This window comes from Pelagibacterium mangrovi (assembly GCF_036662815.1).
GTDB classification, from domain to species: domain Bacteria; phylum Pseudomonadota; class Alphaproteobacteria; order Rhizobiales; family Devosiaceae; genus Pelagibacterium; species Pelagibacterium mangrovi.
In genome coordinates this window covers 391,414-449,084 of record NZ_JBAFXA010000002.1, presented here as the reverse complement: position 1 = coordinate 449,084, position 57,671 = coordinate 391,414, and the positions used below count along the sequence as shown (strand labels likewise).

At 61.1% G+C, this 57,671-nt stretch carries 53 protein-coding genes and 1 tRNA gene (2 of these 54 only partly in view); 30 read left to right on the top strand and 24 right to left on the bottom strand.

Annotation, left to right across the window (positions count from 1 at the left end; all coding sequences use genetic code 11):
* From V4T21_RS04970 to V4T21_RS04945, 6 genes are all read right to left on the bottom strand, one after another.
* On the bottom strand, positions 1–611 hold the beginning of the coding sequence (locus tag V4T21_RS04970; protein ID WP_332713879.1) for a monovalent cation/H+ antiporter subunit D. It extends 1,030 nt beyond the left edge of the window; the window shows 611 of its 1,641 coding nt (coding positions 1–611); its start codon is at positions 609–611; its stop codon lies off the left edge, out of view.
* A complete protein-coding gene (locus V4T21_RS04965) occupies positions 608–952 on the bottom strand; it encodes a Na+/H+ antiporter subunit C (protein WP_332713876.1) in 345 nt (114 codons plus the stop codon). Before V4T21_RS04965 ends, V4T21_RS04970 begins: the two co-directional genes overlap by 4 nt.
* Entirely contained in the window at positions 952–3,900 is a 2,949-nt protein-coding gene (locus tag V4T21_RS04960; RefSeq protein WP_332713873.1) for a monovalent cation/H+ antiporter subunit A, read from the bottom strand. The genes V4T21_RS04965 and V4T21_RS04960 overlap by 1 nt, the downstream gene beginning before the upstream one ends.
* Before the next feature lie 183 nt (positions 3,901–4,083).
* Positions 4,084–4,497: a hypothetical protein gene (locus V4T21_RS04955; RefSeq protein ID WP_332713871.1), complete on the bottom strand. Its 414-nt coding sequence runs from the start codon at positions 4,495–4,497 to the stop codon at positions 4,084–4,086.
* A 246-nt stretch (positions 4,498–4,743) separates the two neighbouring features.
* On the bottom strand, positions 4,744–4,950 hold the full coding sequence (locus tag V4T21_RS04950; protein ID WP_332713868.1) for a hypothetical protein: 207 nt from the start codon (positions 4,948–4,950) through the stop codon (positions 4,744–4,746).
* Positions 4,951–5,198: 248 nt separating this feature from the next.
* A complete protein-coding gene (locus V4T21_RS04945) occupies positions 5,199–5,516 on the bottom strand; it encodes a DUF6804 family protein (protein WP_332713865.1) in 318 nt (105 codons plus the stop codon).
* Between the two features lie 192 nt (positions 5,517–5,708).
* Here V4T21_RS04945 and V4T21_RS04940 point away from each other — a divergent pair, with 192 nt between their 5' ends.
* From V4T21_RS04940 to V4T21_RS04930, 3 genes are all read left to right on the top strand, one after another.
* Positions 5,709–6,377 (top strand): response regulator transcription factor, encoded by a 669-nt coding sequence (locus V4T21_RS04940; protein WP_332713862.1) that lies wholly within the window; start codon positions 5,709–5,711, stop codon positions 6,375–6,377.
* On the top strand, positions 6,377–8,854 hold the full coding sequence (locus V4T21_RS04935) for a sensor histidine kinase (RefSeq protein ID WP_332713859.1): 2,478 nt from the start codon (positions 6,377–6,379) through the stop codon (positions 8,852–8,854). Before V4T21_RS04940 ends, V4T21_RS04935 begins: the two co-directional genes overlap by 1 nt.
* Before the next feature lie 148 nt (positions 8,855–9,002).
* Complete coding sequence (locus tag V4T21_RS04930; protein ID WP_332714042.1) at positions 9,003–9,176, top strand: hypothetical protein; 174 nt, start codon at positions 9,003–9,005, stop codon at positions 9,174–9,176.
* Positions 9,177–9,397: 221 nt separating this feature from the next.
* Here V4T21_RS04930 and V4T21_RS04925 read toward each other — a convergent pair whose 3' ends face one another.
* Genes V4T21_RS04925 through V4T21_RS04915 form a run of 3 tightly spaced genes read right to left on the bottom strand, consistent with a single transcriptional unit; the run spans position 9,398 to position 12,383 of the window.
* Positions 9,398–10,945, bottom strand: a complete 1,548-nt coding sequence (locus V4T21_RS04925) for a tripartite tricarboxylate transporter permease (protein ID WP_332713856.1) — start codon at positions 10,943–10,945, stop codon at positions 9,398–9,400.
* Positions 10,945–11,442, bottom strand: a complete 498-nt coding sequence (locus tag V4T21_RS04920) for a tripartite tricarboxylate transporter TctB family protein (RefSeq protein WP_332713854.1) — start codon at positions 11,440–11,442, stop codon at positions 10,945–10,947. Before V4T21_RS04920 ends, V4T21_RS04925 begins: the two co-directional genes overlap by 1 nt.
* Positions 11,439–12,383 carry a Bug family tripartite tricarboxylate transporter substrate binding protein gene (locus V4T21_RS04915; RefSeq protein ID WP_332713851.1) on the bottom strand — a complete coding sequence of 315 codons (945 nt, stop codon included), beginning with the start codon at positions 12,381–12,383 and terminating at the stop codon, positions 11,439–11,441. Before V4T21_RS04915 ends, V4T21_RS04920 begins: the two co-directional genes overlap by 4 nt.
* 870 nt (positions 12,384–13,253) lie before the next feature.
* Here V4T21_RS04915 and V4T21_RS04910 point away from each other — a divergent pair.
* Genes V4T21_RS04910 through V4T21_RS04885 form a run of 6 tightly spaced genes read left to right on the top strand, consistent with a single transcriptional unit; the run spans position 13,254 to position 21,620 of the window.
* Positions 13,254–14,270 carry a DNA-methyltransferase gene (locus tag V4T21_RS04910; RefSeq protein ID WP_332714039.1) on the top strand — a complete coding sequence of 339 codons (1,017 nt, stop codon included), beginning with the start codon at positions 13,254–13,256 and terminating at the stop codon, positions 14,268–14,270.
* A gap of 42 nt (positions 14,271–14,312) precedes the next feature.
* Complete coding sequence (locus V4T21_RS04905) at positions 14,313–16,421, top strand: DEAD/DEAH box helicase family protein (protein ID WP_332713848.1); 2,109 nt, start codon at positions 14,313–14,315, stop codon at positions 16,419–16,421.
* Positions 16,421–16,624, top strand: a complete 204-nt coding sequence (locus V4T21_RS04900) for a DNA modification system-associated small protein (RefSeq protein WP_332713846.1) — start codon at positions 16,421–16,423, stop codon at positions 16,622–16,624. The genes V4T21_RS04905 and V4T21_RS04900 overlap by 1 nt, the downstream gene beginning before the upstream one ends.
* A gap of 3 nt (positions 16,625–16,627) precedes the next feature.
* Complete coding sequence (locus tag V4T21_RS04895; protein ID WP_332713843.1) at positions 16,628–18,613, top strand: AAA family ATPase; 1,986 nt, start codon at positions 16,628–16,630, stop codon at positions 18,611–18,613.
* Positions 18,610–18,990: a hypothetical protein gene (locus V4T21_RS04890; RefSeq protein WP_332713840.1), complete on the top strand. Its 381-nt coding sequence runs from the start codon at positions 18,610–18,612 to the stop codon at positions 18,988–18,990. Before V4T21_RS04895 ends, V4T21_RS04890 begins: the two co-directional genes overlap by 4 nt.
* On the top strand, positions 18,990–21,620 hold the full coding sequence (locus V4T21_RS04885) for a DNA-directed RNA polymerase subunit alpha C-terminal domain-containing protein (protein ID WP_332713837.1): 2,631 nt from the start codon (positions 18,990–18,992) through the stop codon (positions 21,618–21,620). The genes V4T21_RS04890 and V4T21_RS04885 overlap by 1 nt, the downstream gene beginning before the upstream one ends.
* A 183-nt stretch (positions 21,621–21,803) precedes the next feature.
* Here V4T21_RS04885 and V4T21_RS04880 read toward each other — a convergent pair whose 3' ends face one another.
* Both V4T21_RS04880 and V4T21_RS04875 read right to left on the bottom strand, forming a co-directional pair.
* A complete protein-coding gene (locus tag V4T21_RS04880) occupies positions 21,804–22,277 on the bottom strand; it encodes a hypothetical protein (RefSeq protein WP_332713834.1) in 474 nt (157 codons plus the stop codon).
* Between the two features lie 155 nt (positions 22,278–22,432).
* Positions 22,433–22,810, bottom strand: a complete 378-nt coding sequence (locus V4T21_RS04875; RefSeq protein WP_332713832.1) for a hypothetical protein — start codon at positions 22,808–22,810, stop codon at positions 22,433–22,435.
* Between the two features lie 90 nt (positions 22,811–22,900).
* Here V4T21_RS04875 and V4T21_RS04870 point away from each other — a divergent pair, with 90 nt between their 5' ends.
* On the top strand, positions 22,901–23,224 hold the full coding sequence (locus tag V4T21_RS04870) for a helix-turn-helix domain-containing protein (RefSeq protein ID WP_332713829.1): 324 nt from the start codon (positions 22,901–22,903) through the stop codon (positions 23,222–23,224).
* Positions 23,225–23,353: 129 nt separating this feature from the next.
* Here the strand turns inward: V4T21_RS04870 and V4T21_RS04865 are convergent, their stop codons facing one another.
* The 3 genes from V4T21_RS04865 to V4T21_RS04855 form a co-directional block, all read right to left on the bottom strand.
* Complete coding sequence (locus V4T21_RS04865) at positions 23,354–23,842, bottom strand: YdbT family protein (RefSeq protein WP_332713827.1); 489 nt, start codon at positions 23,840–23,842, stop codon at positions 23,354–23,356.
* A gap of 68 nt (positions 23,843–23,910) precedes the next feature.
* Positions 23,911–24,852 (bottom strand): site-specific integrase, encoded by a 942-nt coding sequence (locus V4T21_RS04860; protein ID WP_332713824.1) that lies wholly within the window; start codon positions 24,850–24,852, stop codon positions 23,911–23,913.
* Between the two features lie 70 nt (positions 24,853–24,922).
* On the bottom strand, positions 24,923–26,023 hold the full coding sequence (locus tag V4T21_RS04855; RefSeq protein WP_332713821.1) for a hypothetical protein: 1,101 nt from the start codon (positions 26,021–26,023) through the stop codon (positions 24,923–24,925).
* Between the two features lie 424 nt (positions 26,024–26,447).
* On the opposite strand from V4T21_RS04855, the gene V4T21_RS04850 reads away from it, so the two are divergent.
* Both V4T21_RS04850 and V4T21_RS04845 read left to right on the top strand, forming a co-directional pair.
* On the top strand, positions 26,448–26,669 hold the full coding sequence (locus V4T21_RS04850; protein WP_332713818.1) for a helix-turn-helix domain-containing protein: 222 nt from the start codon (positions 26,448–26,450) through the stop codon (positions 26,667–26,669).
* The gene (locus V4T21_RS04845) at positions 26,666–27,973 is read left to right on the top strand and encodes a hypothetical protein (RefSeq protein WP_332713815.1); all 1,308 of its coding nucleotides are present in this window, start codon (positions 26,666–26,668) and stop codon (positions 27,971–27,973) included. Before V4T21_RS04850 ends, V4T21_RS04845 begins: the two co-directional genes overlap by 4 nt.
* On the opposite strand, the gene V4T21_RS04840 is transcribed toward V4T21_RS04845, so the two are convergent.
* Both V4T21_RS04840 and V4T21_RS04835 read right to left on the bottom strand, forming a co-directional pair.
* Entirely contained in the window at positions 27,970–29,649 is a 1,680-nt protein-coding gene (locus V4T21_RS04840; RefSeq protein WP_332713813.1) for a DUF6538 domain-containing protein, read from the bottom strand. The two genes, V4T21_RS04845 and V4T21_RS04840, sit on opposite strands and share 4 nt — an antisense overlap.
* Positions 29,650–29,753: 104 nt before the next feature.
* A tRNA-Ser gene (locus tag V4T21_RS04835) sits at positions 29,754–29,843 on the bottom strand.
* A gap of 178 nt (positions 29,844–30,021) precedes the next feature.
* On the opposite strand from V4T21_RS04835, the gene V4T21_RS04830 reads away from it, so the two are divergent.
* The 15 genes from V4T21_RS04830 to V4T21_RS04760 all read left to right on the top strand — a co-directional run bounded on the left by V4T21_RS04830 (position 30,022) and on the right by V4T21_RS04760 (position 43,248).
* Complete coding sequence (locus tag V4T21_RS04830) at positions 30,022–30,717, top strand: MBL fold metallo-hydrolase (RefSeq protein ID WP_332713810.1); 696 nt, start codon at positions 30,022–30,024, stop codon at positions 30,715–30,717.
* A 230-nt stretch (positions 30,718–30,947) separates the two neighbouring features.
* Complete coding sequence (locus V4T21_RS04825; RefSeq protein WP_332713807.1) at positions 30,948–31,628, top strand: 50S ribosomal protein L21; 681 nt, start codon at positions 30,948–30,950, stop codon at positions 31,626–31,628.
* Positions 31,629–31,661: 33 nt separating this feature from the next.
* Positions 31,662–31,928, top strand: coding sequence for a 50S ribosomal protein L27 (gene rpmA, locus V4T21_RS04820; protein WP_014132296.1), 267 nt, complete (start codon positions 31,662–31,664; stop codon positions 31,926–31,928).
* 158 nt (positions 31,929–32,086) lie between these two features.
* Entirely contained in the window at positions 32,087–32,635 is a 549-nt protein-coding gene (locus V4T21_RS04815) for a GNAT family N-acetyltransferase (RefSeq protein WP_332713792.1), read from the top strand.
* Complete coding sequence (obgE, locus tag V4T21_RS04810) at positions 32,632–33,675, top strand: GTPase ObgE (protein WP_332713790.1); 1,044 nt, start codon at positions 32,632–32,634, stop codon at positions 33,673–33,675. The genes V4T21_RS04815 and obgE overlap by 4 nt, the downstream gene beginning before the upstream one ends.
* Positions 33,663–34,817 carry a glutamate 5-kinase gene (gene proB, locus V4T21_RS04805; protein ID WP_332713787.1) on the top strand — a complete coding sequence of 385 codons (1,155 nt, stop codon included), beginning with the start codon at positions 33,663–33,665 and terminating at the stop codon, positions 34,815–34,817. Before obgE ends, proB begins: the two co-directional genes overlap by 13 nt.
* Before the next feature lie 12 nt (positions 34,818–34,829).
* The gene (locus V4T21_RS04800) at positions 34,830–36,113 is read left to right on the top strand and encodes a glutamate-5-semialdehyde dehydrogenase (protein WP_440589628.1); all 1,284 of its coding nucleotides are present in this window, start codon (positions 34,830–34,832) and stop codon (positions 36,111–36,113) included.
* Positions 36,110–36,745, top strand: coding sequence for a nicotinate-nucleotide adenylyltransferase (locus V4T21_RS04795; RefSeq protein WP_440589627.1), 636 nt, complete (start codon positions 36,110–36,112; stop codon positions 36,743–36,745). The genes V4T21_RS04800 and V4T21_RS04795 overlap by 4 nt, the downstream gene beginning before the upstream one ends.
* A gap of 301 nt (positions 36,746–37,046) precedes the next feature.
* A complete protein-coding gene (gene rsfS, locus V4T21_RS04790) occupies positions 37,047–37,439 on the top strand; it encodes a ribosome silencing factor (RefSeq protein ID WP_332713781.1) in 393 nt (130 codons plus the stop codon).
* Positions 37,440–37,454: 15 nt separating this feature from the next.
* Positions 37,455–37,940, top strand: coding sequence for a 23S rRNA (pseudouridine(1915)-N(3))-methyltransferase RlmH (rlmH, locus tag V4T21_RS04785; protein ID WP_332713779.1), 486 nt, complete (start codon positions 37,455–37,457; stop codon positions 37,938–37,940).
* A gap of 46 nt (positions 37,941–37,986) precedes the next feature.
* The gene (locus V4T21_RS04780) at positions 37,987–39,363 is read left to right on the top strand and encodes a murein hydrolase activator EnvC family protein (protein WP_332713776.1); all 1,377 of its coding nucleotides are present in this window, start codon (positions 37,987–37,989) and stop codon (positions 39,361–39,363) included.
* On the top strand, positions 39,363–40,775 hold the full coding sequence (locus V4T21_RS04775) for a S41 family peptidase (protein ID WP_332713773.1): 1,413 nt from the start codon (positions 39,363–39,365) through the stop codon (positions 40,773–40,775). The genes V4T21_RS04780 and V4T21_RS04775 overlap by 1 nt, the downstream gene beginning before the upstream one ends.
* Positions 40,776–40,874: 99 nt before the next feature.
* Positions 40,875–42,014 carry a divergent polysaccharide deacetylase family protein gene (locus V4T21_RS04770; RefSeq protein WP_332713771.1) on the top strand — a complete coding sequence of 380 codons (1,140 nt, stop codon included), beginning with the start codon at positions 40,875–40,877 and terminating at the stop codon, positions 42,012–42,014.
* Positions 42,011–42,547 (top strand): RNA pyrophosphohydrolase, encoded by a 537-nt coding sequence (locus tag V4T21_RS04765; RefSeq protein ID WP_332713768.1) that lies wholly within the window; start codon positions 42,011–42,013, stop codon positions 42,545–42,547. Before V4T21_RS04770 ends, V4T21_RS04765 begins: the two co-directional genes overlap by 4 nt.
* Complete coding sequence (locus V4T21_RS04760) at positions 42,544–43,248, top strand: aspartate/glutamate racemase family protein (RefSeq protein WP_332713765.1); 705 nt, start codon at positions 42,544–42,546, stop codon at positions 43,246–43,248. The genes V4T21_RS04765 and V4T21_RS04760 overlap by 4 nt, the downstream gene beginning before the upstream one ends.
* 261 nt (positions 43,249–43,509) lie before the next feature.
* Here V4T21_RS04760 and V4T21_RS04755 read toward each other — a convergent pair whose 3' ends face one another.
* From V4T21_RS04755 to V4T21_RS04725, 7 genes are all read right to left on the bottom strand, one after another.
* Positions 43,510–45,549 (bottom strand): methyl-accepting chemotaxis protein, encoded by a 2,040-nt coding sequence (locus V4T21_RS04755; protein WP_332713763.1) that lies wholly within the window; start codon positions 45,547–45,549, stop codon positions 43,510–43,512.
* A 218-nt stretch (positions 45,550–45,767) separates the two neighbouring features.
* Positions 45,768–46,187, bottom strand: coding sequence for a F0F1 ATP synthase subunit epsilon (locus V4T21_RS04750; RefSeq protein WP_332713761.1), 420 nt, complete (start codon positions 46,185–46,187; stop codon positions 45,768–45,770).
* 65 nt (positions 46,188–46,252) lie between these two features.
* Positions 46,253–47,692: a F0F1 ATP synthase subunit beta gene (atpD, locus tag V4T21_RS04745; protein ID WP_332713758.1), complete on the bottom strand. Its 1,440-nt coding sequence runs from the start codon at positions 47,690–47,692 to the stop codon at positions 46,253–46,255.
* A 79-nt stretch (positions 47,693–47,771) separates the two neighbouring features.
* On the bottom strand, positions 47,772–48,656 hold the full coding sequence (locus tag V4T21_RS04740) for a F0F1 ATP synthase subunit gamma (protein WP_332713755.1): 885 nt from the start codon (positions 48,654–48,656) through the stop codon (positions 47,772–47,774).
* Positions 48,657–48,692: 36 nt separating this feature from the next.
* The gene (gene atpA / locus V4T21_RS04735) at positions 48,693–50,228 is read right to left on the bottom strand and encodes a F0F1 ATP synthase subunit alpha (protein ID WP_332713752.1); all 1,536 of its coding nucleotides are present in this window, start codon (positions 50,226–50,228) and stop codon (positions 48,693–48,695) included.
* On the bottom strand, positions 50,228–50,788 hold the full coding sequence (locus tag V4T21_RS04730) for a F0F1 ATP synthase subunit delta (protein WP_332713749.1): 561 nt from the start codon (positions 50,786–50,788) through the stop codon (positions 50,228–50,230). The genes atpA and V4T21_RS04730 overlap by 1 nt, the downstream gene beginning before the upstream one ends.
* A gap of 234 nt (positions 50,789–51,022) precedes the next feature.
* On the bottom strand, positions 51,023–53,188 hold the full coding sequence (locus V4T21_RS04725; protein WP_332713746.1) for a primosomal protein N': 2,166 nt from the start codon (positions 53,186–53,188) through the stop codon (positions 51,023–51,025).
* Positions 53,189–53,427: 239 nt separating this feature from the next.
* On the opposite strand from V4T21_RS04725, the gene V4T21_RS04720 reads away from it, so the two are divergent.
* The 3 genes from V4T21_RS04720 to V4T21_RS04710 all read left to right on the top strand — a co-directional run bounded on the left by V4T21_RS04720 (position 53,428) and on the right by V4T21_RS04710 (position 56,990).
* Positions 53,428–54,357, top strand: coding sequence for a tyrosine recombinase XerC (locus V4T21_RS04720; RefSeq protein WP_332713744.1), 930 nt, complete (start codon positions 53,428–53,430; stop codon positions 54,355–54,357).
* A gap of 75 nt (positions 54,358–54,432) precedes the next feature.
* Complete coding sequence (locus tag V4T21_RS04715) at positions 54,433–55,380, top strand: DMT family transporter (protein WP_332713741.1); 948 nt, start codon at positions 54,433–54,435, stop codon at positions 55,378–55,380.
* 14 nt (positions 55,381–55,394) lie between these two features.
* A complete protein-coding gene (locus V4T21_RS04710; RefSeq protein ID WP_332713739.1) occupies positions 55,395–56,990 on the top strand; it encodes a hypothetical protein in 1,596 nt (531 codons plus the stop codon).
* Positions 56,991–57,562: 572 nt separating this feature from the next.
* On the opposite strand, the gene lpdA is transcribed toward V4T21_RS04710, so the two are convergent.
* A protein-coding gene (lpdA, locus tag V4T21_RS04705) for a dihydrolipoyl dehydrogenase (protein ID WP_332713738.1) crosses the window boundary here: on the bottom strand, positions 57,563–57,671 show its 3' portion. The gene runs 1,298 nt beyond the window's last position; the window shows 109 of its 1,407 coding nt (coding positions 1,299–1,407); its start codon lies beyond the right edge, outside the window — the gene reads right to left on this strand; it ends in the stop codon at positions 57,563–57,565.

Sequence of the window (57,671 nt, the reverse complement as noted above, 5' to 3'; positions counted from 1 at the left end):
GGCGCGCGCATGGCGAGTTCGGCCATGTTGAGCGTGCCGGTAACTCCGTAGATCAGGCTCACCCCGATGAGGAAGACCGAGGAGGCGACGAGGTTGATGGCGATGTAATGGAGGCCCGAGCGGACCTTGGCGACCGTCGAGGCGTGCAGCAGCAGCCCGTAGGAGGCCGCCAGCATGATCTCGAAGAAGACGAAAAGATTGAACAGATCGCCGGTGAGGAACGCCCCGTTGACTCCGGCAATGAGGAACAGAAACAGGCTGTGGAAATGAGGCCCCGCCCCGTTCCAGCGCGCCGAGGCGAAGGTCATGGCGGCGGCGCCGAGCACCGAGGTCAGCGTCAGCATCACCGCCGCCGCCCGGTCGGCGACCAGCACGATACCGAAGATCGGCGACCAATTGCCGAGCAGATAAACACCCAGCCAGCCCTCGTCGCCCCCCGATCCGGTCAGGAACAGCAGAGCAACCGAAATGACGATCAGCGCCGCCATCGTGCCGCCGGTCGCTATCGCCTTGCCGACCTTGTGCTGGTCGCGAAACAGCAGCAACGCCGCGCCGACGAGAAGCGGGAGCACGATGGGGATGATGATGATGTGTGCGAGCGGCATGGTCATTGTCCCGGCTCCCGCCCGTCCACATGGTCGGTGCCGGTCAATCCGCGCGCAACGATGAGCACCACCAGAAACAGCGCCGTCATGGCAAAGCCGATGACGATGGCGGTCAGAACCAGCGCCTGGGGCAGCGGATCGGTGAATGCGGAGCTATCGATGGGAGCGCTCGGATCGACAACCGGAGGCAACCCCATGCCCAGCCGCCCCATCGAGAAGATGAAGAGATTGACGGCGTAGGACATAAGCGAGAGCCCGATGATCACCTGGAAACTGCGCGGACGCAGGAGGAGCCAGGCTCCAGACCCTGCCAGGATGCCGATCCCTATGGCAAGTGTGAGTTCCATCAGGCGTCTCCCTTTTCCGGGACCAGGGTTTGCGTGTCTTCCTGGTCGTCCTCGACATCCTCGATATTGGGCCTGGCCTTGGGCTTGCGGATCGATTGGTGCGCGATGGCCACCAGCATGAGCACCGTCGCTCCCACCACCAGCACGAAGACCCCCAGATCGAAGAGCAGCGCCGAGGCCGTCGGCACGAGCCCGATATAGGGGATTTCGGTGTACTGGAAGAACGAGGTGAGGAAAGGATAGCCGAACAGCCAGGCCCCCGCGCCGGTGAACAGCGCGATCAGCAGGCCGAAGGCGATCCAGCGGACCGGCAGCACCCGCAACCGCTCTTCCACCCACCGAGTTCCGCCGGCCATGTATTGCAAGAGGAACGCGATGGACATGGCGACGCCGGCGGCGAACCCGCCACCCGGCGCATCATGGCCGCGGAAGAACAGATAGGCCGCGAGCACCATGATCACCGGAAACATCCAGTGCATGATGACCGAGGCGACGGGCATATAGCGCTGTTCGCCATCCTCGTTTTCGGAATCTCCGCGCCCGTAAAGCTCGATCAGGCGCCGTTGCTGCTCGGGCCGCTCCATGCTCTCGGGCGCCGGCCGGAAGCGGCGCAGAAGGGCAAAGACCGAAAGGGCCACGATGCCCAGCACCACGATCTCGCCCATGGTGTCGAAACCACGGAAATCCACGAGGATAACGTTGACGACATTGCGCCCTCCGCCCTCGGGGTAGGCCAGCTCGAGGAAATATGTGGCGACGGTGTCGGCCAGATCACGGGTCATGACGAAATAGGCGATCATCGCCGTCGAGAGCCCCACCGCGACCGCGATCACCAGATCGCGCCCGCGCCGGGCGACCACCGAAATGGGCCAGCCGCGCGTACCGTAGAGGTCGGGCTGGCGTTTTGGCATCCACCGCAGGCCGAGAAGGATCAGCACTGTGGTGACGATTTCGACAAGCAATTGGGTGATCGCCAGATCGGGCGCCGAGAACCACACGAAGGTGAGGACGGTAACAAACCCCGCCCCGCTCATGAGCACCAATGCCGCGAACCGGTGATATTTCGCCTGTTGCGCCGCGCCGATCGCGCAGGCCGCGCCCACGGCCCAGATCAGGCCGAAGACCGGATCGAACGACACCAGCGGGAACGTCACCCCCGACACGTCCGAACGGGTGACGACGGCGATGCCCGCCACGAGGACAGTGACGATCACAATGCTGATCTGGGTCTGCAGGCGCCGCGTGCCCAAAATACTTTCGAGCGAACGGGCGAGCTTCCAGGAAATCGTCACCATGACGCGCTCGAACATGCGCTGCCCCTTGAGGTGGCGCACGAGCGGCGGACCGTCGAGCCGGCTGGCCGGGCCCCGGATCGCGAAATAGACGGCGACCCCGCCGACCAGTGCGATGATGCTCATGATCAGCGGCTGGTTGAACCCGTGCCAGACCGACAGGCTGTAATAGGGCACGTCCGGCCCCAGCACCGAAACCACCGCCGTCGCCAGGAACGGCCCGATGGTGATGCCCGGGATGATCCCCACGAGCAGGCACAGGATGACCAGCAATTCCACCGGCACGCGCATCCAGCGCGGCGGCTCATGAGGCTCTTTGGGGAGATCGACCGGAGCAGGCCCGAAAAACGCCCCGGCAATGAACCGGACCGAATAGACGACGCTGAACAGCCCGCCCAAAATGGCGATATAGGGCAGTGCCTGATCGAGGATCGAGCCATTGTGCATCTCGAGCGTCTCGGCAAAGAACATTTCCTTGGAGAGGAACCCGTTGAGCAGCGGCACGCCACCCATCGCCGCGCTCGCCACCATGGCGGCGGTCGCCGTGATCGGCATCAGGCGGAAAAGCCCCGAGAGCTTGCGCAGGTCGCGCGTGCCCGTCTCATGGTCGATGATGCCCGCCGCCATGAACAGCGACGCCTTGAAGGTGGCGTGATTGACGATGTGGAAGATGGCGGCCACGGCGGCCAGAGGGCTCGACATGCCCAAAAGCAGCGTGATCAGTCCTAAATGGCTGATCGTCGAATAGGCCAGCAGCCCCTTGAGGTCCTGCTGGAAGATCGCCGAATAGCCTCCGACCAGGAAGGTGATGGCGCCCACGGTGCCCACGATCCAGAACCACATGTCGGTTCCCGCCAGCACCGGCCAGAGCAGCGTCAGCAGGAACACGCCAAGTTTCACCATCGTCGCCGAGTGCAGATAGGCCGAAACCGGAGTGGGCGCCGCCATGGCGTTGGGCAGCCAGAACTGGAACGGGAACTGCGCGCTCTTGGTGAAGGCGCCCAGCAGCACCAGCACCAGGGTGACGCCATAGAGATCATGGCTCAGGATCGCCTCGCGCGAGGCCAGGATCACATCGAGATCATAACTGCCCGAAATGTGCCCCAGAAGGATCATGCCCGCCATCAGGCACAACCCGCCGGTGGCCGTGAGGGTGAGAGCCATGCGCGCGCCATCGCGCGCCGCCGGGTTGTGATACCAGTAGCCGATGAGGAGGAAGGAAAACAGGCCCGTGATTTCCCAGAAGATCACGAGCTGGATGACGTTGCCCGACAGCACCACGCCGAGCATGGCGCCCATGAAGGCGAGAAGAAAGGCAAAGAACCGGCGCACCGGATCGTCCGGGGACATGTAATACCGGGCATAGAGCATCACCAGCGCGCCCACGCCCGTGACCAGCGTAGCGAACAGCCAGGTGAAACCGTCCATCCTGAAGATGAGGCTGAGCCCGATGCTGGGCGCCCACGCCATTTCGTAGCGCAGCACCTGTCCATCGACCACCATCGGATACAGCCCGACGACCAGGGCGAAACAGACCAGCGTCACGCCCAGCGACCACCAGGCCGACGCCGAGCGCCCGAAACGGCCAAGTGCCATCACCAACGACAGGGCGAACGGCAGCCCGATTATGAAAACAAGTCCGATAGCTGGTTCCATCGAGGCCTTTGCGAAAGTTCGAATCCGGTTTTATCGGGCGCGCGAGCCTAAAGTGCCGACGCCCTCGTCCAATGGTGTATCCAATTGCCATTTCGCCGGCGTTAAAGCCCGCAACGATCGTTCCGGCAGCGTGCCGCAGGAAGCAAATGGATAGTGCGGCCCTCAACATTGGACCGCAAGAGGTCAGGCGGCGGGCGGTGCGCGCTGGAAGTGCCAAATCGTGAACGGGGCGACGAGCGGCCGGTCGGATCGGGCGACGAACGCCATGTCGATCTGCGGGCCGCTGTTTAATTCCACGCCCGCCGCAACGTCGATGACGGGAGAGCCGTCATCGCCATCAACATCGGCCCGCAGGGCGCAGGCCGATTTTTCCGGACCGGTCCTGAGCACCTTGCCCAGCTTTATTTCGTCGGCGGCCTGATCATAGCTGGTCGGCAGGTGCTCGCAGACGATCTGCTGCATGACGCCATGGGCGGGCAGGACGAAAAGCAGGAAAAGCGCGGCGGCCTTGCCAAGCAACAGGACGAGCGCGTCGGCCCGTTTTCCTGTCCAAGCGATGCGCGCGCGTTTCACCGTGAATTTGTCCGTAAATCTCATGCCGTTCCATTGAGATACGGGGGCGAACCGGGCGCGTCAACGGTTCTGCTCGGAGACTTTGAAATTTCACGCGCGACATGGCTCACCGGCGGTCGCGCATCGGATGGTTTGGGAGGGCGGCATATGCGTTCGATGCCGTGTGACTAACGCATTGTGGCCGGGACACGCTCTCATCGAGAATGTGCCCGGCCACCAAAAGTCGCTTCCTTTGGCCGCACCCGCAACGGTGCGAAATGACGTTTCAGCCTAAAATTGCGCCGTCGCCAGCCGCTCGATCAGCTTGCGCCGGTCGTCGGCCGATTGCAGACGAACCGTCAGTGCCTCCGATTTGATCGGCACCTGCGGCGGCAGGTTAACCGCGATGTCGGCGGCATGTTCTTTCGCCCATGCGGTAAAACGCGACAGCTTGTTGCCACCGCTGATGGGAAAGGTGCAGGAATATTTGTAGTTCATGGTTCATCTCACGGCGATCGGCCGCGCGTAAGGCGCGCAGCGGCAATCGCGCTTTGCTTCTGGTTCGTTAAATGATGGCTGGAAAATCATTCACCCTGGCGCCGCTCTTGCCTTGATGCAGGTAGCAACGCCAGGCGCTCATCCTATGAGGAGGCGACCCTTGCGACAGCGGAAATGGGCAGAAACAATGTGCTGCATGGCGCCATCATGGCTCAACGCAGGGAAAAGTCAAATCGGCCGGCGAGACGCTATCCGGCGTCCTCGCCATCGAGCCTGAAGGCCAGCCAGGCGAGGCACGCAAAGCCCACGCCCGCCGCCAGATAGATCACCATCCAATAGCGGCCGGGCAAATGAATGGGCTGGATCGGATTGAACAGGATGGCGCCCGCGATCATCAGGTAACTGAGCGGGCGCCGGGGCCGCCAGAGCAGCACCGCGAACATGATGGCCCCCGCGAACCCGGCCAACCGCAAAATTGTATGATGGGTCCAGGGCAGCGGCAGAAACGCACTGAACATCAGCGCGGCGATGGCAATGGCGATCCAACTCGTATCAGGCAGCTTCATAAAATCACCCCCTCCTGCCCAGACTATAGCGGGAGGCGGCGACAGGGAAGACATTCGCCCCATCCTCCCGACACGGTGAACGGCAGCGGCACAAGGCCGAGGCGATGGATGCCGGACGGCAACCCTTCCGCGAACAGGGCGCTTTCGCACAGGGCCTCGCTCCATTATCGTCCGAACCAGGAGGAGGCATGAATGCGCATATTGCTGGTCGAGGACAATGAGGATCTGGGCGAAGCCGTCCAGCAGCGTTTGCGCAGCTCCGGCCACTCGATAGAGTGGGTGCGCGACGGCAGCGAAGTGGTCGAAGCCGCCCAGAGCGGGCCTTTCGATGCGGTGATTCTCGATCTGATGCTTCCCAACCGCGACGGCATCGGCCTCATCGCCGAAATGCGTCTGCGCAAGTTCGACGCGCCGATCCTGGTGATCACCGCGCGCTCCGAGATCGACGACAAGGTGAGCCTGCTCGATCTGGGTGCCGACGATTATCTGGTGAAACCCTTCGATCTGCGCGAACTCGAAGCGCGTCTGCGGGCGCTCATCCGCCGCACCGGCGGGCAGACCTCGAGCGTGGTTGGCATCGGCAACCTCGAACTCAATATCGCCGGTCTCAACGCAACCATCGGCGGCAAGACGCTCGATCTTGGCCGCCGCGAATTCCGGCTGCTCGAAATTCTCGTCACCCATGCCGGCAAGGTGGTCGCCAAGGACCGGCTGATGAACCAATTGTTCAATTTCGACGAATCCGTTTCGATCAACGCGCTGGAGCTTCACATCTCCCGCCTGCGCAGAAAGCTCGAACCGTCCGATGTGGAAATCGGAACAATACGCGGCGTGGGCTATATGATGCGGACGCGGGCCTGATGACCGCAGTGCAGTTTTCCACCCCCCGCTCCTTTTCCATCCATCGGCGCATCATCGTGCTGGCCGTCGCCTTGCTGCTCGCGGCCGCCGTCGTGCTGGTGCTGTTCATCCACGATTACGCCGAGCGAGCCTCGGCCCGGGCCTTCGACCGCCTTTTGGCCGCCTCCGCGCTCACCATCGCCAGCGCGGTGCAGGTGGAGAACGAGGCCGTGGTGGTCGAGATGCCCTTTGCCGCCTTCGCGATGTTTTCCGGGCAGGATCGCGTCTTTTACGCCGTCGAGGACCCGGACGCCCGAACCGTCACCGGCTATGCCGATCTCGCCGCGCAAATGCCCGAAACGATTTCGGCCGACCCCTCCTTCGTCGATATCGATTATCGCGGGGAACGCGTGCGGGTGGCGAGCGTGGGGCGGCTGATTTCGACGGTCAACGACACCGGCTGGGTCACCATCCATGTCGCCGAGACGCAAAATCAACGCGGGGCGCTGGCCAACGAAATCCTGTCCAACGCGATCGTGCCCGTGGTCGTCCTGACCCTGCTCGCCGTCGGCCTTGTCTGGTTCGGTATCTCCCGCATGTTCGCGCCGCTGACCAAGCTCGAACGCGAGCTGCGGGCCCGCGCGCCCGACGATCTTTCCCCGATCACCGTCCCGGTTCCGGTCGAAGTCGGCCATCTGGTCTCGGCGCTCAACGGCTTCATGGGGCGGTTGCGCAACGCAATGGAGCGCGTCAGCGGACTAGTGGCCGAAGCGGCCCATGAGGTCCGCACGCCGCTGGCGTCGCTCAGGGCACAAGCGGAAGTAGCGATGGACGAGCCGGACGCCGACGCCCTGCGCCGGCGCGTGGGGCGCATGCACCAGCAGGCCATCCACGCCAGCCAATTGGTCAATCAATTGCTGATGGAAGCGACGATCTCGCACCGGCTGGAAAACCAAGAGATCGAAACCACGACAATCGCGGCGGTGATCGAGGAGATGCACCAAAGGCTCGACCCGGATCGCGCCGATCGGGTCAAGGTCGATCTTGCCGACGACATGGGACGAGCCCCGATACGCGGCGATCGCGTCGCCCTGCGCGAAATGGCTCGCAACCTTGTCGACAACGCCCTGATCTATTCGGACGGCGCCGTCGAGATCGCCGGCCACATCGAGGGACATGCGCTGGTGCTGACGGTGAGCGACAACGGGCCGGGCATACCCGACGACGAGAAACTGGCCGTTCTCGAACGCTTCCGGCGTGGCCGCACCGGCGCCACGACGATCGGCTCGGGGTTGGGCCTGTCGATCGTCTCGCGCGTGGTGTCGGCCCATAAGGGAACGCTAACACTCAAGGATCGCAGGGAGGGCGGGTTGGCCGTCGAGATTGCCCTTCCCGCCGCGCGGCCGATAACGCCTCCCTCGAGCGCGGCCGCGCTCTGGCTGGCAGCGATCGTCGGGGCCACCCTGCTGCTCTCTCCCGACGCGGCGCAGGCCAGAACCACCCAATACCCGGCCCCCGATGGGTCGAGCGCAATTGTGATGGCGATCCTGGGGGTGACCGACACGCCCTTGTTCGAAGCCTTCATCGCCGGGTTCCAGCAACAGCATCCCGACGTGACGGTGATCTACGAGGAAACCGACTCCCTGCCCCTCTTTGAGCGCTTCCTTGGAGGCGATGTCGACCCCGCCCCCGACCTACTGATCAGTTCAGCCTCCGATTTGCAGGTCAAGCTGGCCAATGACGGCCATGCCATGGCCTATGAAAGCCCCTATCTGGCCGAATTGCCCTCCTGGGCGCATTGGCGCAACGAGGTGTTCGGCTTCACGTTCGAGCCGGCGGTGATCATCTACAACCCCGCGCTGATCTCGTCCGACGAGGTGCCGCGCACCCACCTTACGCTCGCCGAAATGCTCGAAACCCAGACCGATCGCTTCCGGGGCCGGATCGCAACTTACGATATCGGGATCTCGGGCGTGGGGTATCTGCTGGCGTCCCAGGACCAGACGATTTCCTCGACGTTCTGGCGCCTGACCAGCGCTTTCGGCAAAGTAAACGCGCAATTTTCCGGCTCGAGCCCGGCGATCCTCAACGGGGTCGCCGATGGCTCGCTAGCGCTGGGCTATAACGTCCTGGGCTCCTACGCCTTCGCGCGGCAGGCCGAAGGGGCCGATATCGAAATCATCGTCCCCGACGATTACGTGCTGGTTCTCACCCGCTCGATGCTGATTCCACGCAGCGCGCCAAATCCCGATCTGGCGCGCGCCTTTGTCGACTTCGCCCTTTCTCCGGACGGACAGGCCATTGCCGCGGGCAGCACGGCCTTGGGGTCGGTGGTCGAAGGCAGCGAGGGGATATGGTCGAGCACGGCGATCGCCGCGCGCGGGCGCGGGGTGATCCAGCCCATAGCACTGGGGCCGGGCCTGCTTGTGGCCCTCGACCAGATGCGGCGGCAGCGCTTCCTCGATACCTGGCAGGAAATCGTCGCTTCCACCCCCTGAACCTTCGATCAAGGGAGGTCGAGCTCTTCGGCCAGCGCATGGCTGGATTGATCAAATCATCCCTACAACAAGGGCCCCGATCAGACCATCTATCGGGCATGGAAAGTGCGCCTGGCGATGGTGCCGGGCCGAAAAGGAAAGTGAGACCATGAGCACCCTGCGCAACACCAAGCTGTTTGCGACCCTCGATGCATTAGCCACCGCGTTCGGCAGCGCTGCTGCCGTGTCTGCTGCGGTCGAGGCGGGACGGGAGCCCAAGGCCCAGCACCTCAAGGCCCTCGGCATCGCGCCGGACGCCTTCCGCTCGATCGGCAGGTTCTAGAGCGTTTCCAGCAAAAGTGGATACCACTTTTGCGGTTCGGAAACGCGATAAAACAAGAACCAAGAGCAATTGAAGCGTTTCGAAGAAGCGCGAAAATGCTCTGATCGGCGGCGCGGAATCCCGTTTCCTCCTCGCGATTTCTGCGCGCCATTGCTGCCGAGACCAGAAAGCCCGGATGCCGGTTCCCTACCGGTATCCGGGCTTTTCCTTTTTTAACGGCCTCAATCCTCGTCGGTGGCCAATTGCCCGAGCAGCTTGCCCTTGCCACGCATCCGCATGACGAGCGGCAGGACGATGGCGAGGATGGCAACTGCGTAAAGCGTCAGGGACACCGGGCTGGAGAACAGGACCGCCGGATCGCCCTGGCTGATCGAGAGCGCGCGCCGCAATTGCTGTTCGGCCATCGGCCCCAGGATAAGTCCCACGACCACCGGTGCGATGGGATAGCCGAAGCGGCGCAGCAGATAGCCCAGGATACCGAAGGCCAAGAGCAGCACCAGTTCAAACGAGATGCGGACCGGGCCGAAGCCCATCGACATCGCGCCATTGGCCCCCAGCGTACCCAACGTCGCAAACACCAGGATGCCGCCATAAAGCCACGGCTTGGGGATGGTCAAAAGCCGCACCCACAGCCCGATCAGCGGCAGATTGAGCACCAGCAGCATCAGATTGGCGACCAAAAGGCTGGCGATCAGTGCCCAGACGAGCGAGGCGTTGTTGGCAAACAGCAGCGGGCCGGGCTGCAACCCGAATTGCTGGAAGCCCGCAAGCATGATGGCGGCCGTCGCCGTGGTGGGCAGGCCGAGCGTCAAAAGCGGCACGAGGGTTCCCGCCGCCGAGGCGTTATTGGCCGCTTCCGGCCCGGCAACCCCCTCGATGGCACCATTTCCGAATTCCTCGGGCTTTTTGGAAAAGCTCTTTTCGGCGCTGTAGGACAAAAAGCTCGCGACGTCCGCGCCACCCGCCGGCATGGCGCCGATGGGAAAGCCGATGGCGGTGCCGCGCAGCCAGGACGCCCAACTGCGCTTCCAATCCTCGATCGTCATCCAGACCGAGCCCTTGATCGCAGTGACCTGCGCCTGGAGCTGTTCGCGATCGGCGGCGGTCTTGAGCGTTTCCCCGATCGCAAACAGCGCGACGGCAAGGGTGGTGACCTCGAGACCATCGAGCAGATCGAGAATGCCGAAGGCAAGCCGGGTCTGGCCGGTCTGCAGGTCTATGCCGATCAGGCCCAGGCCAAGCCCGATGAACAACGCCGTCAGCCCCCTGAGCGCGCTATCGCCCAAAGCGGCCGAGACGGTGATGAACGCCAGGACCATCAGTGCGAAATAATCGGCCGGCCCGAACGAAAGCGCGAAACGCACGACCCAGGGCGCAACGAACGCCAGGGCCAGCGTGGCGAGGAGCCCAGCGACGAACGATCCGATGGCCGCCGTCGCGAGCGCGGGACCGCCCCTGCCTTTGCGCGCCATCTTGTTGCCTTCGAGCGCTGTGACGATCGAAGCGCTTTCGCCGGGCGTGTTGAGCAGGATCGAGGTGGTCGAGCCACCATACATGCCGCCATAATAGATGCCCGCGAACATGATGAGCGAGCCGGCCGGATCGAGTTGATAGGTGACCGGCAGCAAAAGCGCCACGGTCAGCGCCGGCCCGATGCCCGGCAGAACGCCAACGGCGGTGCCCAGGGTAACCCCGATCAGCGCATAGATCAGATTTTGCCACTGGAGCGCCGAGACCAGCCCGTCGGCCAGAAGTTGGAACGTGTTCATCACAGGCTCCCCGTCGTCAGCAGGCGTTCGAGCATTCCGCTGGGCAGCGAAAGCTGAAGGCCGCGGGAAAAGATGAACCAGACAATGAACGACAAGACGACGCCCGCCGGAATGGTCTTCCACAGCGGGCCACGGCCGAAGCCCTTGGCCGTGAAGGCGAACAGAACGCCGGTCGCAATCGAGAACCCGGCTGTCGAGAGCAGCAGGATCTGGGCGACGAGCCCGCCCACGACCCAGGCGATGGGTCCGAAATCATCCTTGCTGCGTTCGGGAAATCCGTTGCGCAGTGCCGAAACCACAGTTCCGATCGCCAAAAGCACAAGCCCGGTGGCGACCATATAGGGAAACACTGTCGGGCCCACCCGTTGCTGGATGGGGGGCACGCGCATTTGCGAGGTCTGCCAGAAAATGACGATCGCAATCCCTGCAAGGATTGCGGCGATAACGAGCGCCGCCCCGTCGGGGCGGCGCTTAAGAGGGGTATTGCCTCTGCTCATTGCACGAGGCCGATGTCCCGCAGGATGGCTTCGGTGGATTCGATGTCGGCGGCGAGCTGGGCATCGAAGTCCTCGCCATCGAGATAGGTGTCCACCCAGCCACGCGTTTCGAGCGCGGTTTGCCAGGTTTCCGATTGCGCCATCGTCTCGATATCGGCGGTGATCGCGGCGATTTGTTCGTCGGTCAGACCTGGAGCAGCGGCAACCATGCGCCAGTTCTGGACGGCAGTATCGACGCCGGCTTCCTGAAGCGTGGGGGCATCAAAGCCAGGCACGCGCTCATCGGTCGAAACCGCAAGGAGACGAAGTTCCCCCGCTTCGATCTGCGAAGCGAACTCGCTCAAGCCCGAAATGCCTGCGGTCACCTGTCCGCCAAGGATGGCGGCAAGCGCTTCGCCACCGCCCGAATAGGCGATGTAATTGATCTGGGTGGGATCGGCGCCGATCGCCTGGGCGATCAATCCGGCGGTGATGTGATCGGCGCCACCGGCCGAACCGCCGGCCCAGGACACCGCACCGGTGTCTTCCTGGAGCAGAGCCACCAGATCGTCCATGGTTTCGATTTCGGATGCAGCCGGCACAACGACACCCACCGCTTCACCGGTCAGCCGGGCGATGGGCGTGACGTCGGCGAGGGAAACCGGAGACGCGTTAGTTAAAATTGCACCCACCATCACGTAACCGCCCACGATCAGCGCATTGGGATTGCCGTTTTCCTGGTTGACGAATTGAGCCAGGCCGATGGTGCCGCCGGCGCCGGGAACGTTGGTGACCTGCGCATTGCCCGAAATCCCTTCGGCGGTCAGCGCTTCCTGCATGGTGCGGGCCGTCTGGTCCCACCCGCCACCGGGCGCGGCCGGAGCAAGGATGGTGTAATCCGCGGCCATGGCGGGTCCGGAAATGGCGCTGGAAATCAGCGCCGCGAGTAGCAGCTTGTTCATGGTTCCTCCCTGATCAAAGCTTGAACGATGTTGCGTTCAATTCAAACGGTAGTGACCTTCCCTGTCATTGTCCTGTCATCGATCCCGTCGGTAATGCCCGATATCCTTACCCCTCATATTGCGCTCAATGAAGTGTTGGCACAACGATGCACTTCATACCGGTGGAAATTCCGGCACGCCGGGTCTTTCGGCGTGATGACCATTGATGGTTGGGGGCATAGGGGAATGGCGGAGAGGGAGGGAGAAGGTTCCTTGCTCTCTCGCGTGATTTGTTCCCAGAACCGGGCACTTTTCTACCCTTGGTTGCCACACGACTGTAGCAGATGACTGTATCACCGAAAGAGAATTTTGGGCCTGGCATAGCCTAGCGAATCTCCTCGGCTTGCCCATCGCCAAAAAAGGCATCTGACAAACTGCATTGACCGAAATAGGATCGCAAGGAGACTGTCCGGTCTCAGGGCAAAAATATGAAAAGCGAACATTACGATTTCAGCAATATCTGCGGGACGGCAAGGTATTCCGTTTATTCAGGGGCATGACAAATACGCGCTCTGTTAACCTGCACGCCTGTGGAGCGCTACGAGGCAGCAATCACAAATATGCGAGGTTGTCCTGCTAGTCTTGCAGCACATTTCAAATACTGGCGAGGAAACACTTGACGACTCCGCTATTCTCCGATTCTTACGGATGGGGTTTGACTTTGGGGGAAGTGTGCGGCCAGATCGATTCAAGCGCTTAGGACGACCCGCGCAGCGAGCAGAAGAACGCCGTCGCACCGCCCGAGCACGTGGGGCGAGTGCGGTATCGGAACAGCATCCCACCAGCAAAATTCCGTCAGAACCGAAGAAGGCAACGAAGCGAAATTTGAATGTGACGAAACTAGAAGCAAAGTCGGCCAAGCCGCAAAAGATGCCAGCCGCCCCAAAGAAGGAAAACACTGCGACACTTGGGCCGGTACGTGAGGTCTATAAGACAGATTCCGGCTTGATGTTGCACGGTCGAATTGAGGACGCCCTCCAGAGCGAGCCTCTCGTCTCCCTCAAGGGCAAGGTCAACCTGATCGTAACTTCGCCCCCATTTCCTCTTGTACGCAAGAAGCGCTACGGCAACGAAACCGGTCAAGCATATGTGGAGTGGCTGGAGGCGTTGGCAATGTCACTTGCTGACCTGCTCACTGACGACGGTTCAATTGTGATCGAGATTGGCAACGCCTGGGAAGAGGGTGCGCCAGTGATGTCTACCCTTCCCCTTGAAGCGTTGTTAGCATTCAAGAAAGCTGCAAATCTCCATTTGTGCCAGCACGTCATCTGCCACAACCCAGCCCGGCTCCCGAGCCCTGCTGCGTGGGTAAATGTTAAGCGCATCCGGTTGAAGGACTCGTTCACACATGTTTGGTGGATGTCTCGAACGAAGGAGCCGAAGGCGGACAACCGACAGGTTCTGAGCCCATACAGCAAAGACATGAAGCGGCTACTCGCGACCCAGAAATACAATGCGGGCGCACGACCGTCTGGTCACGTTATTTCCGAAACGGGGTTTTTGAGAGATCATGGCGGAGCAATTTCCGCCAATGTCCTCGAATTGGACGATCCGGCAGCGATGCCTGAGTCGCTTCTGAAGTTCTCAGGCACGAAGTGGGATGCCAACTACCGCGACTATTGTGCAAAGCACAACCTTCCCGCCCATCCTGCCCGGATGCAGGCATTGCTTTCGTCGTTCTTCGTGAACTTTCTTACTCACGAAGGTGACCTTGTGCTTGATCCTTTTGCTGGATCGAACACCACGGGGGCAGTAGCGCAAGCACTTGGGCGGGAATGGCTCGGTGTCGAGGCGAATGAAGACTATGCAAAGGGGTCACAGGGGCGGTTTGTAACGGCCGAGGAATAGTGGCACGACAAGACCGCCCTGCGCTATTGGCAAGGCAGGGCCATGATCGACGACAACGCTAGCGGGCAGAAAGTAGAAGTCTCGCAGTTTTTGGGAGATCTATCGGCACTCCGTTTGCAGACGGAATACCGTTCGATCAAAGAATCGCCAGCAACTACCTTCTATCGCCCCTGTCTTCAGCATTCGGTTCGATACAAGCGAGCCGCTGGATACTTTCGGTCGACCGTGTTCTTTGTAACCGGACCGAGTGTTGTAGAGTTTGCAAGACGCGGCGGCAAAATGCTCCTTATTTGCTCGCCTGAACTCGATGAAAGCGACATCGACGCCATCGCCGTGGGATATGCAAGGAAGAGCGAAATTGTCGTTGAGCGACTCACCGACCAGATCGACCAGATGTTGTCAGATGATACGACGACCTATCAAATAAAGGTACTGGCAACTCTGGTTGCTGTTGGCGCACTTGAAATCAAGTTGGCCTTTCGCGCTGATCGTAAGGGGCTTTATCACGAAAAGATTGGTGTTTTTGCCGATGGCCTTGGGAATCGCGTTTCATTCAAGGGGTCGGCAAATGAGACATGGAGCGCATGGGACCCATCCGGCAATTTCGAATCGGTTGAGGTCTTCTGTAGCTGGCGCGGTGGACTGGAGGCTGAGCGGGTTGCCAAGCATGAGACCCACTTCGACCTACTATGGTCGGAGACCGATCCAGATATTGAAGTGTTTTCGTTTCCTGCACTTGCATTGGATCGACTAAAGCAGGCCGCCTTTAAGGGGCTCAATGACGTGACAGATACTCCACCGCAATTCACCAAAGCGGCGCGGAAGCCGATGCCCCACCAACTGCGAGCCATCGCAGAATGGGAGCGGCAAGGCGCACGAGGAATCTTCGAGCATGCAACCGGCAGTGGCAAGACCTTCACTGCCATCGTCGCGTTGTCCCGGCACCTCGACAAAGGCCTTCCTGTTTTGGTGTTGGTGCCCAGCCAGCTACTGCTTGTTCAGTGGGCGAAAGAGTTGCGTGATGAGGTTCCGTCGGCGGCGCTGCTACTCGCCGGCGCAGGGAACAGCGGCTGGAAGCTGCCGCGACGACTACGGAGTATGACCGATAGTGATCCCGCGTTGGGGGCTCGGATTGTGCTCGCGACGATGCAAACCGCATCCTCGCCGGAGTTTCTTGGGAAGGTGTTAGGCGGAGACCATCTGATGATCGTGGGTGACGAGGTGCACCAGTCTGGTAGTCCCCGAAACTCGCGCATCTACGATCTGGCAACAGGACCGCGCCTTGGTCTGAGCGCGACACCGACGCGTTACGGCGATCCCGAGGGAACAGCCAAGATGTTCCGGTACTTTGGCCCCGTCGTTTCCCCGTCCATTACGCTTAACGATGCCATCGAGGCAGGTCGACTCGTGCCCTACGAGTACTTCCCCCATCCTGTGCACCTTTCTGCAACGGAGGCAGAAGAGTGGACCGACCTCTCGCGTGCTATCCAGCTAGAGATCGCACGACAGCGAACTGACGAGAATGGCAGGAAGCCGATCTCCGAGCGGGCGAAGATGCTTCTCATCAGGCGCTCTCGGATTGCGAAGAAGGCCTCTGCAAAGATCGACCTAGCAGTGCGAGTGGTTAAGGATCATTTTGAGAATGGGCAAAGTTGGCTGGTCTACTGTGAAGATTCGGATCAGCTCGGAGTAGTACTACACGCTCTGAAAGCGGTCGGAATTGATGCTGTTGAGTATCATTCGTCGATGTCCGGCGACCGGGATGCGACCCTGGTATGGTTCCGTAAATTTGGCGGTGTCCTTGTCTCAATTCGATGTCTGGATGAGGGAGTTGATATACCCTCGATCTCGCATGCATTGATCCTCGCCTCGTCACAAAATCCGCGCCAGTTTATCCAGAGGCGGGGCCGCGTCCTTCGCAAGTCCCCTGATAAGGATATTGCTGTAATACATGATGCTATTGTTGTTCCTGTGAGCGCCGAGCAGGAACAAGATCAGATGGGGCTTCTGAGAGCAGAACTAGTCCGCTCAATCGAATTTTCAAGCCACGCAATCAACCGCTCGGGGGGTGCCGAACTGCGAGCAATAGCAATCGAGATGGGTATTGATCCAGACACACTGAGCGACGACGGGATTGAAAGTGATGACTAATGCCTGATGAAGATATGACGCTGGAGACACTGCTTGCAGTCCGCAAAGAGATCGCCAGCGACCTCGACGAGGCACTCTTGCAGCGCTGCTATCAGATACAGAAGCGCTTCCAGTTCAGCGACGACCGAACCATCTCGGCCACCGAAATGGAGAAACTTATTGACGCTCACGTGGCGTCACTCCTCGACGAGACGCGGGGCTAAGAGATGAAGCTGCATACGCTTACGATGCGGAATTTCATGCCGTACAACGGCGAGATCGTGCTGGATTTCCCAACCGATGAACAGCGCAACGTTATGATTGTCTTTGGTGACAACATGCGCGGCAAAACGAGCTTGCTCAACGCGCTGCGTTGGGGGTTCTACGGCAAAGCAATTGGACGGCACTCTCGGCCGATCGGGCTTCAGGATATTGTCAACAAGGACGCCGCCAGTGCAGGTGATTGGAAGGTCCAAGTCTTTATCCAATTTGAGGCAAACGGGTACAAGTACGATCTCCGCCGTACGGCAGACCGTCGGGCAAACGTCGCCATTCCCACTCGTCCAGAAGACTTCACCATTAGCGAGCACCTGACGAAGGATGGTGGTGTGGTGAGCGGCGATCAGGTGCGTCAGGAAATTGACCAGATTGCCCCGGAACAAATATCTCGCTTCTTTCTCTTCGATGGAGAACTATTGCAAGAATACGAGAGTTTGCTCATCGAGGGAAGCGAGGAAGGCCGCCAGATCAAAGAAGCCATCGAAGATGTCCTGGGTGTTCCCGCCCTTATAAAGGGGCGCGCAGAGCTCGGCTCTATCTTGAAGCAGGCAACCAAGTCCCAAACGCAGGAACTTCAGCATATCCAAGGCCTAGAAAAACAGGCCGAACACCAACGCGACCTGACCTCGCGGCAAGACGCTTTGGAGCGGGATCAAGATGCGCTGCAAGTCAAACTCGAAACTACTCGCAAGACGAGAACCCAGCTTGAGGATGACTTAGACGCTTCCGCTGGTGTGCTCGCCCAGAAGGCAAAACTCGACGGGCTAAAGACAACAAGAACAAGTTTGGAGGCAACGATTAAGCAGAGGGAAACGGATCGACGATCTTTGCTTGGCGAGGCATGGCAGGACCTACTAGACGCAAAGTTATCAGCCAATCGAAGGGTGCTTGAGAAGCAACAACAGCGGCTAACGCAAGAAGTTCGGAACCAAGCGACGCTTGAGCAGAAGAGCCGACAACTGCGGGACCTGATCGACCAAGGGATTTGCCCCACTTGCGGGCAAGCCGTAGACGCCGATCACAGTCATTCATTTGGGGCAGCGCTCGGAGCGCTCCAAATCGAAATGGCGAAAGCGGTAGATACGACCAACGAGCTTCGATCCATCGCGGCGCAGCTTGCAGCACTGAGCAAGGTGCGGGGAGTAGGGGCTGGAGTACGCATTCGAGAAATAGATCGAGACCTCAAGCGGGCATTTGTCGATCTACAAAAAACTGAAAATGACATTGCGTCTATCGAAGATGAGATTAGCGGTCAGGATACGGCCGAACTCGCGCGGAAGCGTGTCCTAAAGGACGAAGCGATAAAGGAAGAGGGGCGCCTGCAGGGCGATATTGAGCGGGTCAAGAGGGATATCGACAAAGTACGCCAGGACCTCGCTGTTGCACAAAAGGCAATAGAGGGCCTTGGGGCGGCTCGGTCACGTCGCAGCACGACGAAAGTTGCTGTAACACAGGGGTTGGAGCGCATATTCGCTGCCAGCATTGAGAAACTGAGAGACAGGTTAAGGGGTCGCGTACAGGCGCTTGCGAACGACGCCTTCAGACGGATGACCACCCAGAAAAATTATCGGGGACTGGAGATAAACTCCAATTACGGACTCAGCATTATTGACGACGTTGGCCGCAAGGTAACGGTTCGTAGCGCTGGTGCCGAACAGGTTGTGGCCTTGTCTCTGATCGATGGCCTGAATCGCACCGGGCGCAGTGTTGGTCCTGTAATTATGGATACACCCTTTGGGCGGCTGGACCTGCAGCACCGCGATAACATCTTGTCCTATCTTCCCGAGGTCACCAGCCAGTTCGTGCTCCTCGTGCATAGCGGCGAGATTCGGCCCGATACCGACCTAACGAGCGTGAAACCCAGAATTGGGGCCGCCTATCAGATCGTTGAGGTTTCGCCCACACGCTCAAAAATCGAACGGGTGTCGCTATGACGGTGCAAGAGATCACCACAATCGGGCTGTCGAAGGCCGGTGATGACAAGCTTGACGCTCTCAAGGAGAGGGGCGTCTTCGCTGAGAAGATGGATGGCTTTCGTTTTGCGGTCGCCTTAGCCCTCGCGCAAGGTGTAATTCCACCTGAACTGAAGGACCGCTCGCCATTCCTCAACGTTGGCTCGTTAGATCGCGATCATACGCTGCGCGACGCCGTTGAAACGCTTATGCCCGAGCAACTGAAAGATACGACGCCTTACCGACTTATTGAGCGGCTCGCCGACTGGGGGGTCAATGAACTCGACGCCCAATCGAAAGCCGGTGAGATCGACTTCGCCGCTCTTTTTGATCAGGTGGCGGCCAAGGTTGGCAACTAATGGCAACCCCTCTTCGAGCATTCCTCATCACTCATTCTGGGTCTGAGTGGACCGTAACGGTTCATCGAGAGTTTGAGGACTTTGTAGAGACGTGGAAACGGCGATCCGACCCGGAACAAACCGTCAGCGTGCTGCATGTCGGCTTCTCTCGTCCACCTTCGCGAGAGTTTGACTTGTTCCTTGAAACTAGCAGGGGGCGTTTACTTGTCACGGCGGCTGCCAAGTTTGCGCTGCCAGAAGGGTATACGGCTTCGGCTGGCGTCGTCGGTTATGTCGGTGATCTGCCGATTTATTTGGGCATTCGTGGCTGGGGATACGAAGTACCTGAAGATACTCCTCCGAAAATCGAGCCGAAATCTGTGGTGGCAAATGGCATCGTCACCGGATGGGTGGAGGACTACCTAGAGGTCCAGCCCGATCACGCCGCCCTCCTAAGTGAGCATTCGATATTCGACGATCACAGCTATTTCGACCATGAGGTCGAACTTCCGTGGCAGGTTCGCCGTAGCCTGGGCATATTCCGTGTTAACAAGCAATTTGCCGGTGAACCGACTGATCCTTGTAGTGTCGCACGGGCATGCCCACCGTGGTTGCTGGCGCGGAGATTCGATACGATTGAGATACCAGTGCGTGTCACTAACGTGTTTACAAACATGGATATAGACACTGTGGCCGACCTGTCTAAGGTCACTCTTGCGGAACTTTTGGACACTCGCAATTTTGGGCGCAAATCCGCAAACGAACTGCTTGGAGCACTTCGTAACGCGCTCAATGAAGGACCGGTCGCCACGCCGCCATACGACCAAGGGCATGATGACCGTGTATTCGATGAACGATCTAGTGGCGGTCGAGTGGCGAATCCTGGACTAGACGACCTAGGGGGTAGGCCAGCAACGGAAACTCAGTATGGGACGCTTATTGAGGCCATCAAGAGTTCGCTTCAACGGTTCGATGAGCGTCAGCAGGAAATTGTTATTCGCCGTATGGGACTCGGCCAGCCGTCGGAGACCCTTCAGGAGCTCGGCGACCGGTTTAAAGTTTCGCGAGAGCGTATTCGGCAGATCGAAGCCAAGGTCCTCAAGAGAATCATCAAGCACGAGATTTGGGACGATCATCTCACAGCCAAGCTGACTGAGCTGACGAGCGACCGATCAATGCCACTGCCACTGCATGGCATTGAGGGAGCCGATGCGTGGTTCGCTGGGGTGGGGGCCGAAGGCAATGCACTGTCATACCTCTTGGAAAATGTATCCAAGGGGTCGGTGGAGGTTATTGAGATTGATGGAACCCCCTATGTTGGTGCGCTCACACAACAGGAATGGGATGAGGCGGTAACGAGTGCTCGGCGACTGCTGGACAGCGGCGTTGACCAAAGTTGGACCGAGGAGCATTGCAAAACGCTCGTGGAAGCATTGTTACCAGAGCGTTGCAGAGAGTTTCGAGAGCTACTTTGGGAACGAACGGCAAAGCAGGCCCATTTTGTCCAACGTGACAGTGCCCGCATCCTAGCCAGATTTGGCAGATCGGCTGAGGACTACGTTTACGCCATACTCGCAGCATCGCAACAACCACTCCACTATTCTGAAATCCCCCCCTTGGTCGCCGCCAAGTTTGATCGGGAGATCGACATTCGGCGTGCCCACAATGCAGCCGCAAGCGTAGGCCTGCTGTTCGACCGCGGCACATATGGCCTCGATCAGCATGTTCCCGTTGCCCGAGAAACGATGACAACACTTGCCGAAGAGGCGTATCAGATCATCGCGGAGGGCCCACCGGGGCGCCAGTGGCATACAACGGAACTGGCGGCAGAACTCGCCGAACGGGACGTTGCTGGATCTACCAAAGTCGATAAATATCTGCTCGACATAGCGCTCAGGCGTTTGGAAGGACTTGAGCGCCTTGGACGGCTGGTTTGGGCATTCGATAACGGAGCAAGCCAGGAAGACACCTATCGCATAGATATCCGGCAGGCGATTGTTGTGGCCCTGCAAGAAGCTGGCGCGCCCCTGAGCACGGATGATGTTCGCAAGCGCGTTATGGAAAGCCGTGGTGTTGACAAGCTCTTCCAGATATTTGCAACCGACCCAGTCATACGTGTTGCGCCAGGGATGTGGGGGCTCAACGATCGTGATCTGCCCATTAAGCGCCACGACCAAGGGCGTTTTCTCAATGCGTTGGTCGATCTGTTACGAGAGCGCGGGTCTGGACTGCACTATGCGGAGCTTGAGCGATCTGCAGTGCTGAAGTCGTGGAGGCTGTCTGTCACAGCTTTTTTCAGCCTCGCTACATCTGACCCACGCATGCGCGTTAGTACTGGGCGATACCTTTACCTCCATGAGTGGGGCGGCCCTCGCCGGGAAAGCCTTGGTCAAGCGGTGTTTGCGGTGCTACTTGAGGGTGAGCGTCCAATGGCCGTTGCTGATATAGCTGAACGCGTTGGAAAGCGTCTGGGACGGGCCGTGGAGCGTGTTGCAATATCATCGCAATTGCAGGCAGCCGAGGCTGTATTCGACCCAACCGACGGCAAGTGGTCTTTGACGCCTACCAGCACAGTGGAGATAGAAATAGAACCGACAGACGAAAATAGTCCGACCGAGCAGATCAGTTGGGCGGGTCAGTTGGCCGACTGATCCGCCAGACTCCTTTCAAGAGTAAACCGATAGAGCCGGTCAGGGCTGCAGATACGGTTCGCCTGCGGGTGCACTGAGAGGGGCTTTATCCTGTTCATGAACCGCCAGCTTTCGTTGTCGGCCCCGACGATATCGCAGTGATGGGCGATCCTACTGAACTTTACTACTGACAGAGACTCTGGCTCATATCCCCTCTCGGAAACCTTTAGCTATCCGCTCAACGATCGGCCCGAAGGTTTCCTGCAGTTCTTTAGGCCAGTGCATGTCGAAGCAAATGACGACGCGCTCCTTACGACACATACCGTAGAAAATCCCGGTGCGGTCATTGGTGTAGCCTGAAATCGCACCCAAATTGGCATGGTCATAACTGTACGTTATCGCGTCTGCGTTCGCGCCGAGCACGTTTTCCAGATAGTCGAAGGGGCGTCCCGTTGAATCTGTCCGATACTGTCGGAGTTGAACGGGGAAGCGGTCCGGCTCAAATGCCGTTCCGTAGTCTTCACCCTGCATCATCAACCCACGTACCCAGCCCTCTGTCATGAAGATCGGAATTTCGATCTCGCTGCCGCCGCTAACCGATATCGTCCACTCGATGTTGTCCTGTGCCGCGATCGGACCGGCCAGGAGTGCCGTAGTTATTACAAAAGCGCGGATCATAACCCATGTACCTCCCGGTGGCTCAGTCATTGTAGCAGTGGCGACATCGGCATCATTCTTGATCCAGTCTCTTCCCGGCGGTTCTGGCGTTGCATCCGATCGAAGTTACCCAATGACTCGGATACTCCGGAATTTCTCACTCCGAGAATCAGTTTTCATAAATTAGCCGCGCACAAAGCTGCCGCTGCGGTAAAGCTCATCGCGCCGTCCATCCCTGCCACACATCTGAGGAGATCAATTTCGTGGATCCCAGATTCTTGTCGTAGGCGGACGAGGACGGTGAGCCATAGGTGCGCCGTTTGCTCTTCATAGCGGACCCCATATCTCGGCATCGCATCGCGCAATATATGCTCGATTTGCTGAGGAGAAAAATTGCCCTCCATGACTGCTGCTGCCTTCTCCACGGCAGATACCTCGCCGGTTTGGGGAGAGCCCAGTTGAAAGAATCCAAGTATTATCAGCCCTATGCCTAAAAGGACTATGCTAGGCAGCAGTTTTCCTTGCGATTGTTGGGCAGCTTGCTTTTCGCTCACGAACGGCCCCACTTTAAGAACATTACGTTCCTATATAGTGATCCATAACATTCATGGCGCAAGAGAAAAATCCGGAACAGAACGTTCCTTATGGATATTTTCGCGACCAATCTTCGAAAAAGGGCCAAGCAGCTGGGCATCTCCAATGCCGAAGCGGCCCGCCGATGTGGGTTAAGCGAACGCCGTTACGCACATTACGTGCAAGGTATCCGGGAACCCAATCTTGCCACTTTGGTCAAGATTGCACGTTTCCTCGGAACCACGCCCAATCACTTGCTGGGGATCGACGATTTTCTACCGCTAGATGAACGTGCCCAGTTGCTTGACAAACTGACCACTGCCGCCCAGGCGCTGCCCAAAACCCAACTTGCGATAGTGCTCACGCAGGTCGAGGCACTCGTCTCGCAGAAGTGAAATTTCTGCCAATTTTCCCACCAATTTTTGGCGGCATAGCAGGGGAGATGCCAGAATCAATCCGTCTCCGATCCAGAATTCATGGAAATTTCGCTCGCGGGCCGTAGATTGATGAATTCATCAGCTTCTTCATATCGGTCCCATGCCAGAGGCATCCATTTCTTTGGGCTTTCGGTTCGCTGCCCTGGCACGCTCAACAGCTGCGGCTAGCTGAGCCGGGTCCTGGACGTTTAGCGTCAGCGAGTTCAAAGCTGAACCGGCGCGGAGACTGACAGAGGCCGAGTTAGTACTAACCTCTTCGATTTTTTCGAGCGGAACCGATTGAGTGGTGTTCGTTAGCCCGCGAATGAAGACGACGCGCCTCGTCGTAACGATCGCCCGACGTCGCTGTTGCGACATAAAGGGAAGAGCTGCAGCGATGATACCCAGTCCAAGAAAGATCAAGGCTGGACCTACTGGCTGCTGTCCCAAGCTGAACAAACCTATCAGAAATAATGGACCAGCAACAAAGATGGTCAGCGCAACGGCGCCCGCGCGCGACCATTGAGATTCATGGACCTGATGTTCTCCAGGCATAAGCTCGAAGCTGGTCTCGCTCTCATCTTTTTCTTTTCCCACCTCGCCCTCCGGAACATTTTGTTCTTAACAAAAGCACAAGTTTGAGATCACAGAAAGGTATGCTGGCTTCAAAGCAGGATACCCGCCGCATTCCCGATAAATAATTCGCCGTCACGGATGTAGCGGGATAGCACTGCCTCAGAGGCGTGGCCCGTCTGGGCACGAATTTTCAGAGTGGAAATCCCAGCTTGCGCGGCGCTTGTGGCAAATCCTGCGCGCAGGCTGTGACCGGAATACCCTTCGGAATCGATCCCCACAGCAGCAAGGCGTTCACGCAAGAGCACCGATACCGCATCGCCCGACAATGGTGCTTGGGTGATTTGACCATGCCGGGTTACGGGGCGAAAGACGGGACCAGACTTAATCTCTGATATCGCGAGCCACGCCTCAACAGCTGCCACCGGGCAATGCCGACTGCGACCGTGGGGAATGCCGATCCTGCGGCCCACACGCTCCTGATCGGTTTTCGATCCTCGAAGGGTAACAACGAGCCCTTGTCGCACCGGCTCAATATCCTCCACCTCCAACCCAACGATTTCGGAGCGCCGGAATCCACCAGCAAAGCCAAGCAAGAAAAGCGCCCTATCGCGCCGACCCCTCAGGCCACCCGCCATGCCGTCGAGGACCAGGAACAAATCATCCCGCAGCAATGGCCGGGCCTGCCTTTGCGCCGAGCCGTGCTTTCGTGCCAGACCACGTAACGTGGCTCTTACCATTTCAGAGCGGCAGGGGTTGGAGAGGGCTCTCAATTCGTGAACCTTGGAGAGAGTCGCTATTCGCCGACGAATTGTCGCGACCGAGAGCTGCCGAGCTTGCTCCCCGATATAGCTGCAAATCTCTCCCGTGGTAGTTGGGATCGATCCACCCCAGTTCAGGAAATGATCAAGGTCAGCCCGATAGGCCCTTAGCGTATTGTCAGCAAGCGCGTAGCCGAGAAGATCGGCGGCTTCGGCAGAAATGTCGTCCTCTGAACCCCGTACGCCCAAAACGTTCGTTGCAATTAATTGCATTTCGTTCCGATTAGACTCGTTGGCGCCCAACGAAACCCGTGATAATTGAAGATTATCCGAGGTTAGAGGATTAGCGGGCATCATTGCCTCTCGAGTTGAGAACGTCAGCCCGTATCTGATCCAGCAGCGGCAGGGCCTCGCGCATAAGGCCCAGCGCTTCGGCTGCGCAACTAGGTTCAACGCCTAACGTGTTATAGAGAAACTGGGTATGCAGGCGGTCCGCCAGAACTCCTCTCGTTCGTCGTTTCAGGACGCCGCCTTCAACCCGGAAGAGGAGCTGACCAACAAAGTTGAGTCTAAGAGGCTCATGTACCCTGGCACGGACCAGTTCGGCAACGCCTGCATTTGTCTTTAAAAGGCGCGCGAGGGCCGATCTACCCTCCCGTGTGAACATATCGGATGCCCAGCACGGCACTTCACCCACCCAGTTTTCCCGGGGAATTTCATCCTCAGACGCTCCATCGCGAAGTCCATCGTGCAAAGCGAGCATTGCGATGAGTGGGGGAAGTAGCTCTCCTGTCTTTTTGTGTCCCTCGCGACAAACCGCAATCAGTGTCGCGGCAACCCCCATTTCATCCAAAAGATCGAATGCCCGACTGGGTTCACCACGACGGGCAGACAAACCACATGGTCGGCGAATACCGAGCAGGTAGAGGAACGCTAGAGCGCGGGTCTCAAGACAATTGGCATTTAAGACAATCGATTGCAGGTCCTGATCAGAAAACGCCGCATATTCCTTCCGCTTCCCTCTCAGCTTCGGCAAGGTTTCAAGTGCCATAAAGAGATCATCAGATGCGCGGCTCTTGGGCGCAACACAAAGGGTCTTTACGGTCGTGGAAGCCACCGCCCAATCACCGCCTAGAGAAGCTCGAAACCGTTTGCCCGATAGGGCTACCGTGGTCAGGCCAATGGCCCCCATGGAGCCAAGACCGACATCTTCGAAGGCGGCTCCTCCCAGACGACGCCAAAGGCGATCGGGGGCGACAGACAGGAGCGTTGATGCGGCCCGCAGAGCCGTCGCCGTTTTTGACCGACGAATGGATTTCTGCAGCATCGACATCGCGATCCAGGGCGAAATCGCAAGGGGCGGGGGCTGCACGGCTTCCCGGTGCTCTTCAATCGCCTGGACCAGGCGAACACGAAACCGCCCTAACTGGTCTTGAGTCATCATCGTCTACCTCCGTTGGTTGCGGAGGTCAGGTCACTTCTGACCCATTTTTAGCGTAGTCTGATGTCCGCCTTTGGCAAGGAATTTTGCCGGGGAATCAAGCCCATTCGGTGCAATTGTTCGGTCCAGAAAAATTGCAGCTGACCTGCATCATGTGCTGGCACCTTGGTCGGCCTATCGCAGCACCACGTTGCCGATATGCTGGCCCGCACAGCCGGTAATTTCCACCGACAAAACATCCAGAAACCGATCTATCCGACTCTGTGCAACCTGGGTGGGAGTGTCGCAAAAAGTGTCCCCAGGGGCCGCTTGCGACACCGGTCCGTTTTGCACCCGGACTCGGCGCTATACCAGTTTAGATTTGCACACTTGCTCCTACCCCTGGGTCTGATCCAGCTTCCATCTATGCAAAAGGGAGTCGAGCCAAATGCGCGATCACAAGAACCTGAAAACCCCCAAGCATTCACACCGGCCTCAGTCGACCGCGCTTCATCTCGTGTCTGTTGATGAGGCCAGCCTACTGCTCAGGCGATCGGTTCGTACGATCCGCTATTGGCAAGCAAACGGCAAAATGCCCGAGCGCTTCAGGGTTGGCCGTCGCCTTATGTATATCAAGGACCAGCTTGCGCTGCCCGGAGGGGAATCATGACCAGCGAGCCTATCACCTTCGCGCATGCGGCGATCGAGTTACCGGCCGAAGGCACGGAGCGAGATAACTTCATAACGGCCATGCGAGGTGAACGCTCTCATCTGATCGCGCTGTATAAACAGGCGGTCGCCTCGGCAGATGGCGAGGGCATTATGAAGGCCCGCCATCAACTGCTCACCTCCTTCCCAGCTAAATTTTGCGCTGCGCTCGATGTACGCAAAAAGACCGGGACAAAAAAAAATTACTCGATTGAGGAATGTTTTCACGCCGCGCTCTCGGTGAATGTTTTCAGTCCTATCAAAGAGCTCGTAACAGCATATTGCGTGGAGAAGAGTGGCGGGAAGGCGCACAGGCTTATTTTTGACTTTGGCCTGACGTTCCGGACGGCCCATCGCATGGTGGAGCGTGTGCTGGAGCCCTATTTTACCCCACGCCCGTTCCAATTCACAAACAAGGGCGTCGATAGGGCGATCAAACAGGCTCGGTCGCTCGTGGCGGGGCCAAAAACCTGGGTCGCCGTTATCGACATCGAGAGCTACTATAACAGTTTTGAGCTGGATTTGCTCAAGCATGAACTGCCACTGCCATCCGCCGTGGCAGACTGCGCCGTCAGTGGACGGCATATCGAGACGGTATGGAAGGGATATGCGGAAAAGCTTCCCTTGCACTACAGGAAAAGTCTCGTTGACCCGACCCGCCGGGCACTCCCAACGGGGGCCAGCACGTCATCCATGATTGCCCAAATGATCTGTTCGCGTTTGAACATCCCGACCAGCGTTGCAGATAGCTTAGTCAATTATGGGGATGATTTCTGGCTCACTGGCGAAACGGAGGCAGAGGCCACTGCTAAAGCCGACGCCCTAATCGCTGCCATTGCGAAGTTGCCCGGCGGGGTTTTCACAGCGCGAAGGCGTATCTGCCGAATTTTCGAGGGACCACAATACCTAGGTTACCAGTTCAGTTGGTCTGAGGGAAAACTTGCGATCAGTCCTTCCGAAAAGAACTGGGACCGCCTGCACGAAAGACTCGTATCGATTCATTTTAAGGAAACTGAAAGAATTGGGAGCTTCTGGATTCCTAGTAAAAAGTTTGTGGTCAGGTTGGTCGCGAAGCAGCTTGCCTGCATCAGCAGTTTCCATAGCGCCTTTTCCGCCGCCACCCATCTAGATCAAGATACTCTGAAAAGCCTAATGGTCACTTTGGAATCAGATCTAGACGCGGTGGGCGCCTCATGGGCCGACGTCAAAAAAATAAAGGTGGCCCCGCGCTATACAGAATGGGAAAATCCGAGCGAATTCGGCTAGAGTTTCAGACCATAGTCAATCTTATCGATTTCAGCCTTTAGCAGGACTATGGGCACGCCACTCCCATAACCGGCATGAACCGAACTGTCGGCGTGCCCCATCAGCACCTTGGCGTATTGTTCAGGTATGTGCGCCGATACCGTCGCATCCTTGAAATTATGACGGAACGAGTGAAATGCCACCTTGGCACGGGCGAAACCGATTTGCCTTGCATACCGTCCCCACCATTTCGAAAAATTGTGAGACATATACCCATCCGCTCCCGGCTTGATATCTTCGAACAGGCGGGCTTTCCCCTTCACCTTCTCAACCTGCTTTAGAAGGCCCAAGTCGATTAAATCCTTATGGATGGGCACCTTTCGAAAGCTCGATACGGTCTTGATCTGCTTGAGCTCGCCCTCCTGCATGGAAACGTCAAAGATCCAGACGCCCTCGATTTCTTTAATGTCCTCCGCTCGAAGCTGAACAATTTCACCGAGGCGCATGCCCGAATACAAAGCGATAAGCGGGACCCAGTAATAGCCATCGCGTAGAACCTGTTGGCCTGGCTCACCGCGACGATGACGGCTTTTGCAGCCAGAGAACACGGGCGAACCAAAGATCATTTTCAGCTCCGCATTCGAATAAGGTTCCCGCGCTGGTCCCGGGCCATATTTCTTTGCCTTCAGCGCCTTAATGCCAGGACCCGGGACTTTCTCGATGTAGCCCTCGTTCAAAGCCCACGTGAAAAAGCCCCCGACAAACTCAAGGGATTTCTCTTGCGACTTCGGTGAAAGACGAGGGCCTTCTTTGTTTGCGGCGGCAGCTTCGCTGGCCGTCATGCCCGAAAAGGCCTTAATTTTATTATGGTTGGGAGGTATAGCGGCCAACACATCCCGCAAGCGTTTCTTGTCTTCGGTGCTGTACATCATCAAGAGCCTGTCGGACCCAAACAGTTCTCCGGCCAGACGCAGCGCGTGTCCCACAGCCTGAACAGTTTTCGGAGCCCACGCAGTCTTTTTCTGCTCCAAATAGCGGTGAACGGCAGCCCCAAACGTGAGCGCTGCATCCGATGGCAGATGTTCCTGCCCGGGCAGGGGAGAAAACCCATTTGCTGTCATTCCGGCGAACAAAGGATCTTGAGGATTGATGCTGTTGTAATCGCCAGCGAGTTTGGCGGCCAAGATGCGACGCTGCTCGATTTGGGCGCGTGCAACCGTGCGATAGGCGTACTGAGCCGCTTCTAGATCGATTTTTACGCCACCGCCGGTAGGATTATTCACGAGGTCGTTTGCATCGTTGACAACGGCAATACTGAAGGACCCCGTTGCCAGGCCAGTGCGCAGTTCCTCAATGCTTTGGCGGAGACCGGCTATTTCGGCCTCGACATCGATGCGAGGATCGGCTGGGAACTCCTGTGCGTATTCCTCGCCCGCGTTCAGGCACAACTGAAAATAGCCTCTAACGCGCTGATTGATTTCTTCGACAGTCAATTCGGGCATCATGGGCAACCGATCGAACAAAATCTCTATCGCCGAACTAATGCGGTAACAGCGAACCCTAGCCAGCGAGCGGTGGCTCGTTCGTAGGGATACAGTCAGCTCTGTCCGGCCGAAACGACCAATCAGATGCCTGGGGACCGCAGTACGAAAATAATAAATGACGCCCCGTTTTACGAGTCGAGCGATGGCTGACATCGACCTTCCTGACGGACTGTAGCAGTCCACTGTAGCAGGGAAGCCTCTATGCCTCGTTTTTCTGAGAAAAAATCCTAGTAATACTAGCGTCTTACAAGGATTAATGGCGGAGAGGGAGGGATTCGAACCCTCGGAACGCTTACGCGCTCAACGGTTTTCGAGACCGCCCCGTTCGACCACTCCGGCACCTCTCCGTCTGGCAGTCCAAGCCATGCTGAGGACATGGCGGGTCGTTGGGTGGGCGCTATATGGCATAGCGTTCGATGCCTCGCAACACCTTGTTTGGATCATGGTTGGGGATCACGGAACGATACCCGCCCCGCTCCTGTTGTGCCAAGCAAGTCCGGCCCCAAAAGCAGGAAAGGAAAATCGATGTATGAACGCGACAGCTACGAGACCGCCGCAGGGCCATTGGTCGTCATCCCCATCCACCACGCCACCTTCGTCATGGAATGGAACGGGGAGACGATCTATTGCGATCCCGTGGGCGATGCGAAACGCTTTGCCGATCTGGCCCCGCCCACGCTGATCGTCCTCACCCATCATCACGGCGACCATCTCGATATCGAGGCCCTGCGAAAGCTCATGGGCGAGGATATCGCCCTGATCGCGCCCCAAATGGTCCTTGAACAGCTCCCGCCCGAGATCGCGGACAGGACCACCGTGCTCGCCAATGGCGAAAAGACCTCCTGGCACGGCATCGGGATCGAGGCGATCCCCATGTACAACACAACGCCCGAGCGGCAGAAATTCCACGTCAAGGGCGCCGGCAACGGCTATCTTTTCGATTTTGCCGGAACAATAGTCTATCTGGCCTCCGACACCGAGCCGACCGCCGAGATGGACCGGCTGGGTAAGGTCGACATCGCGTTCTTTCCCATGAACCTGCCCTATACGATGACCCCCGAACAGGTTGTCACTTGCATCGAAAAGACGTCCCCGCGCTACGCCTATCCCTTCCACTATCGCTTCCCCTTCGATCAGCCCGCCTTCGAGCCGGCCGATCTGGCGAAATTGATGCCCCGGGGCGCCGGCACGCAGATCGTCGAGCGCAATTGGTACCAATAGGCCGATTCGCTGCTCGGGCCTTGACTCTCGGGCCATTTGCACCGATAAGCCATCCGAACGCGCATGGGCCCTGCCTGTGCGCCGTTTGTTTTGTTTGAAAACACGCTGCCACAGGCCGCCCGCCGGATCGCTTTCCGGCCAGCATAAAGTCCGCGGAACATGGGCAATTGCCCGCGGCGCCGTCAGGTGCGAAAGCCAAGGGAACCGGGTGCGAACCCGGCCAGAAAACGATGTTTGCAGTCATCAAGACCGGTGGCAAGCAGTACAAGGTTGCTGCCAACGATCTGGTCCGCGTCGAAAAGCTTGCTGGCGATGCCGGCGATGCAGTGACTTTTGAAAACGTATTGATGGTTGGCGCCGGCGCCGACGTCACGCTGGGGGCTCCGCTCGTCGATGGCGCGCTGGTTGCCGGCGAGGTCGTCGAGCAGTTCCGCGACAAGAAGGTCATCGTCTTCAAGAAGAAGCGCCGCCAGGGCTATCGCCGCAAGAACGGCCACCGCCAGGAACTGACCCTGGTCCGCATCACCGAAATCCTGACCGGCGGCGCCAAGCCCTCGGGCAAGAAGGCCGCTGCCCCCAAGAAGGCTGCGCCCAAGGCTGAAAAGACCGAAGACAAGCCCGCGGCGAAGGCTGAAGCCAAGCCCGCCAAGGCTGAAAAGGCCGAAGCGGCTCCCGCGGCCGAGTTCAAGGACGACGTGAAGCTGATCGGTGGCGTTGGTCCCGCGCTGGAAAAGAAGCTGGCCACCGCCGGCGTCACCAGCCTGACCCAGATCGCCAAGTGGACCAAGGCCGACGTCGCCAAGTTCGACGAAGAGCTCGATTTCAAGGGCCGCATCGAACGCGACGAATGGGTCGACCAGGCCAAGGAACTGATCGCCGGCAAGCCCCCGCGTGCCAAGGCTGATCAGTAAACGCGACACAGACAAATTCGAGGATTTTGAACCATGGCACATAAGAAAGCAGGCGGCTCGTCCCGCAACGGTCGCGATACAGCCGGCCGCCGCCTCGGCGTCAAGAAGTTCGGCGGCGAAGCCGTCATCGCCGGCAATATCATCGTGCGTCAGCGCGGCACCAAATGGCACCCCGGCACCAATGTGGGCCTGGGCAAGGATCACACGATCTTCGCACTGGTCGACGGCAAGGTGACCTTCGCCACCAAGTCCGGCGGCAAGAGCTTCGTTTCCGTCGAGCCACTCAAGGCCGCTGAATAATTCGGCAGGCCGTTTGGAGCGCTTCGGCATAATTTGCCGCCGGATGCGCGACCCCAGAATCGACCTTGCCGGGCATCTTCTCGCCGGCGTCGCTTTTGGCTAAAGTCTCAAGGGGAGCCGGTTACCGGCTCCCCTTTTCATTTATCAAGTCGCGGCCCATGACCGAGCAGCCTCAGATCCAAACCGAACGCCTGATCCTGCGCCGTCCCAAGCTGCGCGACGCGCCGCGCATTGCCGCGCTGCTGAACAATTTCGAGGTCACAAAGAATCTCGCGCGGGTGCCCTACCCCTATACGATCAACATGGCGGTCGACTGGCTGATCCGGCAGAAAAAGGAATGGTCACCTGATACCATCACCTTCGCGGTGTGCGATCCCACCCAAGGGCTGATGGGGTTTTGCGGCATGCACCGGGAAGGCCGGCACGCCGAGATCGGCTATTGGCTGGGCGAGCCGTTCTGGGGCAAGGGCTATATGACCGAGGCGGCCGCAGCGGTGATCGACTGGTATTTTTCCCGCTCGAGCGCCGGGCGCGTGGTGTCGGGGGTGTTCTATTTCAACGCCGCGTCGCTGGCCGTCCAGGACAAGCTGGGCTTTACCCGCACCGGGATCGGCAAGCGAATCTGTCTTGCCCAAAACACCGACATCGACCATATCGAAACCGAACTGACACGGGACGCCTTCTACAAGGCGCTTGAAAAGCTATGAAATTCCTCGACCAGGCCAAGGTCTATATCCGCTCGGGCACTGGCGGGGCGGGTTCCATCGCGTTCCGGCGCGAGAAATTCGTCGAATTCGGCGGCCCCAATGGCGGCAATGGCGGAAGGGGCGGCGACGTGATCGTCGAATGCGTCGATGGGCTCAACACCCTGATCGACTACCGCTACCAGCAGCATTTCAAGGCCGGCACCGGCACCCACGGCATGGGCCAGAACCGCACGGGCGCCGATGGCGCCGACATCATCCTCAAGGTGCCGGTCGGCACTCAGATCTTCGAAGACGATGGCGAAACGCTGATCGCCGATTTCACCGAAGTCGGCCAGCGCCAGACCCTGCTCGAAGGCGGCAATGGCGGATTCGGCAACGCCCATTTCAAATCCTCGACCAACCAGGCTCCCCGCCGCGCCAATCCGGGGTTGCCGGGCGTGGAAAAATGGATATGGCTGCGATTGAAGCTCATTGCGGACGCCGGTCTCGTCGGCCTGCCCAATGCGGGCAAATCGACGTTTCTTTCAGCCGTCACCGCCGCAAAGCCCAAGATCGCCGATTATCCCTTCACGACGCTCCATCCGGGGCTGGGTGTCGTGCGGGCCGGAGCGCGCGAGTTCGTTCTGGCCGACATTCCCGGGCTGATCGAAGGCGCGTCCGAAGGGGCCGGGCTCGGCGACAGGTTCCTGGGCCATGTGGAACGCTGCGGCGTGCTGATCCATCTTATCGATGGCACCCAGGACGACGTCGTGGGCGCCTATCGCACGATAAGGGGCGAACTCGACGCCTATGGGCATGGGCTCGAGGACAAGGAAGAGATCCTCTGCCTCAACAAGATCGATTCGCTCGATCCCGAAACGCTGGCCGAAAAAAAGGCCGCGCTGGAAAAGGCCTCGGGCGGCGAGGTGCTGGCCATATCGGGTGCCACCGGCGACAATGTCGATGCTGTGCTTTATGGGGTGCTCGAAATTCTCGACCACAATAGGGAAAACGAGAACCGCTCTTCCAACAGCGAGCCCAAGGAAAAATGGGTGCCCTGATGCAGGCCGAAACGGTCGAACCCACAAACGCGCTGGCGGGCTATAAACGGCTGGTCATCAAGATCGGCTCAGCGCTGCTGGTCGACGGCAAGAGCGGCAAGCTGCGCGCCGAATGGCTGGCCGCGCTTGCCCACGATATCGCCGGCTTGAAGGCCGAGGGGCGCGATATCGTCATCGTTTCCTCGGGTGCCATCGCCCTGGGCCGCCGCCTTCTCGGCCTTGCCGGCAGGAACCTGCCGCTCGACCAGAGCCAGGCCGCCGCCAGCGCCGGACAGATAGCGCTCTCCCAGGCCTGGGCCAGCCATCTGGGCGCCCATGGCATCACCACGGGGCAGATTCTGCTGACGCCCAACATCACCGAGGAACGGCGCTATTTCCTGAACGCCCGCACCACGATCAACACCCTCATGGGGCTGGGCGCGATCCCGATCATCAACGAGAACGATTCGGTCGCCACCTTCGAAATCCGCTATGGCGACAATGACCGGCTTTCGGCCCGCGTCGCCACGATGATCGAAGCCGATATGCTGGTGCTGCTCTCGGATGTCGACGGGCTCTATACGGCGCCCCCCGCGCAGGACCCCGATGCGCGCCACATTCCGCTGGTCGCCGAGATCACCCCCGAAATCGAGGCCATGGGCGGGGGCGCGGCGAGCCACCTGTCGCGCGGCGGCATGACGACCAAGCTCGGGGCCGGCAAGATCGCCACCCAGGCCGGAACCGCCATGGTGATCGCCCAGGGAACGGGGCTACACCCGCTGGGCAATCTGATGGCTGGCGGCAAGCACACCCTTTTCGCGCCCTCGGCGGGGGCCAAGGCGGCGCGCAAGCGCTGGATCATGGGCACGCTGGAGGTGACCGGGGAAATCACCATCGACGATGGCGCCGTGCGGGCGCTGAAATCGGGGCGTTCCCTGCTGCCGATCGGGGTGGTCAAGGCGCGCGGACATTTCGGGCGCGGCGATACGGTCGCCATATTCGATCTGGCGGGCCATGAAATCGCCCGCGGGCTCGTGGGGCTCGACCGCGAAACCGCCGACCTCGTCATGGGCAAGAACAGCCAAACCATCAAGGACATGCTCGGCCCCTCCACCCGCACCGAACTCGTCCATCGCGACAATCTCGTGCTTTTGAGCCATTAACGGGAGGCAATGATGACCGCCGCCACACAACAGACCGACGATATCGCAGCGATCATGGCCGATCTGGGCCGCCGCGCCCGCGCCGCCGCCTCGGTGCTCGCCCACACGACGACCGAGCGCAAGAACACCGCCCTGAGCGCCGCCGCCCAGGCGATCGACATTCGCCGGGGCGATATCCTGGCCGCCAATGCGCTCGATATCGAAGCGGCGAAAAAAGGCGGCATGAGCTCCGCTTTCCTCGACCGGCTGCTTTTGAACGACGCCCGCCTCGACGGCATTATTTCCGCGCTCCAGACAGTTGCTGGCCTGCCCGATCCCGTCGGCACGGTCATCGCCAACTGGCAGCGTCCCAATGGGCTCGATATCTCCCGCGTGCGCACGCCCCTGGGCGTCATCGGGGTGATCTTCGAATCCCGTCCCAACGTCACCGCCGACGCCGGCGCGCTGTGTTTGAAGGCCGGCAACGCCGTCATCCTGCGCGGCGGCTCGGACAGTTTCCATTCCTCGCGCGCCATCCACGCCTGCCTCGTCGAAGGGCTCGAAGCGGCCGGCCTGCCCGCCGATTCGATCCAGATCGTCCCCACCACCGACCGCGCCGCCGTGGGCGAAATGCTCAAGGGTCTGGGCGGCAATATCGACGTCATCGTGCCCCGTGGCGGCAAGGGGCTGGTGGGCCGGGTGCAATCGGAGGCCCGCGTGCCGGTCTTTGCCCATCTCGAAGGGCTGGTGCACATCTATGTCGATAAAAGCGCCGACCTCGATATCGCCGTTACCGTCATCGCCAACGCCAAGATGCGGCGCACCGGCATCTGCGGCGCCGCCGAGACGCTGCTGATCCATAAGGATGTGACCCAAACCCATCTCAAGCCCATCCTTGACGCACTGATCGAAAAGGGCTGCGAAATCCGCGGCGACGAAACCGTGCGCGCCATGGTCGCCGAAGCCAAGCCGGCGACGGAGGACGATTGGCGCACCGAATATGAGGACGCCATCATCTCGGTCCGGATCGTCGCCGACATCGCCGAGGCCATCGCCCATATCGAGCATTATTCCTCCCACCACACCGAGGCGGTGATCGCCGAGGACCCGGCGGTGATCGAAAAATTCTTCAACGAAATCGATTCTGCGATCCTGATGGCCAATGCCTCCACCCAGTTCGCCGATGGCGGCGAATTCGGCTTCGGCGGCGAGATCGGCATCGCGACGGGCAAGATGCACGCGCGCGGCCCCGTGGGCGTCGAACAATTGACGAGCTTCAAATATCTCGTGCGCGGTAATGGGCAGACCCGTCCTTGACGACGCCTGTCGTGATCCCCGGCGTCACCGACCTTCCTCCTTCCGCGCCCGGCATGCGCATCGGGCTGTTCGGGGGTAGCTTCAATCCGCCCCATGAGGGTCATCGCCTGGTGTCCCACGAAAGCCTCAAGCGCCTGAACCTCGACGCCATCTGGTGGCTGGTGACGCCCGGCAATCCGCTCAAGACCCATGACGACCTGGCCCCCCTGGAGGAGCGGGTCGCCGCCGCCCGCGCGCTTGTCGATCACCCCGCCATGCGCGTCACGGGGTTCGAAGCGGCGCGCGGCTTCACCTATAGCTTCCAGACGCTCGAATTTCTCACCCGTACCCTCCCCGACCGCCATTTCGTCTGGATCATGGGCGCCGACAGCCTTTCGGACTTTCACCGCTGGGAGCGCTGGGAGGATATTTTCGGCCTGCTGCCCATCGCCGTTTACGTCCGCCCCGGCTCGACCCGCAACGCATCATTTTCCAAGACCGCGCTGCGCTTTGCCTCCAGCCGCATCGAGGAAGCCGACGCGATCCGGCTTGCGACGATGAAACCGCCCGCCTGGGTGTTCCTGCACGGGCTGATGAGCACGCTCTCGTCCACCCAGTTGCGAAACGGTGCCCGGAAGGATCAACACGGCTGACAATGGAGCGTTGGCAGCAAAAGTGGACACCACTTTTGCGGTTCGACGACGCGACGAAAAGAGAATAGGAACTTGTGCCGGTTCGATCCATCGAACCGGCACAAGGTTACCGTCTCATTAACGACATTAATCCATGATCGCTTATGGCCTGCACGCGCCCTTGGCAAAGCGGGCTGCGGGCCTCATATTGACGCTATGCAACGCGACGCATGACGCGCGCGTTGCCGTTACGGTCACGAAAAGGAAACTGTTTAGGTTTGATGACCCAATTGATGCCCCACGGGGCGGAGGACCGCGCTTGATGGCCCCCACGCCCCACAAGTCGGTATCGAGCGATACCGCACCCAAGGCCGCACCCCAGGTTCAACTTCTCGACCTGATTCTCGCGTCCCTCGACGACGCCAAGGCCGAAGACACGATCGCCATCGACATCACCGGAAAATCCTCGCTCTCGGACCACATGGTCGTGACGTCCGGGCGCTCCAATCGTCACGTGGCCGCCGTCGCCGACCAATTGGTCAAGGCGCTCAAGGAAAACGGCTATGATAAGCCCCGGATCGAGGGTCTGCCCTCTGCCGATTGGGTTCTGGTCGATGCGTCCGATGTGATCGTGCACATCTTCCGCCCCGAGGTTCGCGAATTCTACAACATCGAAAAGATGTGGGCCGCGGATTTCGGAACCGACACGCACTGACCACGAAGGGCCGGTATGCGCGTCATGATCGTCGCTGTCGGGCGGATGAAGGCCGGACCCGAGCGTGAACTCGTGGCGCGTTATCTCGAGCGCGCCGTCGCCGGGGGCAAGCCGCTCGGCCTTGTCGATTTCACTGTGACCGAACTGGCTGAATCGCGCGCTTCGAGCGCTCAGTCGCGCAAGACCGAAGAAGCCCGCGCCATCCGCGCCGCCCTGCCCGAAAAATCCGTGGTGATCGCGCTCGACGAGCGTGGCAAATCGCTTCCCAGCATCGATTTTTCCGATCGGATCGCCCAATGGCGCGATGGCGGACGCCCCGCGCTGGCGCTGCTCATCGGCGGCGCCGACGGGCTCGATCCCCAATTGCGGCAAGAGGCCGATCTGGTGATTTCGTTTTCCGCGATGACCTGGCCGCACCAACTCGTGCGCATCATGGCCGCCGAACAACTCTACCGGGCGACCACGATTTTATCGGGTCACCCCTATCACCGGGGCGAATGATGGCCGCGTCTCTGCTATTGTCCGGGCTGATTCGGAGTTTGCCTGTTTGAGCCTGCCGGTGGGACTGTTCCATTTACGCTCGATCCACGTCGCCGCCCTGGCCGCGCTGGGAGCAGGATCGTTCGCCCTGGCGCTACTGGCCATGCCGTTGAACGCCCAGGAAGACGCCCTGCCCGATCCTGTGGACATTCCCGCCGCCGATCTTGAGCAGACCGCCGGCGATGTCCAGGGCGATCTCGATATGGTGCGCGGGGAAATCAATCTGGGCGCCGATCGGATCGAAGCCATCCGCGCCGAAATCGAAGCGCTCGATGGCGACGCCACCCAATTGGGGGTCGAATTGACCGCCGCCGCCCAAAGGGTGGATCTGGCCGATACCGACATAAGGCAGATCGAGGAACGGCTGCAGGCCCTGTTCGCCGAAGAGCAGATGGTACGCTCGCGGCTCGACGGTCACGACCGTTCGATTTCCAACCTTTTGGCCTCGCTGCAGCGCATTTCGGTTTCCCCGCCTCCCGCGATGATCGTCGACCCCGCCGATGCTTTGGGCGCCGCCCGCGCGGCCTTGCTTTTGGGCGCCGTGCTGCCCCAGCTCCAGCAAAAGGCCGATACGGTTACCGAAGATCTCAATGCCCTTCTGGCCCTCAAGCAGACCGCGCTCGAAGAGGCCGACAGGCTCAACGCCAATCTCATGACCCTCAACGAGGAGAGATTGCGCATCGCCACCATCATCGAAGCGCGCCAGCGCGGGCTCGAATGGCTGAACGAAGACCTGCTGCGTGAGCAGGCCGAAGCCCAGGCGCTGGCCGACCGCGCGACATCTCTCGAACAATTGATCGAAAGCCTCGATACCCGGATTGCCGCCGTGACGGCCGCCGACGAAGCGACCCGAGCCGCCAATGCCGGGGAAACCATCCCCACGCTGGACCCCGAAACGCTGGCGCTCGCCTTCGCCGACACCGCGCGCACCGAACCCGCCGTGCCCATCGCGGCGGCGCGGGGCTATCTTACGGCGCCGGTGCGCGGCGCGCCGGTCACCACCTATGGCGCCGCCGACGGTTTCGGCGGCACCGCCAAGGGGTTGACGGTTTCGACACAAGAAGATGCCATGATCGTCGCCCCGGCCGATGGCTGGGTGGTCTATACCGGCCCCTTCCTCAATTACGGCCAAATCGTCATCCTCAATGCCGGGCAGGATTATCTATTGGTGCTCGCGGGTCTCGATACGGTATCGGTCGAGCGCGGCGCCTTCGTGCAGATGGGCACCAGCGTGGGCACCATGGGCGAGGCGCCCGGGGACGAAGCCGATAGTGGCGGTTCGGGCCCGGCATTGTATATTGAATTGAGGGAGGGCGGCGTTCCCATCGATCCGGAGGGATGGTGGGCGGCCCGCACCGAGCAACAGGAAAGTGGAACGAGCTGATGGCGTTGGTTTTCAAGCGAGCTCTGATCGTGCTCATGGCGGTCGCAGCGGCGGTCGCTCCGGTCGCGGCGCAGGCCCAGCAGAACGGGATGACCCAACAGGAGCAGGACGAGTTCTATCGCCAGCTCGAATTGTTCGGGCTGGTGCTCGATCGCATTCGCGACGAATATATCGAGGCGCCCGACGAGACCGAGCTCATCCGCGCGGCCATCCAGGGCATGCTCTCCTCGCTCGATCCCCATTCGGCCTATCTCTCGCCCGAAAGCTTCGCCGATGTGCGCGAGGACACCTCGGGAACCTTCGGGGGCCTCGGCATCGAAGTCACCATGGAAGAGGGTCTGGTCAAGGTCATCACCCCCTATGACGAAAGCCCGGCCTCGCGCGCCGGCGTTCTCGCCAATGATTTCGTCATCGAGATCGACGGCCAGCAGGTCATGGGCATGACGCTCGATGAGGCTGTCGAGTTGATGCGCGGCGAAATCGGCACCGATGTCGAGATCGTCGTCGCCCGCGACGGCGTCGATCAGCCCATCGAGATGACCCTCACCCGCGATACCATCACAATGTCGGCAGTGCGCTGGAGCTTCGAGCGCGAAGTGCCCATCATCCGCCTTTCGCGTTTCTCCGGCCAGGCCTTTTCCGGGCTGGACGAAGCGATCCGCGAGATCTTCGAGGAAAACGGCGGCGAAGCCCCCTCGGGCATCATTCTCGATTTGCGCAACAATCCCGGCGGTCTGGTCGATCAGGCCCAGTTCGTCGCCGACGCCTTCCTCTCCCAGGGCTCGGTGGTCCTGACACGCGGGCGGATCGACAGCCAGAATTCGCGCTATGATGCGCGTCCCGACGAGCTCGACGCGATGCTGGCCGATGTGCCGATGGTCGTTCTGATCAATGGCGGCTCGGCGTCGGCCGCCGAAATCGTCGCCGGCGCCCTGCAGGATCAGGGCCGGGCCACGCTGGTGGGCACCCGCTCGTTCGGCAAGGGTTCGGTCCAGTCGATCATCCCGCTGGGGTTCGATGGCGCGATGCGGCTCACCACGGCCCGCTATTACACCCCCAACAACCGCTCGATCCAGGCGCTCGGCATCACGCCCGATATCGAAGTGCTCCAGGACGTGCCCGAGGAATTCCAGGGCTTCGACACCATCATCGGCGAAGCCGGCCTTGCCGGCCACATCGCCGGCGAGGAGGAAGAGGCGACAGTGGGCTCCTCGGTCTATGTTCCCGCCGACCGCGCCGAGGACAACCAGCTTCAGCACGCCATCGACCTCATTCTCGGTGAAGCCGAGGATGCCGCCTTCCCGCCCGATCCCGACGCCGTAGCGGCCCGGCAAATCGTCGAAGACGCCGAGGCGATGGAAGCACTCGAAGAGGATGAAGCCGCCGACGAGGAAGCAGTCGAAGCCCAATGAGCGTTAAAGGCGAAAATGCTCTAGCGTAACGCACGAGATTCGGCCCCGATTCGGGGCCGAACTTTTCCAGCGCTCGGGGGAGTTTGGAACCACAGTGCCATGACCGACGAGTTGAGCACCCCGCTCGGCCGGAAGCGCCGCAGGAAAGACAAGGCCGGGTCCACCCTCTGGATGGGTTGGCCATGGGGGCGGATCGGCGTCGCCATTTTCGCGCTCATCGTCCTGGGCGTGGCCGGCTGGATCGTGTTCGTCGACGATCCCTTGGGCGGACGCCCGGTCGCCGAAGCAGCGGTTAGTCTCGAACCCGCACCCAATCCGGTCGCCATCGATCTCGCCGCGTCTGAACCCGTCGATCAAACCCCGCGCACCCCGATCGACGGCCCCTCGATCATCACGCTCTCCGACCTGCCCATGACCGGCGAGGACATTGCGCCCAACCCCGCCGACAATCTTTTCGAAATGACCGACAGCGGCCCACTGCCGCGCGTCAGCGCGACGGGCCTCAAGCCCCATGAGGCTTACGCGAGGCCTTCGGTCTCCCCCGCCGCCGCCGGCGGGCGCAAGCTGATCGCCGTTGTGATGTCCGGACTGGGGCTGAGCGAAACCACCACCCGCGAGGCGATCGACACCCTTCCCGGCACCGTGACGCTGGCCTTTGCGCCCTATGGCAACAGCCTTGCCACCCTCTCGGACGCGGCCCGCAGCGACGGCCATGAAGTGATGCTCGAAATTCCGCTTGAGCCCTTCGATTATCCCCAGAATGACCCCGGCCCCCATACTCTGCTGGTCGAGCAGCCGCCGCGCGAAAACCTTGAAAAGCTCTATTGGCTTTTGACCCGCATGACCGGCTACACCGGCGTTCTCAACCATATGGGCGCGCGCTTTACAGCCTCTGCGGCCGATTTCGCGCCCGTCATGGAAGAGCTCGGGCTGCGGGGGCTCGCCTATCTCGATGACGGCAGCTCCAACCGCTCGGTCGCCCCCCAACTGGCTCGCCAGAACGACGTGCCCTACGCAAGGATCGACGCGGTGATCGATTCCAATCCCTCGCGGACCGCGATCATGGCGGCGCTGGACGAGCTGACGCGAACCGCCGACGAACGCGGCCAGGCCATCGGAATTCTCTCGGGCCTTCCCGTTTCGATCAGCACGCTGGCCGATTGGGCCAATGGTCTCGATGAGGATCAATACCTTCTCGTGCCGGTCAGCACCCTCTCCACCCTCGAGGCAAACCCATGACCCAGACCCCGCGACGCGAGGACATGCCCTATCGCGACTGTGTCGGCATCGCGCTTTTCAATTCCGCCGGAAAGGTGTTTCTCGCCCGCCGCATTCTCACCCCCGGCCCCGATACCTCCGAAGTGGCCGCCCCCTGGCAGATGCCACAGGGCGGCATTGACGATGGCGAGGAGCCCTTGCGCGCCGCCTATCGCGAGCTGTTCGAGGAAACCGGCATCCGCACCATCCGGGTGCTCGCCGAAGCGCCCGACTGGATCCATTACGACCTGCCCGACGACGTGCTGGGTATCGCGCTCAAGGGGAAATATCGCGGCCAGCGCCAGAAATGGTTCGCCTTTCTCTTCGAGGGCGAAGAAGCCGAGATCACCCTTTGCCTCGACAATCCCGGCATCGACCCCGAATTCGACGCCTGGCGCTGGGAAGATTTCGACAAAATCCCCGAAATCATCGTGCCCTTCAAGCGCCCGGCCTATCTCGAAGTCCGCGACGCCTTCGCCCACCTTCCCGGGCAAATCGGAAAGCACATGGCGTGAAGACCATCGGCATCATCGGCGGGATGAGCTGGGAATCGAGCGCGCAATATTACGCGCTCATCAACCGGGAGACTGCCCGCCGACGCGGCGGCCTGCACTCGGCCCCCATCCTGCTCGATTCCCTCGATTTCGCCGCCATCGAAACCCTGCAATCGGCTGGCGATTGGGACGGGGCGGGCGCGCTGCTCGCGGCTTCCGCCCGGCGTCTGGAAACCGCCGGCGCCCAGCTTCTGGTGCTGGCCACCAATACAATGCACATCGTCGCCGACCGGATCGAGGGCGCGGTTTCCATTCCCCTGCTCCATATCGCCGACCCAACCGTCGACGCCCTTGTTGCCGACGGCGCGACCACTGTGGGTCTTTTGGGCACAAGGTTCACCATGGAAATGGATTTCTACAAGGACCGCCTGCGTGCCCATGGCCTCGATCCGCTGGTACCCGAGGTCGACAGGACCAATCTCGACGGCATCATCTATAACGAGCTCTGCCGCGGCATCGTCAGCGACGTCTCGCGCACCATCTATATCGATGCGATCGAACGCCTCGCCGCCCGTGGCGCCCAGGCCGTCATTCTCGGCTGCACCGAAATCGGCATGCTGATCACCGACGAGGACAGCCCGCTACCGGTCTATGACACCACTGCGCTGCACGCCGCAGCGGCAGTCGAAATGGCGCTTTCCGATATCGACCCCACAAGCTGAAGCGACACTCCGTAGTGTTCTTGACCAGTGCTGCACTGGATTGCGGGACACAATCCCGGAATGACAGGCTCGGTTCTGGATCGATGCCCAATGCAAACGGCGTCACCTCGATGTCTCTTCCCCGAGAGTGTGCACCCCTCGTCGTCCTCGGGCTCGACCCGAGGACCCACTCTGCCTCTCCACGCAGCTCAGCGGACGCGATGTCCCTCCACCCCCCAATCACCGGGCAACGGTGCGGGTTGTTGGATTAAGGCGCCGCCCCTAGAACTCCTGCCAATCATGGTCGATGGCAGCGCTGCCCTGGCTCAGATACGCTCCAGCCGCCTGCTTGACCTTGTTCTGCAGCGACCGGGCGTCACCGGACGATGATCTCTCCCCCTGCGGCCGAGCCGCGACCGCGCCCCGCTCCACATGGAAGACATCGACGATCCGGTCGAGCGCCGTCGCCTGTTCCTCGGTCTGGGCGATAGCCGCATTGGTTTCCTCGACCAAAGCCGCGTTGTGCTGGGTCATCTCGTCGAGCTGGCGCACGGCGGCATTGACCTCTTCGATCGATGACGCCTGCTCGCGGCTTTCGCGCGCGATCGCCTCCATCTGCTGGGTGTTGGTGCGGGCCGCCTCGAGCATGACGGCGAGTTTTTCCGCCGCCTGGGCAACCAGCTTCGAGCCGCCGTCGACCTCGCTCGAACTCTGCTCGATCAGCGCCTTGACCTCCGAGGACGCTTCCGCCGCGGACTGCGCCAGCCGACGCACTTCTACGGCGACGACCGCGAACCCCTTGCCCGCTTCCCCGGCCCGCGCCGCTTCCACCGAGGCGTTGAGCGCCAGAAGATTGGTCTGGAACGCGATGTCGTCGATCATCTTGATGATGTCGGAAACCTTGGCCGAGGACGTGGTGATCCGCTCCATGGCCGCCGTCGCCTCGTCCATCACCTGCCCGCCCTCTTCGGCCGAATGGGTGACCGAAACGGCGGTCCGCGATGCGTCCTGGGCCCGCTTGGCGTTGTCCATCACGGTGGCGGCCAATTGCTCCATGGCCGCCGAGGTTTCCTCGATGGTTGCCGCCTGACGCGTTGTGCGTTCGGACAGATCGTTGGCGCCCGAGAGGATTTCCCCGGTCGCTGTCTTGAGCGTACGCGAGGTGCCGCGCAATTCGATAACGATGTCGGAAAGCTTTTCGGCCACCGCATTGGTATCGTGCTTGAGATGGGCGAACGCGCCCTGATATTGGCCCATGACGCGCATGGTGAGATCGGTGTTGGCCAGCGCGCCGAGGACGCCCGCCGTTTCGCTCAATCCCCTGTCGACGGTTTCGACAAGATCGTTGACCGATCCGGCCAGCGCATTGAGTTCGGCATCGGCGAATTTGGCCTCGACCCGCTGGGAGAAATCCCCCGCGATCGCCGCATCCACAACGGTGCCGAAAGCGGCCTGCAATTGCCCCATCATGACGCGGCGGGCCTTTTCGTCGGCCACGATGCGCGCCGCTTCCGCCTCGGTCATCGCGGCGACCTTCTGGCCGTTTTCGCGGAACACCTCGACGGCGCGAGCCATCTCGCCCACCTCGTTGCGGCGGTCGGTATAGGGCACTTCGACGTCGAATTCGTTCTGGGCGATCCGCCCCATCACAGCCGAAAGCGCCGGAATGGGCCGCGCGATCATCCGCGAGGCGACGATCGAAACCAGGCACATAACAGCCAGCGCCACCCCGCTCACGATGAGCAGCAGGTTCATCGTGTCGGTGACCACGGCGGTGATCGCGCCCTGGCTCACGCCCACATAGAGCAGGCCCAGAACATCAGTGCCCGAAAGATAGGTGATCGGCTGATAAACCGAATAATAATGCTCCCCATCGATCGTCGTCTCGGTATAGACCGAGCCCTGTTCGAGAAGCTGCGCATGAAGCGCGCTATCGGGCGCGATGGGGTCCTGGACGATGCGATTGCCCTCGCCATCGACCATCGAAGTGGTCACCTGCTCAAAAAGGCCGGTTTCCGAATTCCATGAAAAGATCGCCGCCGTCTCGCCGGTCACCCGCGCGATCGAATCGGCGACATCGTGATTGTAGAAGCGCGGCATCACCCAGGTGCCGATGCTCGCTACGTCGCCCTCTTCGGACCATTCGACCTGGATGCCGCCCATGCCGCCCACCACGGTCGCGGCGGTGCGGATGTTGGATTTCTGGCTCGAATAGGCCACCTGGTCGGTGTTGGCCGAAAGATTGACATAGACCGCCAGAACGACGGCTCCCACCGATAAGATCACGGCGCCGACGACCATTGCGGCGATCGTCGTGGTCATGGGAATGCGCCCCAGCGTTCTGCTGATTAAGCCCCGCATTTCGTCTGCTCCTCGTCGACGAATTTGCCCCCTTCAGGGAGATCTGCGTAAAGCTACGGAGATATGATTAAATGATCGTTTCGGTAATACCGGGCCGGGGCGATCCCAAGCGCCAAAAGCAAAAGGGGCGCCTTGCGGCACCCCTTGCAACTATAATCGAAGTCCGAAAATTCGGATCGTCAATGCACGGTCCCGAGCGCTGCGCTTTCGAGCAGCAGATTCTTCCAGCCGTCCAGCGCATTCTGGGCAACCTGCTTGTCCTCGATTTCGGTCGCGGCACTCAGTGCCTGCTGCGCCTGGGCAATGCGGGCCTCGATCTCGGTGCGGCCGAACTCGCTGGCTGGCTTGGCCTCCTCGGCGAGAATGGTGACGCCGGCGTCCGAAATATCGGCGAAACCGCCGCCCACGAAATAGCTCTTGTTGGCCCCGCTGGTATCGACCACCGTCACGAACCCGGGCTTGAGCACCGTCATCAACGGCGCGTGAGCGCCCAGAACCGTGAGATAGCCCTCTGCGCCCGGCACGGTCACCGACCGCGCCTCGGCGCTCAGAACGAGCACTTCCGGCGATACGATTTCGATTTTGACGCCTTCGGCCATGTCTCTATCCGTTCTTGTCAGGACGTCCGCAGGGCGGCGATGCGCCCCACGGCATACTCACTTGATTAGGCGGCTTCGGCGGCCAGCTTCTGGGCCTTCTTGACCGCGTCGTCGATGGTGCCGACCATGTAGAAGGCCTGCTCGGGCAGGTGATCGTATTCGCCGTCCACCAGACCCTTGAACGCCTTGATGGTGTCCTCGAGCTCGACATAGATGCCGGGGGTGTTGGTGAAGGCTTCGGCCACGTGGAAGGGCTGGCTCATGAAGCGCTCGACCTTGCGGGCGCGGGCCACTGTCAGCTTGTCTTCCTCGGACAGCTCGTCCATGCCCAGGATGGCGATAATGTCCTGGAGCGACTTGTAGCGCTGCAGGATTTCCTGCACCGAACGAGCCACCTGATAGTGCTCCTCGCCCACGATGGTGGGGTCGAGCATGCGCGAGTTGGAGTCGAGCGGATCGACGGCCGGGTAGATGCCCTTTTCCGAAATCGCGCGGTTGAGCGAGGTCGTCGCGTCAAGGTGAGCGAAGGTCGAGGCGGGAGCCGGGTCGGTGAAGTCGTCGGCCGGCACGTACACGGCCTGAACCGAGGTGATCGAGCCCTTGTTGGTCGTGGTGATGCGTTCCTGGAGCGCACCCATGTCGGTGCCCAGGGTCGGCTGATAGCCCACGGCCGAAGGAATACGGCCCAGCAGAGCCGACACTTCCGAACCGGCCTGGGTGAAGCGGAAGATGTTGTCGACAAAGAACAGCACGTCCTGGCCCTTGTCGCGGAAATCCTCGGCGATCGACAGACCGGTCAGCGCCACGCGGGCACGGGCTCCCGGGGGTTCGTTCATCTGGCCGAAGACCAGGGCGCATTTGGAACCCTCGGTCGAACCATTGTTCTCCTTGGGGTCCTTGTTCACGCCCGATTCGATCATTTCGTAGTAAAGATCGTTGCCTTCACGGGTGCGCTCGCCGACGCCGGCGAACACCGAGTAACCACCATGGGCCTTGGCGACGTTGTTGATCAGCTCCTGGATCAGAACCGTCTTGCCGACGCCGGCGCCACCGAACAGGCCGATCTTGCCGCCACGGGCATAGGGGGCCAGAAGGTCGATGACCTTGATGCCGGTGACGAGGATTTCGGCCTGGGTGGCCTGGTCCACGAATTCGGGAGCCGGCTGGTGAATGGTGCGGCGGGTCGGGGTGTTGACCGGACCGGCTTCGTCGATCGGCTCGCCGATGACGTTCATGATGCGGCCCAGCGTTTCGTCGCCCACCGGCACCGAAATGGCCTCGCCCAGATCGCGCACTTCGACGCCGCGCGCCAGACCTTCGGTCGTGTCCATGGCGATGGTGCGCACAGTGTTCTCACCCAGATGCTGGGCGACTTCGAGCACGAGGCGGTTGCCGTTGTTGTCGGTTTCCAGCGCGTTCAGGATGGCCGGCAGGTGGTCGTCGAACGTGACGTCCACAACGGCACCCATAACCTGGGAAACGCGGCCGATTTTGTTCTCTGCCATGGTTCTTGTCCCTGTCTTTGGAGCGTTCCCAGAAAAAGTCTGCAACTTTTCCGGTTCGGGAGCGCGAGAGCCTAAATACCTAGAGCGCTTCGGCGCCCGAAATGATTTCGATCAGTTCCTTGGTGATCTGCGCCTGGCGCTGACGGTTGTAGCTGAGCTGAAGCTTGGTGATCAGCTCGCCCGCGTTGCGGGTCGCGTTGTCCATCGCCGTCATCTGCGCACCGAAGAACGATGCGTTGTTCTCGAGCAAGGCGCGGAAAATCTGCACGCTCACATTGCGCGGCAGCAAATCCTCAAGGATCGCCTCTTCGTCGGGCTCGTACTCATAGATCGCCGAACCCGCCTTGACTTCCTCGGTCTCGGCCTTTTCGAACTTGGCCGGGATCAGCTGCTGGGCGGTCGGCACCTGGGAGATGACCGACTGAAAGCGCGAGTAGAACAGCGTCGCCACGTCGAATTCACCGGCCGCATAGAGCGCGAGGATCTTTTCCCCGATCTCCTGAGCCGTGGAATAGCCGAGTTGCTTCACGTCACGCAGCGAGATCTGCTCGGTGATGTTCTTGGCAAGGCCGCGTTTGAGAACATCGGCGCCCTTTTTGCCCACCGTCAGGATCTTGACGGTCTTGCCTTCGGCCAGAAGGCGCGTGGCGTGGTCGCGGGCCATGCGGGCGATCGAGGAATTGAAGCCCCCCGCCAGGCCGCGCTCTCCGGTGGCCACCACCAGAAGATGGACTTTGTCCCTGCCCGTTCCGGCCAGAAGCGCCGGCGCGTCGGGACGGCCTTCATAGGCCGCGCCGAGACTGGCCAGCACCTTCTCCATGCGCTCGGCATAGGGACGGGCCGCCACGGCCGCATCCTGGGCGCGGCGGAGCTTGGCCGCCGCGACCATCTGCATGGCCTTGGTGATCTTCTGGGTCGATTTGACCGAGTTGATCCGGTTTTTCAGGTCCTTCAAAGAGGGCATTGCGCCGAAAGCTCCTTGCCAGCCGGGACGCCAGAATTAGGCGGCGTAGGTCTTCTTGAACGCATCGAGCGCCGATTTCAGCCGCTCGCGGATACCGTCGCTCAGTGCCTTTTCCTTGGCGATGTCGCCCAGGATGTCGGCGTGCTTGCTCCGCAGGGTCGACAGCAGCGCCTTTTCGAAGGGCTGCACGCCGCGCACCGGCAGATCGTCGAGATAGCCATTGGCGCCCGCAAAGATCACAGCGACCTGTTCCTCGGTCTTGAGCGGCGAGAACTGCGGCTGCTTCAAAAGCTCGGTCAGGCGCGCGCCGCGATTGAGCAGACGCTGGGTCGCCGCATCGAGGTCCGAGCCGAACTGGGCGAAAGCCGCCATTTCGCGATACTGCGAAAGCTCACCCTTCAATGAACCGGCAACCTGCTTCATCGCCTTGATCTGGGCCGAACCGCCCACGCGGGAAACCGACAGGCCGACGTTCACGGCCGGGCGGATGCCCTGGAAGAACAAATTGGTTTCAAGGAAGATCTGGCCGTCGGTGATCGAGATCACATTGGTCGGAATATAGGCCGACACGTCGTTGGCCTGGGTTTCGATGACCGGCAGAGCGGTGAGCGAACCCGAACCGTGGTTCTCGTTGAGCTTTGCAGCGCGTTCGAGAAGACGGGAGTGGAGATAGAACACGTCGCCCGGATAGGCTTCACGTCCGGGAGGACGACGCAGCAACAGGCTCATCTGGCGGTAGGCCACGGCCTGCTTGGACAAATCGTCATAGGCGATCACGGCGTGCATGCCGTTGTCGCGGAAAAATTCGCCGATGGCACAGCCGGTGAACGGCGCCAGGAACTGCATCGGAGCGGGGTCCGAAGCGGTCGCGGCAACCACGATCGAATATTCCAGCGCGCCATTGTCTTCCAGCATCTTGACGAACTGGGCGACGGTCGAGCGCTTCTGGCCCACGGCGACATAGACGCAATAGAGCTTGTCGCTCTCGTCGGCGCCAGACTGATGCGCGGGCTTCTGGTTGAGGAAGGTATCGAGAATGATCGCGGTCTTGCCGGTCTGGCGGTCACCGATCACCAGCTCGCGCTGGCCGCGCCCGATGGGGATCAGCGCGTCGATGGCCTTGAGGCCCGTCGACATCGGCTCGTGCACGGACTTGCGCGGCAGGATGCCGGGAGCCTTGACGTCCACGCGACGGCGCTCGGTGTATTCGATCGGACCCTTGCCGTCGATCGGATTGCCCAGCCCGTCGACGACGCGGCCCAAAAGGCCCTTGCCGACCGGGGTATCGACGATCGAGCCGGTGCGCTTGACGGTATCGCCTTCCTTGATGTCGCGGTCGGACCCGAAGATCACGACGCCGACATTGTCGGCTTCCAGGTTCAGCGCCATGCCCTTGATGCCGCCGGGGAATTCGACGAGCTCGCCGGCCTGGACCTTGTCGAGGCCGAAGACGCGCGCGATGCCGTCACCGACCGAGAGGACCTGACCGACTTCGGAAACCTGGGCTTCCTTGCCGAAATCCTTGATCTGGTCCTTGAGGATCGCGGAAATTTCCGCAGCTTTGATGTCCATTAGCTGACCCCTTTCATGGCGATCTTCATGGCCGAAAGTTTTGTCTTGAGGGAGGTGTCGATCATCTGGCTGCCGACCTGGACCACAAGGCCACCGATCAGGCTTTCATCGACACGCGTAATGAGGGAAACGTCCTTGCCGATCTTGTCCTTGAGGACGGCGGCGAGTTCTTTTTCCTGCTGGCTGGTGAGCGGAGCGGCGGAGACGACTTCCGCGCTGACTTCGTTGCGCGCCTCGGCGGCGAGCCGCTTGAATTCGGCAATGATCGCCGCAAGCGCGAACAGCCGACCGTTCCGGGCGATCAGCCTGAGCGCATTGGCGACGATCTCGACCGGCGCGGTCTTTTCGATGATCGAATCGAGCGCCGCGCTCTTGACGTCGGGGGTGATGGTGGGGCTGACGAGAAACCGGGAAAAATCGTCCGAGGACTGGATCAATCCGGCGACGGCGTCGAGATCGGCTTCCACGGCCGGAACCGATCCGGTTTCGCTGGCCAGCTCGAAGAGCGCCGACGCATAGGGTCGCGCGATCTTTGAAAGAACGGATCGTGGTGCGCTCAAGCCTTCTAACCCCGCTGCTTGCCTCGCCCCTCGCCGTCGTCATCGCCTTGATGTCGGGCGGCGGCGGGCATGTGGCGTGTCTATCCGGTATTGAAAGAGCAGCCGAGACTTAAGGCCATGCCCTTGAATTCCGCGTGGCCTTACCATGACGAAAACGCCCACGCAAGCGCATCTGGGCCAAATCGGGGCAGCGCAAATGTCGCATTTCTCTTATGATAGCCAAGATGGGGAAAATCAGTAGAAGCTCATGGGGTCGATATCGACCTGAACCCTCAGATTCCCCTTGGCCGGCGGCCCCCTCTCCAGCCAGAACCGCACATACCCCGAAAGGTCGAAATCTTTCGGGCTCTGCACCAATATCCGCACCCGGTGCCGGCCCCTCACCATCGCCACGGGCGCATCGGCCGGCCCGAAGCGCATCACCCCTTCGGCCAAGGGCGCGTTCGCCATCAGCGCCTTGGCGAACCCCATGGTTTCCATATGCTCATTGCCCGAGACGATCAGCGCCGCAAGCCGCCCGAACGGGGGCAATTGGCCCTGCCGGCGCACCTCGAGCTCATGGGCGTAAAACCCTTCCCTGTCCCCCGAAATCATCGCCCGCATCACCGCGTGGTCGGGATGATAGGTCTGCAGGAACGCCTTGCCCGACCGCGATTCGCGGCCAGCGCGCCCCGTGACCTGCGTCAAGATCTGGAAGGTCTTTTCCGCCGCCCTGGGATCGCCATGCGCCAGCCCCAGATCGGCGTCGATCACCCCAACGAGGGAAAGCTTTTCGAAATGGTGCCCCTTGGCCACCAATTGGGTGCCGATGATGATGTCGTATTCCCCGCGCGCGATTTCGGCGAACCGGTCACGGATCTGACGCATCGATCCCATATCCGACGACAGCACCACCGGCCGCGCGCCTGGAAACCGCTCGGCGACCTCCTCGGCCAGCCTCTCGATCCCCGGCCCCACCGCCACCAGCGAATCGGGCGCCCCGCACGACCCGCACACTTCGGGCGCCCGCTCTTCATGGCCGCAATGGTGGCACATCAGCACGCCGCGAAACCGGTGCTCGACCAGCCAGGTCGAACAATCGGGACATTGATATTGATGCCCGCAGGCCCGGCACAGCGTCAGCGGCGCATAGCCCCGGCGGTTCAAAAACAGCAGCGCCTGCTCGCCCCTGTCGAGCGCGTCGAACACCGCCCGCGCGAGTTTCGGCGCGATCCACTGGCCTTTTTCCGGTCCGTCGGCCCGCATGTCGATGGCGGTGATGTCGGGCAACGCCGCATCGGCAAACCGGCTATCGAGCCGCACATGGGCATAGCGCCCCGTCTCGGCATTGTTGCGCGATTCGACCGACGGCGTAGCCGAAGACAAAATCACCCGCGCCCCGGCCAGCGAGGCGCGTACCACCGCCATGTCGCGCCCATGATAATTGACGCGATCGGCCTGCTTGAACGCCCCGTCATGCTCCTCGTCGAGGACGAACAGCCCCAATTCCCGAAACGGCAGGAACAAGGCCGAGCGCGCCCCGATCACCGCCCGCACCTCCCCGGTCAGCACCCCACGCCACACCCGTGCCCGCTGCACCGGCGTCATCTCCGAATGCCATTCGGCGGCCCGCTGCCCGAAGCGCTTCTCGAACCTGTCGAGAAAGGTGTGCGTCAAGGCGATTTCCGGCAGGATGATCGCCACCTGCCGTCCCTGACGCAGCGTATCGGCGACGGCTTCGAAGAACACTTCGGTCTTGCCCGACCCGGTGATGCCGTCGAGCAGCGCGACGGAAAACCCGCCGGTATCATGGGCGCGGATCTGCCCGATGGCTGCCTGCTGGCCGTCCGAAAGCCTGGCCGGCGCAAAATCGGGCTCGGGCGGCAGCACCGGCGGGGGCGCTGGCAATTCCACCGCCTGGATTGTTCCGGCCTTGACCAGCCCGTCGACCACTGCCGTGGAAACCCCCGCCGCCCCGATCAGCGCCGGCTTGGCCCAGGGATAGCCGTCTTCCATCACCGAAAGCACCCGCGCCCGCGCCTCGGTCATCCGCTCGGGCTCGGGCCCGGCGCGTTTGTAAGCGATGATCGGGCGCGGCGGATCGAGCGCTTCCCGGCTCCGCAGCGCCCCGCGCAGCACCATGCCCGGCTGGGCCAGCGTATAGCGCGCCACCCAATCGACGGTTTTCAGAAGCTCCTCGGAAAGCGGGGGCACCTCGAAATGGTGCGCGATGTCCTTCAATCGATTATGCGCGAAATTGTCCTTGGGTTCGCCCCACACCACCCCCAGCGTCGGGCGCGGCCCCAGCGGCACGACGACGATCGAACCGCGCTCGACCTCCATCCCCTCGGGCACCCGATAGGAATAGGGGCCGTCGACGGCGACCGAAACCATCACTGAAACGACAGGGCCGAGCGGCATGAGCGTGCGAACGAAACGTGACCAAGAAGCGCTAACATAGTGTCCGATCGCGATTCGGCCAGCCCAAGTTCGGATGGTGGCGCCGAAAAAGCCCGGAGGTCATGACCGCCGCCGCCCCCAACACTTCAACTGTCATTCCGGAATTTATTTCCGGAATCCAGCAGCAGCGCGAGCCAAATCCGCATCGAATGCCATACCCGATTGTCGCTCCGGTAACCAATCGGGCCTAGACTCTTCCCATGACCGACACCGGCTTTGCCATCTCCGACGCACTGCGCGGCCTTGTCAGCGACTGGCGCCGCGATCTTGCGACCATCAGGCGCCTCTCGCCAAGGACCGTCGAGGCCTATGGCCGCGATCTCGACCAGTTCATGGCCTTCCTCTCCGCCCATATCGGCGGCACCGTCGATCTCAACGACCTCAAGGCCCTGCGCCCCGCCGACCTGCGCGCCTTCCTCGCCGCCCGCCGCCGCGACAAGGCCGGCTCGCGCGCGCTGGCCCGTTCGCTTTCGGGGATAAAATCATTTTTCACCCATCTCGAACGCCAGGGCATCATGGCGCTCGAAGCCCTCTCGGTGGTGCGCACGCCGAAACTGCCGCGCGGCCTGCCCAAGCCCCTTTCAGTCGGCGAGGCCAAGGCTGTCGGGCCGGAAATCCATGAGGCCGAGGACCGCCCCTGGGTTGCGGCCCGCGATGCCGCCGTCGTCGCCCTTTGCTATGGTGCCGGCCTGCGTATTTCCGAAGCCCTCGCCCTCACCCGTGCCGATCTCGACGGTTCCGCCCTGCGTATCCTGGGCAAGGGCAACAAGGTGCGCCTCGTCCCCCTGATCGCCCCCGTCCGCGCCGCGATCGAGGACTATCTCAAACTCTGCCCCTTCGCGCTCGATGCCACCGCCCCCATGTTCCGGGGCGTGCGCGGCGGACCCTTGAGCCCGCGCCTCATCCAGCTCCGGCTCGAGCGGGTGCGCGGCGCCCTCGGCCTGCCGGCCAGCGCCACCCCCCACGCACTGCGCCATTCCTTCGCCACCCATCTCCTCGCCGCCGGCGGCGATCTGCGCGCCATCCAGGAGCTTTTGGGCCACGCCTCGCTCTCGACCACCCAGATCTATACCCATATCGATGGCCAGCGCCTGCTGCAGGCCTATCGCGCCGCCCATCCGCGCGGCTGAAATCGGCATGGCGCTCCGCATCGGGCGGGTATAGGGTTGGCCCGACCATCCTCCGCACCAGCCTTCGAAATAACTTTGTCCGACAATCGCGATCAACTCATCGGCCTCGGCCTTGCGGCACTGGGCGCGGCGCTCTTTGCCACCAAGGGCATTTTCGTTAAGCTCGCCTATGGCCATGGGCTCGACGCGCTGACAGTCCTGGCCTGGCGCATGATCCTCGCCGTGCCCTTCTTCATCGCCTTCGGCGCTTTCGCCTATCGCGACCGGCGGCGCGGCAAGGGCCGGCACGCCAACCGCCCGGTTTCGATTCCCGCCATCTGGGGCGCGGCGGCGATCGGCATATTGGGCTATTACGGCGCGAGTCTGCTCGATTTCCTCAGCCTCGATCTGATCACCGCCCAGCTCAACCGGCTGGTCCTTTTGACCTATCCCTTCATGGTGCTGATCCTGGGCGCCGTCCTGTTTCGCCGCCGCCTCACCATTCCGGTGATCGGAGCCGCGCTTCTGGCCTATCTGGGCATCGCCATCATCTTCGGCCACGACATGGTGGCCGAGGGCGATACCGTCCTTGCCGGAACGCTTCTGGCGCTGGGCAGCGCGCTCGCCTATGCGCTCTACCAGCTTTTCGCCAAACCGCTGATCGATGCGCTGGGGCCCAGATTGTTCACCGCCATCGCCATGACGGCGGCGAGCGCCATGGTGCTCGTCCACTATTTTTTCACGCACTCCTTTGCTGCTCTCGCGGTGACGCCGGACGTCTTTTTCATCCTCCTGACGCTGGCGCTGGCCGCTACCGTCGCGCCGGTTTCCCTCATCGCCGCCGCCATCGGATCGATCGGACCCGAACGCACTGCGGTTTTCGGCAACATCTCCCCCATTTTGACCATCATATTGGCCATTATCGTTCTGGGTGAACCCTTTACGGCGGTCCATGGTGTCGGAACGGCACTGGTAATTTGCGGTATTTTGCTGTTCACTCGCCTGACCACGCAACCGGACGGCAAGGCACCCGCCAGCCGCTAAGAGGGACGAGTCTCATGAAAAAGACCGGGTTGATGATGGGCGGCGCCATGCTGTCCCTTGCTCTAGCGCTCGGCGGACCCGCGTTCGCCCAGGATATCGATTTCGGCGACGATTCGAGTACGTTCGCCAATGACCAGCAATGCGACGACCCGCGTTTCGAAGGCCCCGGCGCCGCCCTGGTGCGCAGCCCGGTCGACGAGATGCGCGACGCAACCGATTGCCAGGCGGCATTCGAGGCCGGCGAGGTAACCCTCGGTGCCGCAGGCGGCGATGACGACACTCCCGCCCCGGGCGTGGCCGCGACTCAGGACGACATCGATTTCGGCGATGATTCGGGCAATTGGGCCAATGATGGCGAATGTGACGACCCCCGCTTCGGCGGCGGCCTCGCCAGCCACGAACTGGCCGACGCCACCGACTGCCGCAACGCCTATGAGGCTGGCGAAGTCACCTTCGATGACGGCAGCGATGCGGGCGGCGAAGTCACCGTCGACGGCATCGACTTCGGCGATGATTCGGGCAATTGGGCCAATGATGGCGAATGTGACGACCCCCGCTTCGGCGGCGGCCTCGCCAGCCACGAACTGGCCGACGCCACCGACTGCCGCAACGCCTATGAGGCTGGCGAAGTCACCTTCGATGACGGCAGCGATGCGGGCGGCGAAGTCACCGTCGACGGCATCGATTTCGGCGACGATTCGGGCACATGGGCCAATGACGGCGAATGCGACGACCCTCGCTTCGGCGGCGGCCTTGCCAGCCACGAGCTGGCCGATGCCACCGATTGCCGCAACGCCTATGAGGCTGGCGAAGTCACCTTCGAGGGCGGCGATGCCTCGGGCACCGATATTTCCATCGACGACATCGATTTCGGCGACGATAGCGGCACCTTCGCCAATGACGGCGAGTGCGACGACCCGCGCTTCGGCGGCGGGCTCACCAGCCACGAGCTGACCGACGCCACCGACTGCCGCAACGCCTATGAAGCGGGCGAAGTCACCTATAGCGGCGGGCCGAGCGGCACCGGCGAATCGATCGTCATCGACGGCATCGATTTCGGCAATGATTCGGGCACCTATGCCGTGGACGGCGAATGCGACGATCCGCGCTTCACCGGCTCGGGTGTCGGGGTGGCCCTCGACGATCACCTGATGGCCGACGCCACCGATTGCTCGACCGCCTATGAGGACGGCACCGTGACCTTCGACGAAGACGCCGCGAACGGTTCGTCGGCCTCCATCGCCATCGACGGCATCGACTTCGGCGACGATTCGGGCAATTGGGCCAATGACGGCGAATGCGACGATCCGCGCTTTACCGGGTCGGGTGTGGGCGTGGCTCTCGACGATCACCTGATGGCCGATGCTACCGATTGCTCGACCGCCTATGAAGACGGCACCGTGACGTTTGACGAGAATGGCGGATCGGATGACAGCTTCCGCATCAATTTCGGCGACGATTCCAGTGCCAACGCCTATGACGGCATCTGCGACGACCCCCGCTTCCAGGGCCGCGGCGGCGCCTCCGAGCTGCGCGATGCCAACATGATGGCCGACGCCACCGACTGCCGCGCCGCCTACGATGCCGGCACGGTCACCTACAACCCGTAAGCGTAGCGATCATCACCAAACGAAAGGCCGCATCCCCCCGATGCGGCCTTTTCTTTTGGCCGGCGCCACACTGGATCCCGGGAATAAATCTCGGACCAAAATCACCACCATGTCACCCCGGGATTTATTCCCGGGGTCCAGCAGCAGCCTCTCCACAATCGACAACGTCCCTGAATATCGCGATGATCCAGCATCGCCCGAAGGCAGCACCCGGACGAGCCGAAGGCGAGGACCCCGGCCGACGTTTCGGCCGCCCCATCGGAGGGCCAGCGAGCGGCATAGCGCGGTTTCAGCGCGTCATGCCGCGAGCGGTGCGGCCCGTGAGATCAAACGGACAAGGCGTAGCCGAGGACCCCGGCCGACGTTTCGGCCGCGCCATCGCAGGCGCAGCGAAGGGCATAGGCGCGGTTTTAGCGCCGTCATGCCCGTAGCGGTGTGCGCCGTGAGATCAAAAATGAACAAGGCGAAGCCGAGGACCCCGGCGAACGTTTTCGCCGCGCCGTCGCAGGTGCAGCCCCGGTCATAGCGCGGCTTTAGCGCGTCATGATCGGGGCGGTGCGCACCGTGAGACGTTAGATATGTATCGACCCGTCGCCCAGCCCGAGCGCCGCCTCGCGCACCGCTTCGCTCATGGTCGGGTGGGCGTGACAAGTCCGGGCCAGATCTTCCGCCGAACCGCCG

Coding starts and splice junctions, on each gene's coding strand:
- V4T21_RS04880 (WP_332713834.1), bottom strand. CDS start 22,277: ATGATCCGCGCTTTTGTAATAACTACGGCACTCCTGGCCGGTCCGATC.
- V4T21_RS04930 (WP_332714042.1), top strand. CDS start 9,003: ATGAGCACCCTGCGCAACACCAAGCTGTTTGCGACCCTCGATGCATTA.
- V4T21_RS04920 (WP_332713854.1), bottom strand. CDS start 11,442: ATGAGCAGAGGCAATACCCCTCTTAAGCGCCGCCCCGACGGGGCGGCG.
- V4T21_RS04740 (WP_332713755.1), bottom strand. CDS start 48,656: ATGCCCTCTTTGAAGGACCTGAAAAACCGGATCAACTCGGTCAAATCG.
- rlmH (WP_332713779.1), top strand. CDS start 37,455: ATGCGCGTCATGATCGTCGCTGTCGGGCGGATGAAGGCCGGACCCGAG.
- V4T21_RS04965 (WP_332713876.1), bottom strand. CDS start 952: ATGGAACTCACACTTGCCATAGGGATCGGCATCCTGGCAGGGTCTGGA.
- V4T21_RS04815 (WP_332713792.1), top strand. CDS start 32,087: ATGACCGAGCAGCCTCAGATCCAAACCGAACGCCTGATCCTGCGCCGT.
- V4T21_RS04900 (WP_332713846.1), top strand. CDS start 16,421: ATGCCTGATGAAGATATGACGCTGGAGACACTGCTTGCAGTCCGCAAA.
- V4T21_RS04775 (WP_332713773.1), top strand. CDS start 39,363: ATGGCGTTGGTTTTCAAGCGAGCTCTGATCGTGCTCATGGCGGTCGCA.
- V4T21_RS04935 (WP_332713859.1), top strand. CDS start 6,377: ATGACCGCAGTGCAGTTTTCCACCCCCCGCTCCTTTTCCATCCATCGG.
- V4T21_RS04870 (WP_332713829.1), top strand. CDS start 22,901: ATGGATATTTTCGCGACCAATCTTCGAAAAAGGGCCAAGCAGCTGGGC.
- V4T21_RS04840 (WP_332713813.1), bottom strand. CDS start 29,649: ATGTCAGCCATCGCTCGACTCGTAAAACGGGGCGTCATTTATTATTTT.
- V4T21_RS04855 (WP_332713821.1), bottom strand. CDS start 26,023: ATGATGACTCAAGACCAGTTAGGGCGGTTTCGTGTTCGCCTGGTCCAG.
- V4T21_RS04905 (WP_332713848.1), top strand. CDS start 14,313: ATGATCGACGACAACGCTAGCGGGCAGAAAGTAGAAGTCTCGCAGTTT.
- obgE (WP_332713790.1), top strand. CDS start 32,632: ATGAAATTCCTCGACCAGGCCAAGGTCTATATCCGCTCGGGCACTGGC.
- rpmA (WP_014132296.1), top strand. CDS start 31,662: ATGGCACATAAGAAAGCAGGCGGCTCGTCCCGCAACGGTCGCGATACA.
- V4T21_RS04885 (WP_332713837.1), top strand. CDS start 18,990: ATGGCAACCCCTCTTCGAGCATTCCTCATCACTCATTCTGGGTCTGAG.
- V4T21_RS04860 (WP_332713824.1), bottom strand. CDS start 24,852: ATGCAATTAATTGCAACGAACGTTTTGGGCGTACGGGGTTCAGAGGAC.
- V4T21_RS04750 (WP_332713761.1), bottom strand. CDS start 46,187: ATGGCCGAAGGCGTCAAAATCGAAATCGTATCGCCGGAAGTGCTCGTT.
- V4T21_RS04755 (WP_332713763.1), bottom strand. CDS start 45,549: ATGACCACGACGATCGCCGCAATGGTCGTCGGCGCCGTGATCTTATCG.
- V4T21_RS04890 (WP_332713840.1), top strand. CDS start 18,610: ATGACGGTGCAAGAGATCACCACAATCGGGCTGTCGAAGGCCGGTGAT.
- V4T21_RS04710 (WP_332713739.1), top strand. CDS start 55,395: ATGAAAAAGACCGGGTTGATGATGGGCGGCGCCATGCTGTCCCTTGCT.
- atpA (WP_332713752.1), bottom strand. CDS start 50,228: ATGGACATCAAAGCTGCGGAAATTTCCGCGATCCTCAAGGACCAGATC.
- V4T21_RS04845 (WP_332713815.1), top strand. CDS start 26,666: ATGACCAGCGAGCCTATCACCTTCGCGCATGCGGCGATCGAGTTACCG.
- proB (WP_332713787.1), top strand. CDS start 33,663: ATGGGTGCCCTGATGCAGGCCGAAACGGTCGAACCCACAAACGCGCTG.
- V4T21_RS04800 (WP_440589628.1), top strand. CDS start 34,830: ATGACCGCCGCCACACAACAGACCGACGATATCGCAGCGATCATGGCC.
- V4T21_RS04950 (WP_332713868.1), bottom strand. CDS start 4,950: ATGAACTACAAATATTCCTGCACCTTTCCCATCAGCGGTGGCAACAAG.
- V4T21_RS04720 (WP_332713744.1), top strand. CDS start 53,428: ATGACCGACACCGGCTTTGCCATCTCCGACGCACTGCGCGGCCTTGTC.
- V4T21_RS04940 (WP_332713862.1), top strand. CDS start 5,709: ATGCGCATATTGCTGGTCGAGGACAATGAGGATCTGGGCGAAGCCGTC.
- V4T21_RS04825 (WP_332713807.1), top strand. CDS start 30,948: ATGTTTGCAGTCATCAAGACCGGTGGCAAGCAGTACAAGGTTGCTGCC.
- V4T21_RS04765 (WP_332713768.1), top strand. CDS start 42,011: ATGACCCAGACCCCGCGACGCGAGGACATGCCCTATCGCGACTGTGTC.
- atpD (WP_332713758.1), bottom strand. CDS start 47,692: ATGGCAGAGAACAAAATCGGCCGCGTTTCCCAGGTTATGGGTGCCGTT.
- V4T21_RS04725 (WP_332713746.1), bottom strand. CDS start 53,188: ATGCCGCTCGGCCCTGTCGTTTCAGTGATGGTTTCGGTCGCCGTCGAC.
- V4T21_RS04915 (WP_332713851.1), bottom strand. CDS start 12,383: ATGAACAAGCTGCTACTCGCGGCGCTGATTTCCAGCGCCATTTCCGGA.
- V4T21_RS04925 (WP_332713856.1), bottom strand. CDS start 10,945: ATGAACACGTTCCAACTTCTGGCCGACGGGCTGGTCTCGGCGCTCCAG.
- V4T21_RS04830 (WP_332713810.1), top strand. CDS start 30,022: ATGTATGAACGCGACAGCTACGAGACCGCCGCAGGGCCATTGGTCGTC.
- V4T21_RS04850 (WP_332713818.1), top strand. CDS start 26,448: ATGCGCGATCACAAGAACCTGAAAACCCCCAAGCATTCACACCGGCCT.
- V4T21_RS04895 (WP_332713843.1), top strand. CDS start 16,628: ATGAAGCTGCATACGCTTACGATGCGGAATTTCATGCCGTACAACGGC.
- rsfS (WP_332713781.1), top strand. CDS start 37,047: ATGGCCCCCACGCCCCACAAGTCGGTATCGAGCGATACCGCACCCAAG.
- V4T21_RS04955 (WP_332713871.1), bottom strand. CDS start 4,497: ATGAGATTTACGGACAAATTCACGGTGAAACGCGCGCGCATCGCTTGG.
- V4T21_RS04770 (WP_332713771.1), top strand. CDS start 40,875: ATGACCGACGAGTTGAGCACCCCGCTCGGCCGGAAGCGCCGCAGGAAA.
- V4T21_RS04945 (WP_332713865.1), bottom strand. CDS start 5,516: ATGAAGCTGCCTGATACGAGTTGGATCGCCATTGCCATCGCCGCGCTG.
- V4T21_RS04960 (WP_332713873.1), bottom strand. CDS start 3,900: ATGGAACCAGCTATCGGACTTGTTTTCATAATCGGGCTGCCGTTCGCC.